We start from the raw sequence: 57,671 nt of genomic DNA, 5'->3' as shown, positions 1-57,671 counted from the left end.
CTGCTTATACGGCGACAGAACACTTGATTACTAGCGGGCACCAACAGATTGCGATGCTAACGGCACCTTTAACAATTTCGACTCGGGTAGAACGGGTTCAAGGATATACAAGGGCGATGCAGGAAAAGTTACCACAGATCAGACCGATGATAATCTCGGATGAAGTCGGGCAACTACGACACCAATTAAGTGCATGGACAGATCAGCACCAATTACCAACTGCGATTATTGCTGGAAATGATCTAGTCTTGCTAGAAGTACTGGCTTTTCTCAAAGAACATCAGTTACAGATTCCGCAAGATATGGCTTTGATTGTGTTTGATAATATTCCATTTGCAGAGTTATTGACCCCTACATTATCTACGATTATTCAGCCTTCTCATGATATGGGCAGACAAGCCGCAGAAATGCTGATCGCTTCGATCTCCGCAGAGAGTACTGGGCAAGTACCACCAGCGATACAAGAAAAGCAATTTACCTGTACATTGATGATTCGAGAGTCTTCTGCTCAAGTCATTAATATACAATAAAATGAATAGTATGCTTTTTAGCTTTTTAAATATATATATTGTAATGATATAAAAAAGACTGCTTCAGATCACAGTTACAGATCTTGAGCAGTCTCTTTTTGCGTTACACGATCATATAATCAACCCAATCGATTCGTGTACATCCCATTTGATCAAAAAAGCGATGAGCACGTGTATTATGTGGAGCCGCTACCCAGCTCATATGAGCAAATCCATGATCTTGAGTATATTTGTGACAGTGCTTAAACAATTGAACTTCAACTTCAGTATCTCGTAAATGTTCTTGCAGATACAGATCGTTCATAATGGTCACTTTTTCTGCTTTGATCGAGCTAAATGAGAAGTATAATGTTGCAAATCCTACAGTCTGATTATTTTGTTTGACTACAAATTGAACCCCTAATTGCAATTCCAATAACGTATGGATCAGATGGTGAAGCTTTTCTACAGCAGGCTTCGGCTTTTGATAAAAGTCTCCGATGTATTCATTCATAATAGTGGTCAATGCGTCTACATCTGTACTTGTTGCTTGACGGATAACAGTAGGTATAGATTCCAATACAATCATCTCCTTTATGTATAAGAGATTAATATACACTATTATGTATAAATATACAATTTAATATGTAATAACTCATCTGGGATAGCACGATTAGTTCAAAAGTACCTTTTACCATATAAATACAGATAACGTTTACAAAAAGGCTTGTATTTCTAAAATGATTGGATTATACTCACTTCATAAACCGATTTACTAAACCGATTTATCAAAAGCCTTTTACAAATGAAATGGATGAATATCTTACAGATGAATAGTGAAATAACAGACATCTTTATTATACGAATGCGAAAAGCTGAAAGGAGTACACATCGATGACCACTACCATTATCCCAACATCTGTATTTGCAGATGTTGTTCATAGCAAAGTACCTCAAGCACAAGTGGCGACACGTATTGCTGAGATTGGAGCGGAGGGTATAGAGATTCGGCGTGAATGGTTTGTAGAGTCTGATCTGTTATTGCCTTTAGATCAATGCAGACAAGCGATTGAGCAAGCAAATCTTGCATATACTGTTTATTCGGTACCTGCATCGTTATGGCAAGATACTCATTTGCTAGATCAAGACATTCTTTATCGTTCTTTGAGAGAAGCACAGCAATTAGGAGCCGATGCAGTGAAATTGTCACTCGGTCACTATGAAGTGACACAGTCGTCTATAGAAGGACTTCTTGCAAGTCTTGATCAGTTTTTTGCTAATCAAGCTTCAACCTCTAGTTTGCAATTATGGATCGAAAATGATCAGACGCTAGAGGGTGGTGATCCTGCACGGTTGCTTTGCTTTTTTGAACAATTAGCTATTTTGCAAGCGCATTCGCCACTGTATTCGATCGGGATGACTTTTGATATTGGCAACTGGTTATATACAGGACATGATGCTCTTCAAGCTGCCCGGCAGTTAGCACCTTACGTGACGTATATTCATGCTAAGCATTCGGTTCAGCAAGAGAATAGATATCTAACGCTTCCTTTACCGACAGAGGAACAAGCATTGTGGCGTCAAGTCATCGAAATTCTTCCGAATCAAGCATGGCGGGCGATAGAATTTACATTATTAGATGATACACAGATTGAGTATTACAATCATGTACTACGCACAGCAGGAAGGGGCCATCATACGATGGATACTACGACAGATACCGCTAAAGTAGATAAAAATGAGCTTTTAACATCATCCACCTTACCTACCAAAAGTGATAATACATCACTGGATATTGTTACTTTTGGCGAAGCGATGACGATGTTTGTAGCCGAAGAAGTAGGTGATCTGCACAATGTGTCTTTATTTAGTAAACGACTAGCTGGAGCAGAAGCCAATGCAGCGATCGGATTTGCTCGTTTAGGTCTTCGCTCGGGTTGGACAAGTCAGGTAGGAGCCGATGCTTTTGGCACATTTGTACAACAACAATTAGCAAATGAGCATGTCAATCTGGATCATGTACGTGTAGATTCAGAACACCCTACAGGATTTCAGCTCAAATCCAAAGTGATCAGCGGTGACCCGCAAGTACAATATTTTCGTCGTGGATCAGCAGCAAGTCAGATGAGTATCCAGAATCTCGATCTTTCTTATTTTAGTTCAGCTCGGCATTTGCATATGACAGGGATTCCTTTAGCATTATCAGATACTAATCGTGAATTTGCTCAGCATGTTATTCAACATATGCGTGATAACGATAGAAGCATCTCATTTGATCCTAACTTGCGTCCAACATTGTGGAATAGTGAAGCAGAGATGATCCATACGATTAATCAGTTTGCTATTCAAGCAGACATCGTGTTACCGGGTATTGAAGAAGGGCAGATATTAACAGGATCAGTAGTACCGGAAGAGATTGCAGATTTTTACCTAAAGCAAGGGGTGAAAATGGTTGTCGTCAAATTAGGTCCATCTGGTGCATATTACCGCAGTCAGGAGCAAGAAGGTATTGTACCCGGATTTATGGTAGACCATGTAATAGATACAGTTGGTGCAGGCGATGGATTTGCTGTTGGAACGGTTAGCGGTTGGTTAGCTGGACTTACCATCGAACAAGCGATTACCAGAGGGTGTGCGATCGGTGCATTAGCAGTCCAATCGATTGGTGATCATGAAGGATATCCTACTGAGCATGAATTACAGCATTTTATCGAGCATCAGCCAAGATATGTATCATCAGCAGACGGAATAGTTGAGCATACTTCAAGTCATGACCCATCTTTGGAAGGAGTGAAATAAACATGCAAGAAAAGACAGCCTTACCTGCTTCTCGTTGGTTGCGATTAATTCCGGTTATTTTTATTACGTATAGTCTGGCTTATCTGGATCGTGCGAATTATAGCTTTGGTGCGGCATCAGGAATGGCACATGATCTGAATATTTCAGCAGCGATGTCGTCGTTACTGGGAGCCCTTTTCTTTCTAGGTTATTTCTTTTTCCAAATTCCGGGCGCTCATTATGCGGAGAAAAAAAGTGCGAAAAAGCTTATTTTCTGGTCGTTGATTCTGTGGGGTGCACTGGCATCTGCAACAGGGATGATTACCAATGTCAATCTATTGATCGTGATCCGCTTTGCACTTGGTGTCGTTGAAAGCGCGGTCATGCCAGCAATGCTTGTTTTTAATGCACACTGGTTTACGAATAAAGAACGCTCACGTGCGAATACCTTTCTGATTCTAGGTAATCCAGCAACGGTATTGTGGATGTCGATTATTTCAGGGTATCTTGTGACTGCTGTAGGTTGGCGGTGGATGTTTATTATAGAAGGAATGCCAGCTATTATCTGGGCATTTGTCTGGTGGAAAGTGGTACAAGATAAGCCTTCTCAAGCTAAATGGTTAACCGATGCGGAGAAACAAGCTTTAGAAGATGAATTGGAACGTGAACAAGCAGGTATGAAGCAAGTGAAGAATTACCGTGAAGCTTTCCGTTCACCCACTGTTATCAAATTAAGTCTACAATACTTTTTCTGGAGTATTGGGGTGTACGGATTTGTGATGTGGTTACCTTCGATTATTGCCAAAGCACCAAATATGACGATGGTATCGACAGGTTGGTTAGCGGCTGTTCCCTATGTGCTCGCTGTCATTCTGATGTTAGTGACTTCATTCTTTTCTGATAAAATGCAAAGCCGTAAAAACTTTGTCTGGCCGTTTCTATTGATTGGAGCACTTGCCTTTTACGGATCGTATCTCATTGGTCCGAATCACTTCTGGATTTCATTTGTATTACTGGTGATTGCAGGTGGAGCGATGTATGCACCGTATGGTCCATTTTTTGCTATCGTACCGGAAGTATTACCTCGTAATGTAGCAGGCGGAGCGATGGCGCTGATTAACAGCATGGGGGCGTTAGGTTCATTTGCAGGTTCTTATATTGTAGGGTATCTGAACGATATCACAGGTGGGTTCGATGCATCGTATATGTTTATGGCGGGCTCGTTACTTTTATCTGCGATCTTAACTATGATGGTACGCAAACCACAGACTCAGAAACCTCAAACTTCTCCAGAATGGAAAACAAAAGTCAGTGCAACTTAAATAAAAGAATAGTGAAAGTGTAAAATAACGTCACACAACAATAGAATAGTGTATTTCTTTTATATCTAAATGATGTAAAAAATAATTTATATTTAGTGAAGGAGCAGAATAAATATGACTGAACAACAGCCAGTGCGTATACAGCTCGCACTAGATCGAATGACGATTCAAGAAGCTATTCATATGGCACAACAAGTCGAACCGTATGTAGATTGGATCGAAGTCGGTACATCGCTTATTAAAGAGTTCGGTATCGAAAGTGTACGTCAGATCAAGCAAGCTTTTCCTGATAAAATCATCGTGGCGGATATCAAAACGTTCGATAATGCGAAATATGAATTTGAACTTTGTTTTGAAGCTGGAGCAGATGTAGCGACGGTTATGGGTGCGGCGCCTGATGCTACATTAGAATTATGTATGCAGACTGCTCGCAAATATCAGAGACAGACGATGATCGATCTGCTAAATGTATCTCAAGAAAAAAGGCATCAACTTAAGCAATATACAGATGCTGTATTATGCCATCATGTGAGCAAAGATGAGCAGGAGCACCACGGACAAGTAGCAGGATCATCTTCTATTCAACAGACTACGACTGATGCCATTGCCAATAACAGTACACCGAAGATTGCTGTAGCTGGTGGAATTACGTTAGAGACGTTGCCGACGATATTACAACAATCGCCTACTGTTGTCATAGTAGGTTCTGCAATTACCCAAGCGCATGATCCTGCTGAAGCTGCTCAACAGATTCGAGAACTAATCCATACATTCTTTTCACAGTCTACAAATACAACAGCTTCAATATAATACATTTTAAAAATGGAGTGATATCTATGAATAACATTCAATCGACAACAGCAGAGCAGATTATTGCTGAGATCAGCCAAGTGATTGCCCATGTACCACAAGAATCAATCAGTAAGCTAGCCACGTTGCTTGTTAACAGTCAGCGTATTTTTGTAACCGGTGAAGGACGATCTGGATTTATGGCCAAATCATTTGCTATGCGCTTAATGCATCTAGGTGCAGATTCTCATGTGATTGGAGAAACGGTGACGCCTGCACTTGCTAGCGGTGATCTACTGATCGCTGTATCTGGATCAGGTACAACCAAATCCGCTATATGGACAACAGACAAAGCTAAAGAGTTAGGATGCTCTATTGTGGCGGTGACTACCGACGAATCATCACCACTGGGTATACTAGCAGATATGATTTTGCATATCCCAGCAGCGACCAAGTATAGACGTGAAGGAGAAGCGGCAAGTATTCAACCTTTGGGATCATTATTTGATCAATGTACACATGTCTTACTGGATGCAGTGTGCTTAGCCTATGGACAACTTCAACAAGTCCAACATGATGACGTATTTGCTAAACATAGCAATGTAGAATAAAGAATAGTATTTCTTTTTAACCCCACAAATATAAGATTATCAATACCATATAAACAGGTAGACTAAACAAAATAATGCTCCATGAATTAACCATACCGCGGTCTCTGGAAGTAGGGTCGATCGCTTGATTCGCTCGCATCCGATCTCCACTGACTAACGTACCTGAAAGAGCCAGTGTAATAACAATTAATATCACGGCAACCACTTGAAGTATATGTTCAAATTCATATGGTAATACAAATTGAACAAAATACAGTACAACTAGAAAAAGAGCACCTGAGCCTAAAAGCAAACCTGTTTTTTTCATAAGAGTATTCACCTTTCTACTATGTAATAGGAATAGCTATGGATCTACAATCTACTAGAATAAAACAAAAGACTGTCGAATGTATATTCGCAGTCTTTTGTGTATTATATCATTTATGATGTTATTACTTTTGAATAACTAGAGTACTTTTTCTAAAAAGCTAATCGTACGTTCGTGTTGAGGATTACCAAATACTTCTTCAGGTGTACCTTCTTCTACCACATAACCACCATCCATAAAGATCACACGATCGGCTACTTCACGAGCAAAGCCCATTTCATGCGTTACGATCATCATGGTCATGCCTTCTTTGGCAAGAGAGTTCATAACACCTAGTACTTCACCGACCATTTCAGGATCAAGTGCAGAAGTCGGTTCATCGAATAACATAATGTCCGGATTCATAGCCAGTGCGCGTGCAATCGCTACACGTTGCTTTTGACCACCTGATAATTGGTTAGGTAGTGCATCGGCTTTATCTGCTAATCCAACACGATCTAGCAATTTGAGAGCGATATTACGAGCTTCTGCTGGAGACGATTTTTTCAGTTCGGTTGGAGCTAACATAATATTTTTGATTACGCTCATATGCGGAAAAAGATTAAAGTGCTGGAACACCATTCCGATATTTTCGCGTACTTTGTTGATATCAGTTTGTTTATCGTTGATGTTGTAATCATCGACAATAACCGTACCTGCTGTAATCTCTTCCAGACGGTTAATACAACGAAGGAAGGTACTTTTACCCGAACCAGATGGACCAATGACACAAACCACTTCGCCTTCTTTAACTTCCAGATCAATACCTTTCAGTACATGATTGGAACCAAAGCTTTTTTTCAGACCGGTTACTTTAATTTTATCCATTGCTGACCTTCCTTTCGATGTGGTTAGAGATTTTGGTAAGGATTGTAATAACAATTAGATACATAATAGCAACGACTAACCAGATATCAAACGATTGGAAAGTACGAGCAATAACGATTTTACCGGATTGTGTCAATTCGACTAGACCGATAACAGACATAATCGATGTATCTTTCAAAGTGATCACTAGCTGATTGATAAATGAAGGGATCATTAATTTTACAGCTTGTGGAATAATAATTTTGATCATCGCTGTACGGTAAGGTAGACCGAGTGAGCGAGCAGCTTCCATTTGTCCACGATCAATCGATTGAATACCACCACGAATAATCTCAGTGACATAAGCTCCTGCGTTCAGACTCAAAGCCAGAACGGAAGCGACAAACAGTGGCATTGTAAATCCAAAGGCTCCTGGAAGACCAAAGTAGATAAAGAATGCTAGTACAAGTAACGGTATACCACGGAATACATCAACGAAAATAGTTGCGATAATACGTAGGATGCGGTTATGACTCACTTTCATAAATCCAAAGATTAAACCTAAAATAAATGCGAAGAATAGTGAAACGATCGTATAAACAACAGTATTTAATAATCCTTTAAGCAAGTAAGGGAAAGACTGTTGAATCAATTCGAATCTACCTAACTTTGCAGCAGGCACACCATTTCCGGATTCACCTAAATATTCTTTTAGAATTTTATCGTATTCACCGTTGCTACGAATATTAGCCAAACCTGCATTGAATTTTTGTAGCAATTCTGCATTTTTGCCTTTATTGACAGCAAATCCATAAGAACCTTTAGCTTCTTGTTCAGTTGGAGCTAATTGAAGTCCATTTCCTTGTTGAATACCATAAGCCAGTACCGGATAATCATCAAAACCAGCAACTGAATTTCCTGTTTTGATATCATCATAGACCTGTGCAGAATCTTCAAAAGGAACTAGGCTAAAACCATATTTATCTTTGATAGATTCAGCAAATGTATATCCTTGTGTTCCAATTTTGACAGCAACATTTTTACCACGTAAATCTTCATACGATTTAACATCAGCGTTACCTTGCTTAACTGCCATAGCTACGCCAGCTTCAAAATAAGACTTTGAAAAATCAAATGTTTGCTTACGTTCATCGGTAATACTCATTCCAGCAATCATACCGTCAACTTGATCAGTCTGTAATGCTTGAAGAGCTGCATTAAATCCTAACGGCTTAACTTCATAGCTAAAGTTCTGGTCTTTAGCAATTGCCGCTAATATATCCATATCGATTCCTACAAATTCTTGTTTAGCATCTTGAAATTCGAAAGGAGCAAATGTAACATCTGTACCGATTTGATAAGTTTTGCCTTCCTGTGCTTGTGCAGTTGCAGTCGTGGCAAAGCTTCCTGTAGATACTCCAAAGAAAAGAAGGAGAGCCATTACTAACCACATTACCCTAGATTTCTTCATAAAATCCTCCATTTCATTGACTTCTTCATGTCTATTAGCAAGTATTGTCATGCCTATACTTGAATCGAGCGAGAAACAACCTGCTCACGATTCATATTGCTTACAATAGATATCTCAAATTGATATCTTACATCACATGTCTTCCCATTCTACAAAAAAAACAAGCTATTGACTATAGGTCATTGTACTTTTCAGTTAATTATGTATCACGTAAACGGTATCATTCTAATACTGATGTTAGGTATTGCACAAATTATAAGTAATCTCATGCTAAAAATCCAAATATAGTCAATTCACATCATTACTATATTCTTATATGGTTGTGTATCGAAGATGGTATTTAACACCCTGTCACTTTACACCTCCACTACATATGATAAAATGCAATGAACATATTAAGAAGGGAACGGGATATATGAAATTAGTTATTTTAGATGTAGATACAGGGATTGATGATTCGTTAGCACTGGCATATGCAGCTCATTCACCAGAATTGGATATTTTGGGAGTGACGACGGTATTCGGTAATATTACAGTCGAGGAAGCAACACGTAATACGTTGGTCGTATTAGATAAATTAGAGCGTGAAGAAATTCCAGTCTATGCAGGAGAAAGTAAGCCGATGAGCCGTGAATATACGAAGCCTTTTGCCCGTCATATTCATGGAGAAGATGGAATTGGTAATCAGTATCGGGAACCTTCCGAACGTCAAGCGCAGCATATGAGTGCAGCTGACTTTATCGTTCAGCAAATTCAAGCATCTCCAGGCAAAGTCACTGTAGTGGCAGTAGGGCCGTTGACCAATATTGCCAAAGCTATTCAGACAGACCCTACTATTGTGAATACGATTGAACGATTAGTGGTGATGGGTGGGGCGGTTACTGTACCGGGTAATGTTACACCTTATGCGGAAGCTAATATTTACTCTGATCCTGACGCAGCCGCTTTTGTCCTTACATCAGGAATGCCGATCACATTGGTAGGACTGGATGTTACGATGAAAACATTGCTCACCGGTGTTCATTTGGACGAATGGAGACGGGAAAATAGTGCGTTATCTGTCTTTTTAGCTGATATGACGGAGTTCTATATGGGTGCTTATAATGAGATTGTAACAGGTGGCAAAGGTTGTGCTTTACATGATCCATTAGCTGTAGGCGTAGCGATTGATTCTACAATAGTACGCACGACTTCGTATGCTATTCATGTGGAATGTACCGATCCAGACGCATTAGGCAAAACGACAGGCAAACACGATACAGCTGTGGCACATATTGATGTTGCATTAGATGTAGATTCTTCTCGCTTTTTGAAACACTTTTTAAGTCGAATCGTCTAATCTTTTCTATTATAAGTAATCATTATTCAGAGCCGATCTGTTCAATGTAAGATGAGTGTAGTCTTGCATAACGGGTGGGCTTTAGATGATGAGATCTTATTAATATACATAAAATGTTACAAATACCGATTAAAGTAGACATTCTCTTTCATTTTTTATTGTTACTGTAAGGTAAATACGGTATCATTGAAATATGTAGCTAAAAGCTATTGATAAACGCTTACACGAATCGTTTCGACACGAATGAGCATTGTACTAGATGCTGATCTATATACGTTTGACAATATACAATAGTAAGGCCAGGTGTAATTCCATGAGCAGCAAGAATCCAAAGCGACAAGATACTACATCCGCAGCACAACGCAAGCTGGAGACGTTGCGAATTTTGGAAGCGGAAGGAACCGTACGGGTATCCGGACTAAGCCGCCGTTTTCAAGTGACTGAAGAGACGATAAGACGTGATTTGGAACGTTTGGAAAATGAAGGTGCTGTGGTGCGTACCCATGGTGGAGCCGTATTTAACCGGAATCGGGAACAATATGAATCGCCTGCGGTACAACGTGAAACACAGAATCTAGAAGAGAAAAAAGCGATTGTTGAATACGCATTATCTTTAATTGAACCTGGCGATGTGATCGCATTAGATGCCAGTACAACCTGTTTACATTTGGTCAAGCAATTACCGAATCGTTCACTAACTGTACTGACGTATTCACTAGCGATTGCCAATGAACTGGTGCAAAAAACCGAGATCAATGTCATTTTGATCGGTGGGTATCTAGATCGAGATTCTATGGCAAACACAGGGATTCATGCAGAGAAAATGGTCGAAAGTTATCATGTGGATAAATTTCTATTTTCCTGTCATGGATTTGATCTGACACGCGGATTAACAGAACCTTCTGAAGCACATGTACAATTGAAGAAGAAGATTATTGAGATCTCCGATGAACTCATTTTGTTAACCGATAGTACGAAGTTTCGTCGTAAATCTTTGGTGCGCCTAATGGGTATGGAAGATTTGAATCGTTTTGTAACCGATGATCAGTTACCGCAAGAAGCGATTCAAGATTTGCAAGATATGGGCGTCGATGTGATCGTTGTCGAGTAGCCATCATATTTGCTTATAGTAGTCAATTAAGCCTTTTCCGTTATGGAAAAGGTTTTTTTGTACCCTTTGGAAAGGTAAGTCTTTTGCTGTTTTTAGATTAATTTTCAACAAATTCATCGGTTAAGCTTGAAAATAGGGTACGTTAGGAGTACTTTAGATAAATGAGAAAACGTTGAGAACCGTATAGAGATGGTTGAGATCAATGAGGCGTTTGGAGTGAGGAGAGAATCAATGACAGCAACTGGTGAATATAATCCGCAAATCGTAGGCATGGAAGATATCGTACGTGCCCATCATGTATTACGCGAAGTAATCGTACGTACCCCTTTACAACGAGATAATACCTTATCTGAAAGATACGAATGTAATATCTTTTTGAAACGTGAAGATATGCAAGTCGTTCGTTCTTTCAAAATCCGCGGGTCGTATAACCGTATTCGTAGTCTTTCCCAAGCAGAATTAGACAAAGGGATTGTATGTGCTAGTGCAGGTAATCATGCGCAAGGTGTAGCTTTTTCTTGTGATGCTCTGAATATTCACGGCAAAATCTATATGCCAAGTACGACACCGAATCAAAAAGTGAAAATGGTGAAAAAGTTCGGTGGCAAAAATGTAGAAGTGATTCTGGTTGGCGATACATTTGATGACGCTTATGAAGAAGCAATGAAAACGTGTGAAGAACAAGGGATGGCATTTATTCATCCATTTGACGATCCGAAGATTATTGCAGGTAATGGTACAATCGGCATGGAAATTATGGAAAGTTTAGACGTACCTGCTGATTATATTTTTCTTACGATTGGTGGCGGTGGTCTAGCTGCTGGTGTTGGTCAATACATGCATACGATGAGTCCATCTACACAATTGATTGGTGTGGAACCAGCAGGTGCGGCTTCGATGAGTGAAGCTATTGCTCGTAATGAAGTAGTCACACTTGGTGAAATTGATAAGTTTATTGATGGCGCAGCAGTAAAACGTGTCGGTCAGCTTACTTTTGATATTTGCCGTGATGTATTAAATGATGTGGTGAAAGTGCCTGAAGGTAAAGTATGTTCGGCTATTCTGGATCTGTATAATGAAAATGCGATTGTAGCTGAACCAGCAGGCGCATTACCTATTGCGGCGCTTGATATGTATCGCGAGCAGATTAAAGGCAAAACAGTAGTCTGTATTATTAGCGGCGGCAATAACGATATTGATCGGATGCAAGAGATTAAAGAACGTTCATTGATCTATGAAGGATTGAAGCATTACTTTATGATCAACTTCCCTCAACGTGCGGGAGCTTTGCGTGAATTTTTGGAAAAAGTATTAGGGCCGAATGATGATATTGCTCGCTTTGAATATACCAAAAAACACAATAAAGAAAATGGCCCAGCACTGGTAGGTATTGAACTGAGTACACCAGAAGATTACGGTGCATTAGTGGAACGAATGGAAGCACATGGTATTAAATACACCGAGCTTAATCGTGATCTGAATTTGTTTAATTTGCTGATCTGATGAGTATTCTTAGAGTTATAGTTGGGTTTTGAGCGGAATTACTATATAATTAATAAGTCGTGCCAGTTTATTATTTATAGGAGGCTTTACCCCAATGTTAGTAATTCATGCCGAAATATTGATCCAACCCGAACACGTAGAAAATTTTCTACAACTTGCTGATCCTTTTGTAAATGCTTCACAAGCAGAAGAAGGCAATATTCGTTATACATTGATGGTGGATTTACATCAATCCAACCTATTCACGATGGTCGAAGAATGGGAAAGCCAAGAAGCGCTTAGAGCTCACGAACAAAGTGCTCATTTTCTCAAGCATATCAATGATACAAAAGATATGGCAGCTGCACCTTTGAAAGTCAAAGTATATGAAGTTATGCAATTGCCTGTTGTTTAATAGGTAAAATAAGCTTGTCCCACACAAAAGCTACTTCTTTCGAGAGGTAGCTTTTTGTACGATGATATTGTAGGTTTGCAATATCATTTGGGTTTTGTCATCATATAGGTTATAATTAGTAAGTGAGATTTTTAGAACATTAAAAAAATCATATTACATTATATACTTATAGGAGGTTTACTTATATGTTTGTTATTCATGCTAATATCACGATTAAACCTGACAGAGTAGAAGAATTTTTAGTAGAAGCAGAAGGTTTGGTTAGTGCTTCTCAAGCAGAAGCAGGTTGTATCCGTTATACATTGATGCGCGATCTTCACCAACCTAACTTCTTCACAATGGTAGAAGAATGGAAAGATGAGCAAGCTGTACAAGAACACAACCAAAGTGCTCATTTCCAAAAATTCGTTAAAGATATGAAAGAATTTGCAGGTGCACCTTTGGATGCGAAACTGTTCAACGCAACAGAAGTACCAAGAGGTTAATTCCATATATATCAATTTACGTAAGACCAAGCCCTTTCCATTGGAGAGGGCTTTTTTTTTATAATTAGTATACATAATTCTGTAAAGTCGTCCGATAAATCTTATAAGATAAATGTCGAAATTACTCGAAAGACTAATGTAGACAGGATCTGATCAGTACCAAAAAAGAATATTTACTGTCTTAAATTATATTTTTCGCTATTTAATTTTACGTAATCTTAATCAAAAGAATCTACGTATTATAGATAGCAAGTGGTAGGTAAGGCATTACTTTATAAGAGAAAAAGGAGAATCAGTTGAATGAAAAAATATATAGCTATCGTAGTCTCGTCACTGCTTACATTATCTTTGGTTCATACCGGATTAGTATATGGAGAAGAGTCTACTGCTTCTATCACAGGAGCAGATCAAGAAGTCGTTATTGTGTATAAAAATCAAGCAGGTAAAGAAGCTGCTATTGAGCAAAGTGTAGAAGTACAACATGAATTCAAAACATTACCTGCGGTATCCGCAACCGTCAGTGCAGGTGAATTGCAAGATTTGGTGCAAGATCCCAATATTGCGTATATCGAGCGTAATGTTCCGTTTCAAGTTACCGATTCTTCTGATTTTCAAGTATTAGGATCTACTGTCAATGCAACAGAGCAATCGCAATGGAATTATCAAGCAGTACAACCTAATCAAATGTGGGATAAAGGATACAACGGATCAGGTATCAAAGTAGCTGTTATCGATTCAGGAGTAGCGGCTCATAGTGAACTTACGATTGCTGGTGGTGTATCCACGGTCGATTATACAACTTCATACGCAGATGATAATGGCCATGGAACACATGTAAGTGGCATTATTGCTGCTCATAGTGGCGATGGTGCTGTAACAGGAACGGCTCCTGGCGTGCAGTTATATGGTGTCAAAGCATTAGGTGCAGATGGCAAAGGAAATCTGCAAGATGTGCTAGAAGGAATCGATTGGGCGATCCAAAATCGTATGGATATTATCAATATGTCGTTAGGAACTGAATATGATTCACAAGCATTACACGATATGGTCGATAAAGCGTATAACAATGGTATTTTAGTGGTCTGTTCTGCGGGAAATAGTGGAGCAGGAACAGATACAGTTAATTATCCTGCACAATACAGTAGCGTGATCGCTGTAGCCGCAGTCGACAAAAATTTGAATCGGGGCGATTTTTCTTCTACAGGTCCTAAAGTGGAAGTCTCTGCACCTGGTGTTGATATTGTGTCTACGTATTTAAATGGTAAATATGCTGTAGCTAGCGGAACTTCTCAAGCGGCTCCTCATATTGCAGGTATACTGGCAATTTTAAAACAAGAACATCCTTCGGAATCGATTGCGAATTTACGTACGGATTTGGAAGATTATATTGTCGATCTAGGAGCATCAGGAAGAGACAATTTATATGGATATGGATTCGTTACTTTCGCTCCTAAAGTAGATAAAACAGCTCCAGCAGAAGTAAATGGATTAACAGTCAGTCAAGCAACAACGAACTCTTTAACATTGAACTGGCAGAACCCGGTCGACAAAGATTTTGCAAAAGTAAATGTCTATAATGATACAGGCAAATTAGTAACTTCTGTAACCAAAAATGTATATCAAGCTGAAGGGTTGTCTCCATCGACAACATACTCATTTACACTAAAAACGGTAGATACAACAGGCAACGAATCCACTGGGAAATCCATCTCAGGTCAGACATTATCACCGTCTACTGAAGCTACACCTGTAGTGGAAAGTAAACCAGTTATTCCAACACCAACACCTGTATTCGCGCCAACACCAGCTGTAACTGTACCTGTGGTTACCACACCAGCACCAACTAATCTAGTCGCTGCTGTTCCATCTGGTGGTGGGGGCGGAGGCGGTGGTGGTGGAGGTGGCGGCGGTATTCCACGCCAACCATCAACACCAAGTACAACCGTTACAGCACCAGCTGTTGCTCCAACACCAACACCGACTCAAAAAGCAACACAACAACTCAATACAGCCAAAACATCAGGTAAAGCAGCAGACTGGCTTAAAGCTAAATTTGATGGCAAAAATGTAAGTGATGCTAATTTCCAAAAGCAATTATCACAGATTAAGCAAACGATGGGAATCAAAGACTTGCCAAGTAAAGCGCAATTATCTCCTTCGATTCCGGTAAGTATCAGCTTGCAAGTTGCACTCAAAAATAAACAATACAAATATATCGATTCCTCTTCTATGACACCGGATCATGTCACAGTGCTTAACAGTAATGGAGAAGTAGTAACTAATGTAAATGTCTCGGTGAAATGGAATCGTATCTTTATCACACCAACAGCAAGTGGATTTGCCAAAAACGAAACGTACAATATCATTATCGAAAAAGGCATCAAAGCGAAGCCAACAGCGAAAAGTGATCAACAAGTCTCATCCACCACGCCACTAATCTTACAATTTACAACACGTTAAAAATATAGATAAGAAAGGTGCATACTAATGAAAATCAAATCATGGCTTCAAATAGGTCTTACCCTATGTCTGGCATTCTCTTTATGGGGCACAATCTCTTCTACCAAAGCGCAAGCCGCCGATGGGCTTCCTTTTTCAGATATTTCGAATAGTTACTGGGCAAAAGATACGATTCAATGGGGATATGAAGCAGGCTTAGTCAATGGATACAAAGACGGTCAGTTCAAACCAAACAAAACAGTTAGCGAAGCTGAATTTTTAGCGATGTTGATTCGCACATTTGAACCAGAAGTGACGAGTAGTAAAACAGGGAACTGGGCAAATCCTTATTATGCTCGTGCCAAAGCTTTGAATTATCCAGTGAGCAGTTATACCAATACAACTACTCGTAATCAGATTCTTACTCGTACCGGGGTTGCACAATTGATCTCTTCTGCCGAAGGTGTGAATTATACGGGCAATGATGCGATTCAATATATGTTAGCTCTAGGTCTAGCTAACGGCAGTGATGCTTCTCAAGTGTCGATCGCTTCTTTTAAAGGAAGCAAAGCATTAACTCGTGCAGAAGCCCTTCAATTTATCAAAAACTTTGCAGATTACGGTGTAGGCGGATTGCTTGATCGTCCTACAGAAGCTTCGAATCCAGCAGATCTGCCTGCTTTGCCAACAGCGAATTAAACACACGTACGAATGATGATCACAAAAAAGCTACTTCTGTTTATAGGTTGATGACCTATAGAGAAGTAGCTTTTTTTGTGATCTATTCTATGGTGGTGTGAATATCTACATTAAGGAGCAACAGGTGAAGTACCATCCGGATCATGATTCATATGAAGCAACTCATCAATATTCGTATTTGATACCACCGTTAATCGCTTGAGGGTCAGTGGATCATCTCCAGGTCGGACAAATCCTTGGTGTACTGTAAATGCCATACGATATCCAGACTCTTTCAGTGCATAGACCATTTGCATACGGAAATCCCCGAATGGATAAGCAAAGTAAGGAGTATTGATCCCTGCTTCAGAACGCATAATTTTATCATCAGCGATAAAGCTTGCTTCATTCATACCAGCAGCATAATCATCGCCACAGTGAAGTAAAGTTTTGTAATGTAGATTATACGTATGACTGTTATATTCAAATACATCTTTAGAAGCTTCCATTTCTTCTTTGGATACATAGCTTGTTTTGTGGGGATCAAATGCTGTCGTTTTGTCTTGAATCCGTGAACCAATCACGAATAATGTTGCATGGAATCCATATTTTTTGAGAATCGGATACGCATAGATAATATTGTTTTGATACCCATCATCAAATGAGATCACGACTGTTTTGTCAGGTAACGAAATTTCTTCATCCACATATTGTTCTAACTGTTGTAGAGTTGCCGTATGGTAACCGTTATCGTGCAAGTATTTCATATCTGCTTCAAATGATTCCAAATTTACAATCGAATTATTAGTAGGCTCGGTATTATCCTTTTTAGGGGTAATATAATGATACATCAGTACAGGGATCTTATCGGCTGTACCTTCAGGAGCAACATAATCTGCGGCTAGTGCAACATTACGTTGATTAAGTGCATCACGATGTTCATAATAAAAGACTTCATTCTGAGCAGCGACCCATGAGCTACATATTTTATGTGCAAGGATAGAAGATTTGGGGAAATTCACCCCGAGAACATAGACAACCAGTAATACTGCCATGAGGGCAAGTGCATATTTTTTCCAATGCTTTTTCATTCGTGTTTAAGTACTCCTTTATAGCCAGGTGGTAAAATCTTATTATCGGACAAATGCTACTTTTTTTAAATGGACACAACAAGTAATTAAGATCGACACAACATAAAATGTAACATCTGAACTTTATTTTAAACGAAATGAATATATAAAAAGTTACATCGTCTTCTTGAAATAGTAACAATATTTTTGCTTATGGTTGGTAAAAAAAGGGTGGTAAGGAAATCTGAATAAAGGCTTCATTTCTTAAGTGAAATAATGAGTAAGCAAAAAGAAGGCAACCTTAATAAAGGTCTGCCTTCTTTTTGCTTACTGACCGATATGAGAAGATTTATCGAATAAAAGCTTGAGGTCGTTGCTCTAGCGCATCGGCTAACCATCTAGGATGCATACGAAGTAGATTGGCGGGTAACTGATCGGTAGGGAAAAATTGATAATCAAGCGATTCTTTAGGATCGACGATAAGCTCGCCACCGATAATAATTGCTTCAAAACAATTGGTAATAAAATGAACATTTTTTCCATTAGGATATTCAAAAATCTGGCTATCTGGATCAGAATAGACCCCAATTAAGCGTGTGACTTCTACATCTAATCCTGTTTCTTCTTTCAGCTCTCGTACAACTGCTTGCGTGACTGTTTCTCCTTTTTCTACATGTCCTGAAGGTATGCCCCATTGTCCGACATCAAGCCGCTGTTGCAAAAAGACATGACCCTCGGCATTAAAAATAATGACAGCAATCCCTGCATAAAGTTCATCAATAACGACAGACAAAGTATTTCCTCCTAAACGAAATAGAATCATTGAATTTTGAGTCTATTATACACTTTCCTTAGATCAGAAAACATTTTTGGGTTAATACCCTTTATTTACTAAAATAACATTAAATGATATTATTTAGTATATATTGTAAATAAAATATCATTGGAGGGTAGAATATGAATAAAAAATTATTTTTGGCAGCTCCTTTTAAAAATCTAATGAATATGGAAACAGCTACCTTGGAAAAAGGAACGCAGAATTTCTTAATAAGATTGATCGATTTTTTTGAAAATCGAGGTTATGAGGTACATAATGCGCATAAAAGAGAACAATGGGGACAGAAATTTATGCCTCCAGAACAATGCACCAAAATTGATTTTGACGAGATTGAAAAATGTGATTTATTTGTAGCTTTGCCCGGTATCCCAGCATCCCCAGGAACTCATATCGAAATAGGTTGGGCATCTGCTATGCAGAAAAATATGATTTTACTATTAGATCATGATCTTGAACAGTACGCTTATCTGGTGAGAGGCTTACACACGGTATGTCCTGTTGATTATGTAACGTATCATACGGAAGAAGATTGTATTCAGCAGTTGGAACAGCTATTGCAAGAAAGGCTTATTGCTTATGATCTTTAATCATTTTCATGATGCTTATCTGTATACGCTTGCCGAGGTATATCATAAGCCGCAATTCTATAATCAGCCACGTGGCAATCGAAGCCGGGAAGTTCTGAATTATACGTATGGAATTGAGTCTCCTATTGAACGCATTTGTTATGTACCCGAGCGGAAGACCAATATTATTTTTAATTTTGCAGAAGCTTTATGGTATCTATCAGGTAGTAATAATCTGGACTTTATCCATTATTATGCCAGCAATATGAGCAAATATTCGGCAGACGGTCGCACATTAACAGGAACAGCTTATGAACCCAAATTATTTGCATATGGGGATAAGCACTTAAATCAATGGGAGCGTATTAAAGAAGTGCTTCGTGAAGATCCTGATTCCAAACGTGCATTTCTATCTATTTTTGATGCCAGTGAAGTACTTCAACTAGAAAATATTGATGTGTCTTGTACTATCGGATTGCAGTTTTTTATCCGTGAAGATCAACTGTATATGAGTAGTTATATGCGTGCAAATGATGCTTACCGTGGCATGCTGAGTGATGTATTTTCGTTTACTTTTCTACAAGAACTTATGGCTACCGAGTTAGGACTAGAGGTAGGGAAATACTATCATAATGTAGCTTCTGTCCACATTTACGAGACAGATTATGTCCAGACGAAGACAGTACTCTCCAAAGCTAAACAGATCGGAACTGTACCAGCCTATCCTTTTCCTCCTATGCCTCTAAAAGATAATCGATCAGATCTGCAAGTTGTTTTTGAGTATGAACAGCAACTTAGACAAGGAACAATAACTTTAGAGCCAGTGGATATTGATCGTTTGGATATAGATGATTACTGGAAACAGGTGATTTTGCTATTCGCTGTGTATCAATCGATTCAACAAAAGCAAGTAATAGACCATGCGCTTTACCAAAAATTGATTCCCCTTTATCAGATGCTTGTTCAGCAGAAGTGGGAATCTTACTTTTCGATCATAATGGAGGAGATGTAATGCATACTTCTTGGAAAGAAAATACTGTATCCACTCAATTCAATGCGTATAACGATATGTTAGAAGATATCTTAGGGTTCCGTTATTTGTTTGCTGTGTTGGATTCAGATCCTACTATTCATATGATCCTTGATTATGGCTGTGGCCCTGGAAAAGTGGCTGAACGCATAGCAAATCAACACCAGCGTTATCAAGTCATTGCTGTAGATGAGTCAGAGAATATGTTGAAAATAGCAACAGATCAACGAGCACATCCGCAGATCAATTATCAATTGATTCACAATAATCAATTAGACTTTTTAGAATCGGATTCGATAGATTGCGCTGTGAACTGTTTTGTGATTATTAATAATTCTAGTGTAGATCATATTCGTCATATGCTTACAGAAATCTACCGAGTACTGAAGCCGGGCAAGCCGTTATTAGTATTGGATTCGAATCCAGATGCAACCGGATATGAGTTCACTACATTTCGCAATGGAGAAAAAGGAAAGAAATATACAGACGGAGACCGCAAACAACAGTTTCTCAAGATTCCTGAAAGTTCAGATTTAATCTTAAATGATTTTTATTGGTCCAAGCGTTTTTATGAAGAGATGTTAGAACAAGCAGGTTTTGATTCTATTCAGATCATGGAACCATGTATTGATGATATTTCGGTCAGCAAGTTGCGTCAGTATGAGGAGCAATACGATCACTCGAAATGGGGTGATGAGCAGTATCAAGCCCCTTTTGTTATCTATAAAGCTATAAAATCGGCGTAAGCATGTGATAGACCAATCGATACAAAGAGATGGGGTAATAATAATGAGGAATAGTACTGTTCGCCAAAAAGGATTTTTGGTTGTTATTTCGTTTCTAATGATGTTTGGTATCCTGCCCAATGCTAGTTACAGTTATGCAGCGGCTACAGATCAACCAACAGTCATCAATGTAGCATTATACGATTATGTTCCTGATCCAGAACGTTTTCAGCAAGCTGTAGTGAAAAATTGGGCAGAAGTCGAGCCTAATGTACGCTTGAATTTTGTCAAATGGGATGGATATGAAGCTGATCCAGATGCGAATATAGATGTGTTCGTATTTGATGCGATTTTTTTATCTCATTTTGTAGATAAGGGTTATTTGAAAGCGATACCACAAAATAAAATTCAAGATCGCCAAGATATTATTGATTTTGCTATGGAAGGATGTACAGTAAATGGAGCAGCCTACTGTATTCCGCAAATTGTGTGTACGAATTTATTATTTTATCGGGAAGATGATACAGCCCTTGCCTCTGTTCGTAGTGTACCCGACTTATATCGCATTTTAGGTGAACGACAATCGACAGGCGTTATTCCTGACAATAATGAAGGGTTGCTGATTGATATGTCTGGCGGTACTACCAAAGCAGCTATGTACCTTGATGCGTTGTTAGATACTCGTCAAGAATATAGCGATTATACCGTTTTACCTGACCCTAATACATTAAATTCAAAAGCATTTAAAAGTCTAAAACAATTACAAAAAATGGGTGGTAAAGATCAAATTGAGTACTGGCCTGACAACAACGATGCTTATATTCGAGCAGATTGGTTCCGTAGCGGTATAGGTCGTGCATTTATTGGATATACAGAAGCAATGTCTAGTATGGGTGATTATGCAGATGATGTGAATTTTAAAACGATCTCCATGTCCAATAAGACAGATATTCCTGTGTTTTATGGAGATATGGTTGGTGTGAATTCGGCTATTACAGATCCTGCCAAGCAAGACATTGCTATCAAATTAGCAAATGTGATTACAGCTAGTCAAACGATGGTAGATGCTATTTCTCCAAATGATGCTAAAGTGTATCCTCAATATTTGTTACCTGCAAGACATAGTGTATATCAAAAAATGCAACAGCAATTCCCGATTTATAGCCAATTGATCCCGATTGCTACTCATCCCGATAACAAAATATTCAAAATGGGACCAGATGCAAGAAATTGGATCGAACAAGCCAAAGTCACTATTACAGATCGCTTAGCAACAGTGGCTGTGCAGTAACCAAAGCTACTTCTATTCTATTGAGATTAGGAGACGAATGATGAAAAAATTACTAACGATTGCAGGCTCTGATTGTAGCGGAGGCGCTGGCATACAGGCAGATCTCAAAACATTTTCAGCGTATGGTGTATTCGGTATGAGTGTGATTGTATCTGTAGTGGCTGAGAATACAGCTCGTGTGATCAGTATTCAGAATATCACGCCAGAAATAATCAGCGATCAGATTGATGCAATCTATGAAGATATCGGAACAGATGCTGTTAAGATTGGTATGTTATCGGATCGTGATTGTATGGAAGCTGTTGCTTATAAGCTTAAGCAGTATCGTCCTGAGCATATTGTGATCGATCCTGTCATGTATGCCAAAAATGGAAGCCCATTAATGAAACAAGAGGCAGTAGGTACATTGATTCGAGACATTTTACCACTTGCCGATATCCTAACACCTAATATTCCAGAAGCAGAGCGAATTACAGGGATAACGATTGAATCGATACAGGATATGGAAGAAGCTGCTAAGCGAATAGCCGATCAAGGCGTACGTCATGTACTTATCAAAGGTGGGCACTCACTTGGCGATGAAGCTACAGATATATTATATGATGGTCAGCAAATGTATTATTTTACAGAAAAACGAATTTCTACTTTGAATACGCATGGTACAGGATGCACGTATTCTTCTGCTATTGCAGCAGGGCTTGCATTAAGTGGTGATCTGCACGAAGCGGTTAAGCAAGCCAAAGCTTATGTAACCACAGCGATTCGTCATTCGTTGAATCTGGGTTCAGGTCCCGGTCCTACGCACCATTTTTATGATTTGTATCAACATGGATTGCGTCAGAGTGATTCAACCAAGCTCATTTAATAAGGTGAAGCTATCCAGTGAAGGATAATGAAAATATCGAACAGATTAGAGGGATGTCCTTTAATCTGTTCATTTTTTGCTACCCTATTGGCATTTTAAATAGACAGGCAATATAAAGCGAATAAGGAGACAAAGAAGTATGCAACGAAAACCAAAGCGGTCTAAACGAAACAAAGAGAAAAAGCTAGAATCTTTTTTGCACACTGTATTAGATATTTTCTTCTGGTGGAGATAGGGCGAATTGTAGCAACCAAGGTAAAATAACAAGCAAAGAAAGTAATCATTTTTATGTATATCGTTTGACAGCTTTGATTTAAGGTTAAAGTAATAGAGAGCGACGATACTAAAGTAGCGTACTTTATTGTTTCATACTCAAAATTTTTTTGCTAAAAATTTGATTGTGCACAAAAAAGTTGTATACTATGTATTGAGTGGAGTATATAACTAACGATTGCATTCGTTTCATATACGTAATACATCTTAATCTTTTAAAAATATAAAACTTCGAAGGAGTCGATTAATATGACTAAAAAAGTATTGTTAGTAGCGACAAGTGCTACAAAAATGAACGGACACCCAACAGGACTATGGTTAGAAGAATTGGCTGCACCTTATCATGTATTTCAAGATGCAGGCGTAGAACCTACGATCGTATCGGTTAAAGGCGGTAAAGTAACACTGGATCAAAACTCTATTCCAGACGGTATTCCTGCTGAATTTCAATCGGTAGCAGATATGCTTGAAGATACTAAAGCTCTTGCAGACGTAAATGTAAGCGACTTTGCAGGTGTATTATTTGCAGGTGGACACGGTCCTATGGTCGATTTCGCAAGCAACCCTGTGATCGCTCAATTGATTCATGATACAGAATCACATGATGGTGTTGTTGGCGCTGTATGTCATGGCGTTGGTGCATTAGTAGATGTGAAAAAAGCAGACGGTACTTACTATGTACAAGGCAAAAACATTACAGGTTTCACAGATGAAGAAGAAGATATGGTGAAATTGACTAAATATGTTCCTTTCCTATTAGAAAGCAAATTGCGTGAGCAAGGTGCAGCATTTGTAGCCGCTTCTGCTTTTGCAGACCATGTTATCGTTGATGGCAAATTAGTAACAGGTCAAAATCCTGCTTCTAGTGAAAGCACAGCGAAAGCGATGCTTGAATTGCTATAATTGTTAACTTCTCCTTTATATCTATAGATATATTTAAAAAAGCATCAAGCCTCTGGATTTCCTCAGAGGCTTTTTGTTTTTTAGATTTCTTTTTACCGATCACATCAATGATATCCCAAAGATTATATAAGTAAATATATACGTATGCAGATAGATAAACGATTGTGACAATGATGCAAATAAGATAGACTGACTTTAACTGTAATCAAGATACGATGCATATTTTGTAAATAGAAGCTTGTACAGGTCAGGAGGAGCTACGATGAGAGAGCAGGAAGAACGTCGCCGTGTAGGGATTATGGATATAGGATCGAACTCGATTCGTCTGGTTATTTATGAGACAGGGGATGGAGGCGGATATCAGGTTCTCAAAGAATGTCGAGAATCTGCTCGTCTAAGTGCAATAGTTACGCCTGAAGGAGATATGCCACTTGAAGCGGTCAGTGTGATCGTGCCTGTTCTAAAGCAGTTTGCTGAAGTCAGTGTAGCGTATGAAGTAGAAGAGATTCGTGCTGTGGCTACAGCGGCTATTCGTAATGCGAGTAATGGCGAAGAAGTCATCGACTACTTGAACCGTGAAACTGGACTCACGATAGAACTGTTACCGGGTGAAATGGAAGGGCATTACGGCTTTATTGGCGTAGTTAACCGAATTGATATCGAAGACGGTTATATTATTGATATTGGAGGCGGAAGTACAGAGATTACTTTATTCCGTGATCGTGCTCGCGTTTCCAGTGTGTCTTTTCCTTTCGGAGCTGTCAATATGAATGTGCGATTCGGCAATGAAACGACCGGGCGTTGGGAAGAGTCTTCGGTTGAAGAACTTCGACAACTGGTGCTAGATGCCGCGCAAAAGCATGAATGGATTAGTGAGCACCCTGATCTTCCTATGGTCGGTCTAGGTGGAACGATTCGTGCTGTAGGTAAAATGCATCAACGTAAATTAAAATATTCTCTGGAGCAGATTCATCATTATACGCTAGAAGCAGAAGATACTGACTATTATTATCAACAGCTTCCAGCTATGAGTAATGATCAGCGCAAACGCATTGCCGGTCTATCCAAAACTCGTAGTGATATTATTGTGCCCGGTGTTATTATTTTAAATACGTTATTCCGTTATATGCATTGTTCTCATTATGTGATTAGTGGAACAGGTCTACGTGATGGATTGTTCTTCGAATGGGAACGTGGCAAAGACAATGCCATTGTCGAAGATGTATTGGAATACGAGATCGGTGCAGCTTTACACGGAGAGCCCTTGCCCCGTCAACGACATTTACGCTGGGTGCAACAGTTATCTTCTGAACTATACGAAGCACTTGGAGAAGGTCAAGGAGACGTCTCTAATCGCAAAATCCTGCGTACCGCTTCTTTAATGTATCGGGTAGGTATGAAAATTGGCTATCATGACTTTGAAGAGCATACTCGTTATCTATTAACGACTCGTGCTGTAGCTGGACTTAATCATCGGGAAACGGTGCTAGTCGCATTTATCGCTATTTTCGGCAGTAAAGGCAAAATCAAAAAAAGAAGGATCTCTACCGAGTACGCCGATATTCTTCATCCTAAAGACGAAGAACGTATTCGCCGCTTAGGCGCTGTTCTTCAATTAGCTGCTGCTATGGATGTGAGCGAAACGCAACCTGTTGATCGCTTAGTCGCCGTACGAAAAGGAAGAGACTTCGAGCTGACAGTTCACTGTCATACCGAAGCCTCTATGGAAACACATGAAATTACGGAAGCGGTTAGAGATTTGGAGAAGGAGTGGGACGTAAGAGTGAGACTGGTGGTACATATGGTTTCCAAGAATTAATTTCCCACGCTTTAAATTGACTGCGTAACGGAGGTTTACCGTTATCAAATCGCTCATAACTGCCACTAGGTAGTAGCAATCTAGCTTTGATATTATCCTCAAGGATAAGAGCTAGAATGCGCTGCATAGTGGCTTTTGTGTTTTTATCAAACAATGGACACATCAGCTCTACACGACGGGTTAGATTACGAGTCATCCAGTCTGCACTGGATAGCCAGATTTCAAGATCGCCACCATTTTCAAAAGAATAGATCCGTGAATGTTCCAGATATCGATCGACTACACTGCGAACGGTAATGCGTTCACTCAAGCCAACGACACCCGGACGTAAACAGCACACTCCACGTATAATCAGATCGATATTCACGCCTGCTTGAGAAGCGATATATAACTCGTCGATAATTTGTTGATTGGATAACGAGTTCATTTTGGCAATAATGCGTGCAGGTCTACCTTTGCGTGCATGTTCAGCTTCCCGTTGAATCAATTCGATAAATTTATTCATCATCGTATCCGGCGCAACCGCTACGGCTTGCCATTCATGACTTTCAGTATAGCCTGTAATATGGTTAAACACTTCTGATGCATCTTCACCAATATGAGGATTTACCGTTAACAGACCAATATCGGTATATGATTTAGCAGTAGACGCATTATAGTTTCCTGTACCGATATGAATATAACGCTTGAGACCATCGGCTTCACGGCGTACCACAAGAATTAATTTGGCATGTGTTTTGAGTCCAACTAGACCATAGACCACATGACAACCTGCTTTTTCCAGAGTACGTGCCCATGCAATATTACGTTCTTCATCAAATCTAGCTTTAAGTTCAACAACAACCGTTACCTGTTTACCCGATTCAGCAGCTTTGGCGAGCGCTTGAATAATCGAAGAACGTCCGCTTACACGATACAACGTCATCTTGATTGCCATGACATCATCATCTTCAGCCGCTTGTTCAATAAAATCACTGATTACATCAAATGATTCATACGGATGATACAGCAATACATCACGCTCTTTAATGATGCTGAAAAAGTCGGTATCACTGCCTTCTGGAAATTCAGGGGCATACCGTGGAATCTCTGGTGGATAGCGTAACGATTCATGATTTTGTATAGAGTCTGAGAATGGTAGCAAAAATCCAAGATCCAAAGGTCCATCGATTTCATACACGGCTTCAGACACATCGAATTCTTCCTGTAACATACGAAGTGCAAAAGGATGGAAATCTTTTTCAACTTCGAGACGTACAGGTGCACCACGACGACGTTTGCGTAGTTTATTTTCAATTTCTTCTAGCAAATCTTCCGCTTCTTCTTCGTTAATATCCAGATCGGTATTACGAGTCAAACGGAAAGCATTTACCCCTACAGGTTGATAGCCTCCAAACAACGTATGAATATGATGACAGATCAATTCTTCAAGCATAATATACTGTTGTTTTTTACTATTTTGACGGTGAGGTAAAGAAACCAATCTTGGAAGATTAGAAGGAATCTGTACGATAGCAAAATAGAACGCATCATGTTCATTCTCAGTAATGGGTTCACGACCGCCATGCTCTAGCACGACAGAAAGGTAGACATTCAATCCATGTACCAATGGGAATGGACGACTCTGATCGACTGCCATCGGTGTCAATACAGGGAAAATGACATCTTCATAATAAGTATCTGCTGCTTTGCGCTGAGCGATACTAAGATCGGTATAACGATTCACCGTAATGCCCTGTTTACCAAGTAGACGCATCAGTTCACGGTATGTACGATATTGAGTATGAACCATTTTTTCTACTTTTTTGGTCAGACGTTTGAATAGACCAGACGGAGTATAGCCGGTAAAGTCTTTTTTGAGATAACCTTCTTTAATTTGATTGCGAATACCAGCAACACGTACACTCATAAATTCGTCTAGATTACGGGATACAATGCCCAAAAATTTGATACGTTCTAACAGGGGAGCGTCTGGATCTTGAGCTTCTTCCAGTACCCGACTGTTGAATTCGATCCAGCTTAGATCACGGTTAATATAGCTTGAGTGAGTAGGATGGTTCACTTGTTTATTTTCCATAATGCCTCCGCTTAATCTTTGTTATCCAACTATATTCTTTATCTAGTGTAACTTGCAGTATGTGTAATTCCAAATCATACGAATACCTTTGTCATAAAGTGTCAAAACAACTCATATAGAGTCATTATAACGTGCAATTGTTAACGCTGTGTAAAGGCTGATTACCATTCGTTCCATAAATTAGGGCCATTCACTTTACCAATCGCTTTTTTTTGCGTACGCCCAAAGTTAAAACCATGGGTACGCAGTTCATAACCTTCTTCATTCAGTATGTCTGGAGAAATCGTTTTTTGCAATTCAGCAACTGAACGGGTGAGATAACCGGGCTTGTGCATATTAACAAGTAATAGATCATGATGTAAATGACTCAAACATTCGGCTAATGTCATCAAGTATGTGCTCCTTCAGATAATTACATCGCTTATTTTTAATATATTACCCTTGTCGCTTGTTTTTGATAATAGGCTAATGATGAAAAAAATACCCGATCACTTCATATGCAGATGATTCAAGCATAGAGGCAATCAGGTATTGGTTATTCTTTTAAATTCAGAATATGTTTGAGTTCAGTATGAGAATTCACATTCAGACGTGGTAAATGCATCAGATCATCACCAGGATGAACAAATCCAGGTCTGACAGTAAACGCCATTCGATATCCATTTTCACGTAACGTATAGATCATTTGATCCTGATACTCACCATACGGATACGCAAAGTAAGGTGTATCAATCTTTGTTTTATTTTTCATTAATTCAATATCATTTTTGAGACGATCATTTTCTAGACCCACCGCAGCGGTATCTCCACATTGAATCGTATTTTTGTAATGAAGATTGTACGTATGACTATTATATTCAAATACATCTTTGGTCGCTTTCATTTCTTTACGCGAAATGGTTGTTTTTTCTTTAGGTAGAAATTTTTGCGTTTTGCTTTTGAGCTTGGTACCTACGATAAAGATAGACGCATGGAATCCGTATTTCTTCAATACAGGATAGGCATAGACCACATTGTTCTGATAACCATCGTCAAATGTAATAACCACTGTTTTTTGAGGTAACTGGATCTCCCCATTCACATATTGCTCCAATTCAGACAAGGTTGCTGTTTTGTAGCCTTGATCGTGCAGATATTTCATTCCTTTGCTAAATGACTCCAAGCTCATTCGAGCATTATTTTTCTTTTCTACATTATATTTCTCAGGCACAACATAGTGGTACATCAGTACAGGAATCCGAGCAGCTTTGCCTTCAGGAGCCGTCTTAATCGATTCAGAAGCAGATGCTACATTATCTTCGCCTGCATGGAGCAAGTTAGCAAAGAGGTCATTCTTGGTATCGTAGGAAGCTTTACAAGTCTTATAAGAAAAAGCTGAAGCATGTGGATACTTTAAGCTAAGTATGTAAAACGTAATCACAAATGCAATAGAAATATAGAGCATGATTACAAATAAATATCGAGCTCGCATCACTATTTCTCCTTTCTAAGCGCTTGGCAGTATAAGAGCGACTAAGTTCAATACAGCAATGATTTTTATATTATAAAATATCTTACATTAGCGCTTGGCAGTATAAGCGCTGAGATCATTCTATATCTAATATCGGCTTCGTCAAACTAAAATTTTATGGTGCTGTGGTTCTATGTTCTATCCCGGTATTAAAGGAAATTTCTTCTGCAAACGCTTTACCATAGCGCATTTTCAAAAGTTTGTCAGTGACATAATTCACTTGGTTTGGAGAGATGAAGGAGTATAGTTGTCTGTAGTGATAAGTATCACATGGCAAAATATCACGTCAAAGGCTTATTGTTGAACCTATCAAGCAAGGTCTCTCTGTCGGTCAGGAATATAGAATCGTAGACTGTAATTATCCAAAAGGATGTGTGAATCATGGCAGATTTCGTCAGATCAGTAACTTCACCTAGAAAATTTATTACAGGTCAGCACTTATTATCCAAACTCAATGATTATACTCGTGGTTATGGTGATCATGCGTATGTCATTTGTGATGAATTTATATTAGAACGTGCGCAAACAGAAGCAGCACCTACATTTACAGCTGCTAATCATAAAGTACATTTTGAAAAATTTGAATATGAATGTACCAAAGAAGAAGTGATGCGTCACCGTGAATTAGTACAGCAATCCGGTGCGAACGTTATTATAGGTATTGGTGGCGGTAAAACATTAGATACAGCGAAAGCGACTGCTTATTATGAGAAACTTCCTGTAGTCATTTTCCCAACGATTGCATCTACAGATGCGCCTTGTACCGCACTTGCTGTAATTTATAAAAAAGATGGTTCTTTCGATGAGTACTTATTCTTACCGAATAATCCAGATACCGTGCTTGCAGATATGGGTATTCTTGCAGGTGCACCTGTTCGTTTCTTCGCTGCGGGTGTGGGCGATGCGTTAGCGACTTATTTTGAAGCTCGTGCTTGTTATGCTTCTAATGGAGATAATCTTGCTCTGATGAAACCAACAGCAACCGGACTTGGATTGGCTAAATTATGTTATGAAATGTTGCTTGATAATGCAGTGAGCGCAACCAAAGCCGTCCAACAAAAAGTCGTCACAAAAGCAGTCGAAAATACCATCGAAGCAACGATCTACTTGAGTGGAGTAGGTGCTGAATCCGGTGGACTTGCCGCGGCACATGCGATTCATAACGGGATGACTGCTGTTCCTTCGATCCACCGCGCTCAACATGGTGAGAAAGTCACATTCGGATTGTTAGCTCAATTGGTATTGGAAAACTCTCCGAAAGAAGAGTTCGAAACCGTAGTTAATTTGATCAAAGCAGTCGGTCTACCATTAACACTTGAAGATCTAGGTATGACTGAATTTGTAGAAGCAGAATGGCGCCAAGTGGCTGAATCTGCATGTGCACCGGACGATACAATGGGTCATATGCCTTTCCCAGTAACCGCAGATGATGTCTACAATGCGATTGTAGCTGCTAATGCAATCGCTCAGACGTACAAATAAAAAGTACTTTTAACAATACATGCAACACGTATATCTAAATAAAAAGAAGCCTTACCTTAATACACAGGTAAAGGCTTCTTTTTTGATACGAATAAATAAGTGACTATCATTAGATTAAGTATCATGAACTGAAGAATTCGGAACAAAGCTGTAACGACTAGCAGTCCATGAAATGACAAAAGCCACGAGAGCCAGTAGCATTAATACCCAAGGAAGGGCTAGACTTCCTACCGATAAAAGTAGAAGTCCACCGAGTGCTGCACCACCGCTTATCGCAAGATTCCAAGAGGTAACAAGCATAGATTGTGCAACATCGGCTTGTTCACCAGTAGCTTCAGCTAAAGCCGTTTGTAACAAGGTTGCCACTCCTCCAAAAGTAACACCCCATAATACGATACCCACCATAATAAGGATAGCGGAATGACTGCCTATGCCCAAGATAAAAGCAGCTAAGGTGAAAATAGCAATACTTATAAGCACTAATTTACGTAACCAACGATCAATTAAAGCTCCCGTAATCCAGATTCCAATAATAGAAGTGCCACCAAATACAAACAAAACAACATCTGTACGTTGAGCTAGACTGGTAAAACTTAAATAAGGAGCGATATAGGTATACAATATATTATGTGCCAATACCCAGATAAACACGACACTTAAAATAGGACGTACACCTGGTAGGCAAAAAATAGTAGCTAACGAATAACGCTGAGAAATCGTTTGCGCTTTTATATTAGGTAATTTCCAATAAATCCAAAAGATCAATAGAAAAGAAAGTATAGACATCATGCCAAATACCCATCGCCAACCTACAAAATTACCTAGAAATGTACCCAGCGGAACACCCAGAGCAAGCGCAATAGGCGTGCCTGACATTGCGATAGCCATCGCTCGTCCTTTTAATCGATCCGAGACCAGTCTTCTTGCATAACCTGCAACCATTCCCCATAGAACTCCAGCAGCAACACCTGCACCAAATCGAGCAATGACTGTGATCAAATAACTAGCAGATACCGCTGTAATCGTATTGAAAAGCAGAAATGCTACAATACAGACAAGTAGCAATGATCGCCTAGGCCAGTTACGCGTCAACGCAGTCAGCGGAATAGCTGCCGATAGTGATCCTAGAGCATACCATGTAACTAATTGTCCGGCAGAAGCTTCTGAAATCCCTAAGCCGAAGCTAATCTGAGGTAACAAACCCGCAGGAAGTGTTTCGGTAAGAATACCAATAAAACAGGTCATCGCTAGAGCAAGCAAGCCTGCCCAAGGCAACCGATCTAACGGTACAGGCTGTTCTAAAGCATCAGTAGACTTGGTGGTAGAGTGAACCAAAGATTTTACTATTGGTGTATCTTTTGAAATATTTTGCTTTTGATCCATTATCGTTCCCCCTTTAATGTAAACCTTGCTACTTCATAGGTATATATTTAGTATAATGAATAAGAAAATGTGGTTACATATCAAAAACAAGTTATTTAATTGTAGTTACTAATGAATTACAAGTAATTGATATCTAAAAATTTAATTGTATAGGAGACCGTATATGGATCACACAGATCAGCAGATTCTTGCTATTTTGGAACAGGATGCAAGAGTATCGATGACTCAATTAGGCAAATATGTAGGATTAACTCAACCCGCAGTGACGGAAAGAGTCAAACGTTTAGAAGAAAAAGGGGTTATTAAAGAATTTCGAGCGATTATTTCTACTGAGAAAATCGGAAAAAGTGCAACAGCATATATCTTATTTAAAACAGAAAAATGTACACCTTTTTTAGAATTTTGCCGTTCTTCTCCAGAAGTGATTGAATGCTATCGGATTAGTGGTGAATACAATTACATGCTCAAAGTAGTCAGTGATTCGACTGCATCTATCGAAGAATTTGGTAATCAATGCGATTTATGGGGACATTATATGATTTTGCTAGTGATGTCTGCTCCGATTGAGTTCAGTGGATTGATTTCTTCTCTACAAACAGAGAATCTTTTAGTATAAATAGGTAGTGTATGTATGAATATAATAAAGTAACAGAAAACACCCCTCTTCTAGTATGCAGAAGAGGGGTGTTTATTGTTGTTTTTAAAACATACCATTTTCATTTACTGTTTTGGCAGGGACATCTTGTGAAAGCATCCACATTTCAGCAATCTCATTGTTTTCAACACGGAAGATTTGGACAACAGATTGACCTGCATCGTCAGCATTCTTTTTCATCTGACTTTGGATCAATACCATATCGCCTTCTGCAACCATATTGACGACTGTTGCTGTGCTATCTGGATTGGCACGGAATTGAGCAAGGTAGTTGTTCACCAATGGCTCAATGCCATCTTTCATTTTCACATTATGCTGCACTAAAGATTCACTCACAACACCTGAAGCTGCATCTGTATTATGCTCTACAAAAAAGCTGTTAAAGAAGTTGCTTACAAATTGAGCATTCGAAGCAACGATCGCTTTATCTGTTGCAGCTACATCTGCGGTTGTGGATGCACTTGGTAATAAGTTTTGGATCATACTAGAAGCGCCTGTTACCGATTGAACCGTTTTCCAGTGCTCTACAATCTTACCATCGGTTACACGGAAAATATCAACAGCTGCTTGACCAGGATCATCCGGATTAGCCATCGGATAATTCATCACAGCGACAAGATCATTTTGACCGATCATACCTTTGACATTTACTTTGTAGTCAGGATTAGCTTTGATAAATGAAGCGATATATGTTTTGAACGCTTCTTTACCTGTAGCGATCATCGGATCATGTTCTTTGTAATCATCTGCAAGATACATATCTATTTTATCGGCTTGATGTCCATTGAGTACATCTTGATACATACTAGCCACAACTTTTTTGTTAGCTACGATTTTGGCATTTTGAGCAGAAGCCGATTCTGTGCTAGCCGGATCCGTTGAATTAGCACCTTCTGTTGGTGTAGTCGCTTCAGGGTTCGTTGCTGCCGGATTGCCTGTACCTGTATTTTCAGTAGTAGATGTAGTGGCTGGTTGTTCTGTCGTACTGGAATTGCTTGTACATGCTGCCAGAGCAGACATTAACAAAATGCTGGTTAGGATCAAACTGATTTTTTTCATCATAAAACTCCTTTGTTATAAATAGTGAAAAAACGTCTGCGAAGCAAACTTCACTTTTGGATTGGGCTTGAAGTGTGTCCTTTTTCTATTACCCATAGTTCACTATCATATCCCTAAAATGACAAAATCGACAACTTTCACGAATGATCAAGTACAGTCAAAAACCGTCTCCCTATACTAGCAAAGACGGTCATATGGAATATTAAGTTGCACATTCTAGGCAAGTTTTACGATTCGAGCGGAGCCACTTGTTGCCGATAAGCTTCTAATTTAGCAGTCATTTTATCATTCGATTGTGCTGCCAAATCCATTAATCCATGTAGATCGCTAAGAAGAGTACTAGATGGATAATCTTCTGCGGTATCTTCATCATTAAGTACAGCTAGGTACTGTTTTTTAGCGTCAGGATCGATTTTTTTACTAAGACTGTCGAACAGTTGAGTATTATCTGCACCATAAAATACGCTATACACAGCATACTGATAATTTTGCTTCATATCAGCTATACGATGAGATGTTGGATATTTCATTATAAATTGCTCCAAATCCAAAGTACGTTCTAATAGATCATCCCAACCGATCACAAGCCCTGCATCTATCATTGCCGGCTGATCGGATTCTTCCGCCATAATATCAATATAGGCATCTATATCTTTGGTGACATAATCGTCATACGCATCGTACTGATCGTAATCAATAATCGGCATATAATAGCCTTCGATATTCACAATGCGATAACCGCTTTTTTGGGTATTAGACAATAATTTTTTGAGCGCAGGTTCTTGAGCACGCTTGATCATATCGTCCATATCTTCATCACTATAGACTTCAGCTGATGTATACATGTTCATTAGTTTTTTTTGAATCGATTCCGTATATTTATTGGTCCATGTATCCATATATTTGTTCTGTGCATTTTCTAATGCTAGAACCAGCGAAGTACCTGTTTGCGGAGATACTTTTTTGATATTTGTTTTGAGATAAGCTGTTGCTTGAGGAAGCTTTTCACTGCTAGTTAACATCTTTTTGAAACGGGCAACTATAGTTGCAGATGGGGATGTTGTTGTAGACGCCGATGCTAAGACTATATTGTTGCTTGTGCTTGTTACAGGAATAGTACTACTGTCAGATGCAGAAGTTATCGTAGTTAGTGTAGGCGCACTTTGCTGACTACATCCGATTGTTTGCAATACTAGCAGACCAGTAACCGTACACAGACCGACTTGTTTGAATAATTTCATAAGTTATCATTCCCCCTCTATTGAAATCACGCTATATAAAGCCTTATTCCTATCCCTACCCTTGTCAATCTGCACTGAATCTAAAGTAAAAACAATGTCATTTCTAGTGTATGTTCTCTACATCATTAGTCAGATAGTCTGAAAGCATCGTTATGTACAATAAACGTATCAATTGGACAACGTAAAGCTATATTTCACAGTCATGGCTTCGATTGCCGCACGCATAGGAGCTTCAGGTTGACGAAGGAAAGAACCATGACCGACTGCAAGCAGAGACGGCTGGTAATGTAGTAATTTGCGAGCACTTGTCCATGCAGTGTGTTTATCCCATGTAGCGAATGCAGGAAAAGGAAATGCCCACCGCATATGACCAGCGACAGCCAGTCCACCTTTGATCTGAAAAGCATCGCCTACGATTAAATGACGATTACGTGTATCCAAATAAGCCATCGATCCCGGCGTATGACCTGGCACAGCAATAGACAGTAATGAGCCAATCTGATCACCGTTATCGACTAACACATCAGGAGAAGTGGTGATTCGCTTAGGAATAGAGCCACGAATCGGACGCTGTGCTTCATGAGAATCAAGTGTCCTATCCCCACTGATGATACGAGCATCCCGTCTGGGGATATAGACTTTGGCTTCAGGGTAATGCTGTTTTAATCGATCTAATGCACCCATATGATCGGTATGAATATGGGTAAGCACGATACGAGTGAGTGGCTTTTCCAGACTATGGATCGTCTGTACAATCCCTTTATAACTGCTAGAGAGACCGGTATCTATTAATGTTAGTGTTTCATTTTCTTCTACAAGATAACAGTTCACCGGAAAAAGATGAGCGAACCATGTCATTTGATGTAATGTGCTCTCGCGTTGTACACGCATGTGTGTAATCACCTCTAATCTTCATTTTACCATTGATGGATCAGTGATAGGGGGAAGTTATAATAATATGTAAAAAAATGAAAACGATTGTAATTGAGAATGAATATCATTAAAATAGAAAGAAGATCATTTACTTCAATACAGTACGTTTGTTAAAAGGGGTTAGCGATGAATATAGATCAATATATAAAGCTGTGGAATCAAGCTTCGATCCACGTGTTGGATGTTCAGCATCACTTCATTCCATACGAACAGTATGTGTCACCTTATCCTTTACCTGAAAATGGATTTCTATATACAGTGCGTGGACATGCGCTTATTCATGTCGATCATACCGCTTATCCTACAGAGCGATTTCATATGATACATAGCGGTAAAGGAAGTATTCTTCAGATTGAAGTCTTGGATGAATTATTAGAATACTATCTGGTGCTATACCGACCACAATTGTTGATTTCTAATTCTAATGTCTATGCGTTAACAGATCATCATTATGTATTAGACACTTCCTATGCACTCAAACCACATCATCCCGTAATCGTACACGATAAAATCAAACAATTACAGCAAGCATGGATGCATATCCATCCATTACAAGAATTTCAAGTACGATCATCCTTTATGCAAATAGTGTACGACATATTGGAACAATTGCAGACAGATCAAGCTCAGAACCCAACAACAGACCTTGTGACTCAAGCGATTCGTTATATTCATGAGCATTACGAACTTCCGCTAACGATCGATTTACTTGCAGCTACATTAGAATGCAGTCCACGTCATCTAGCTCGATTGTTTCGTAACAGTGATATTGGTCAGAGTCCGTCTGATTATCTGATTCGTTTTCGTATACAAAAAGCCAGTGAACTGCTTATTCATACAGAGCTAACGTTGCAAGATATTGCGATGAATGTAGGTTATCAAGATGGATATTATTTCAGTCGTATGTTCAAAAAGTATAAAGGATTATCGCCTATTCGTTATCGTCAAGAACGTCGTCAACAGCTATGGAGTCCCAATATGACATCCACGATGTCCGATTTCTCTATTGTTGGCTCAGATGTACACCGCTATAGTGATAATGATTCTCAAAATCATACTTTAAGCGGAGGTACTTTTATAATGCATAATCCAATCAGACGTTCAGCAGTGTTAATGCTGCTTCTTAGTTTTACATTATTGTTAGGGGCTTGTTCTACACCTACATCTTCAATGACTCCGATAAGTGAAGGCAATTCAAATAAGCAAAGTGCAAGCGGAGACAATGCTACTCAAGGATCTACACGTACGATCACTCATGATCTAGGCAGTACTGAAGTGCCTGCTGAGCCAAAGCGAATTATTGTGTTAGAGCAAGGATTCACTCAGACGGTTGCTGAACTGGATGTCAAACCTGTCGGTGTAGCTGATGATGATAAGCCTGAACGTTTTCCACAAGATACACTAGCTTATATAGAAGGATATACATCCGTTGGTGCACGTTCAGAACCCAATCTAGAAGTGATGCGTACGCTCAAGCCAGATTTGATTATTGCGGATACGAGTCGTCATAGCAATGTATATGAAGAATTATCAGCTATTGCGCCTACGATTGTTTTCAAAAATGATACTGCTAATTATAAAGATATTATGGCTTCTACACGAGCGATCGGTGAAGCGTTAGGCAAGTCGGAAGAAACAACAGCTATGCTGGAGAACCATCAACAACAATTGGCCAAGCTAAAGCAATCGATTAATAGTAATCAATCCGTGCTGATTATTGCGGCTGATGAAGAAGCAAGCCAATCGTTTCAAGTACGCACAGATCAAGCATTCCATTCATCATTCCTGCAAGCGGTAGGGCTAAATTATGCATTAAGTGATACAGAAGAAGTCAGTCAACTGATGACGACAGAGCAATTGTTAGCGATAGATCCAGATCAACTGCTGATCTTAATTAATGAAGACGATCCGTCTGTATTAGCAGGGCAAAAAGATAATCTACTCTGGAATCAACTAAAAGCTGTACAAACAATCAAAGCTCATGAAGTTGAATTGGCTAAATGGTCAAGACAACGCAGTATTCCGGCACTTACCCATATCATGAGTGAAGCGACTACTTACTTTCAATGATCCCAAAATGGATCTTAGCCGTAACTAGCCTAGCGATCTTGCTGATTCTATTTGTCAGCTCGCTTATGATAGGTTCGTCTTGGATATCGTTAGCCACCGTCATCGATTATCTTTTGCACTATTCCACTACAGTGAAAGAACATATTATTTTGCATATTTTGCGGATGCCGCGAGCGATAGCGATGATGCTGATTGGCGCTAATCTCAGTATTGCAGGCTGTATTATGCAAGCTTTGACCCGTAATCCGTTAGCTTCTCCAAGTATATTTGGAATCAATGCAGGCGCTTCTTTTATGATCGTACTCTGTACTATTATTTTGCCAACAGTAAATGGATTGGTTCTTGCCGGAGCAGGCTTTGCTGGTGGTCTTATCACAGTATTGATTGTGCTGATAATGAGTCTAGCGATTCGCGGGGGCAAAGTAGAAGTACGTATGGCATTAATCGGTGTAGTGATTCAAGCGCTGCTATCTTCTTTTACACAGGGATTATTGATCTTTAATGAAGAATCGGCTAGCAAAATCATATTCTGGCTCGCTGGATCAGCAGCAGGAGTCAAATGGGATGAAATCCAATTACTGCTTCTATTTAGCATCATCGGATTTGTTATGGCTGTCAGTCTTAGTCGATCCTTATCCTTAATAAACTTAGGCGAAGATATTGCGCGTGGACTCGGTCAGAAAATATGGACAGTGCGCATTGTAGGCAGTGTGATCGTTATTGTGCTAGCAGGGATATCCGTTTCTATTGTTGGGCCGATCGGTTTTGTAGGGTTAATCGTACCGCATATGACACGCTATCTGGTAGGAACCGATTACCGTCTTGTGATTCCTTTTGCCGGAGTGTTCGGAGCAATATTGTTAACACTAGCAGATATCGGTTCACGCTTTGTGAATTTTCCAGCAGAGACACCTGTAGGGATTATAACAGCTCTTATCGGTGCACCTTATTTTGTCTATTTAGCTAGACGGCAGAGCAGGAGTTCATCATGAATAACCTTATCGGTCAAAAGCGTAATCTAATCATCATCTTGATTCTTAGCGTACTAACCTGCTTATTGATGATGATCAGTATTCAAGTTGGAGCAGTACGTATCAGCTGGTTAGAGATCGGCAAAGCATTTATTCAGCGTGGAGATGCTGATCTTACCTATATTATTCTTCATTATCGATTGCCTCGAATTATACTGGCGATATTAGTAGGAAGTGGGCTTGCGGTGTCGGGTCTGGTGGCGCAACAAATCTTGCGTAATCCGTTGGCAGCACCGGATACATTAGGGATTTCCGCAGGAGCTGCACTAGGAGCAGTCTCTACAGTACTACTTTTACCTGTAGAGATGCAGAGTACATGGCTTACATCGTTGACTGCTTTTGTCGGCGGAGCGATCGGAGCCTCTTGTGTATATGGGTTATCGTACCGCAATGGAGTCGATCCTATTCGACTGGCATTAGTCGGCATAGCGGTAAGCGCTTGTGGAAGCACATTAGTCCAGTTACTTATCATCCAATCATCTACGAATACCAATACCGTTCTGCTCTGGTTAAATGGTTCGCTCTGGGGACGTCATTGGGAGCAGGTTATGCAATTAGCACCGATTATTATCATTGTTGTGCCTATCATCTGGCTTTTAGCCAAATCGTTAGATATTTTTGGACTGAGCGAAGAATCTTCTAAAGGGCTAGGGTTACGTATCGAGTGGATGCGGGCGATTTTGCTTCTGATGACTGTTATATTAGCCAGTGGTTCAGTAGCTGTTGTAGGTATGGTCGGTTTTGTAGGTCTGGTAAGTCCGCATATTGCTCGGCGCTTAGTATCTGGCGGGCATCGGTATTCTGTTCCTGTAGCGGCATTGGTAGGTGCTATCATGATGTTACTGGCAGATGTGATTGGACGGATACTGGCTCCACCTTTAGAATTTCCGGTAGGTTTGGTAACGTCTGTGATTGGAGCACCTTATTTTCTATTTCTATTATGGCGTGAATATAAAAGTAAAAACCGTGCAGGTTAATGCTTGATTTGCATGGTTTTTTGCTGTCTATTTATAGGTGGAGAGATAGTAGCAGGAAGATATAGATGTTGATTATAAAGACTGTTTGATGGATAAAGAAGACTTTTTTAATTGTGATTCTGCTTGTTGAATAGCGGTATGCATAGCTTCATAAGGATGATCGATCATATGACCGTGTCCTACAGCAAGTAGACTGGGTTGTAAAGCTAACAATCGCTGAGCGCTTTGTAAAGAAAGCTCTTTGCTCCATGTAGCTAATGCAGGGAACGGGAAGAACAATCGTACAGAACCAGCGACAGCCACACCGCCTCTTGTCTGAAAAGAATCTCCAGCGATAAGCGACCGATCTCTAGTATCAAGCAGCGCTATAGAGCCAGGTGTGTGACCGGGAGTAGCAATCACTTGCAAAGAGCCGATCAGATCACCTTCATGAAGCAAAACAGAAGGACGAGTTTGTAGTTTTTTGGGAACACTGCCTTTAATTTTGGTCTGCGGTTCATGCGAGTCTAACGTCATATCACCGATTATCAAGCGTGCATCTCGCTCCGAAACGTACACAGGAACATCTGGATAACGTTGATGTAATGTATCTAATGACCCTACATGATCATCATGAATATGGGTCAAAATAATAGCACCTAATGGCTTACCAATCTGAGCAATCGCTTGTTGAATCCCTTTGTAACTATTAGGTAATCCTGCATCAATTAACGTCAGACTGGATTCTTCTTCGACTATATAACAATTTACCGGAAAAACACCGGGTAAAAAAATAAGTTGATGTAATTTACTTTTACTAACTATTCTCATATCAATCACCTCTTAATTACACTATAAACTAATAGTATTAGTTTAATCAATAACTATATTCATAATTTAAATAAATATATATCTTCTTTAGCTTAAAAGTTGTTTTTTTCTACTCATGAGTACACGATAATTTAGACATAACCATAAAAAAATACACCATTCTAAAGATAGATTGGTGTACACAAAGGTACCGAATCTCAATAGAAATGGTGTATGGATAGATTTATGATTGTTATTGCGAAGTATGCAAACCTTGTAAAAAGGTATCAATAATCAGTTCAAAGCTTTGATTCACATCTACCTTCAGACCAAATCCACCTGTTCTTTCTAAAGAACTGAATCCATGAAGAACACTGCGTAGTCCACGTATTGCATGAATAAGAGCATCGTCATTTAGATCAAACCCTGCGAGCACTTGAGTAAATAACTCTAATACTTGATTCTTCATTGTATCCAATTCTTCATCATCCGTATCAGAAATATAAAGCGTCGCTTCATATAGTCCGGGATGAGCACGGGTAAATTCAAGATAAGCACGCGACATCTCACGAATCGCTTTATCTTCCGATCTGCCTACAGTAGCGTGCATCAGTACATTTTTGAGCTGATCCAATCCAGTTAATGCCATTTCACGACGTAATCCTGGTAGTCCATTCACATGATTATAAAGAGAAGGCGAACGAATACCTAGCTTTTTAGCTAATACGGTTAGTGTCACTTCATGTAGCCCGTGTTCATCTGCTAAGACTGTGGCTGCTTTTACAATAGATTGGAGATTAAGACCGGCACGAGGTGGCAATGTATAAACCTCCTTCAACTATAACTATACCTATTCGTCATTAATGAATAGGATTCGTTTATCAGCTATGCATATTCATCAATTCTTCGTTATTGTAATTTATAATCATAGAATTAGCAAAATAGAATATTAATCTACTCATCTTATCTACTAGAGATCATCGATGTTATTTGCGCATAAAAATAAATTTCTGTCCAACTACTCCGATCACAAATAACAGTAAACTCACCCACGGTACAATCGTAATCACAGGCATCACTTGACGTAAAAAGATACCTACACCAAAAATCAAAATCAAAATTACCAAGTACGTCAAAATAGCGCGAGCATTGATTTGCATACCCGGTTTGGTAGTGTCACTTTTTTCAACAGGTTGATCGGTAAATCGAGTTAGCATTTCGACTAAAGCAATCGAACCGACAGCGACAATAATCAGTGTGGCTACATTAATCTGCCCGACAATTCCTGAATCGCTAATACTGATTCGAAATAGTCCCATCAGTGCTTGAATAAGAAAAACCCATGTGAGCGCTATCCAAGGAATCATCAAGTAATACATCGGCTTGCTCAATTGACGCTTTTCGGGTAAATTACGAATTAACATATTGCCATATTCCATCGAATCTTTAGCAAATAACTGTTTGGCGGTTTTTCCTTTTTTCTGTGCATCTAATAAATGATGACCCATTTCTAAAAGTAATTCTTCACCAGCTTCACGATCAATACGTGCATCCCGTACATGAACAATCACATCATCATAGTAATCTAAATTTTCGGGTTTTAACTGATCTCGTACAACATTAATATCCTTAACCATCTGGCGTATTGTGCTCATTATTTATTCCTCCATTCTCATTGTTCGAATCTATTATTTTGCCATACTTTCCTTGCGTTGACAATGATCTAGCGTTAATGATAATATGATTTCAAGATTAAAGCTCATTAAACTGATCGGAATTGTTTATTTAAAAGGAGGAATCATCATGGAACGTAATATCGTCATTCGACATCACGACTTGGATCTGACAGCTAGTATTCATTATCCAGAACAGGAACCGCAATTAGCCGGACGGGGCAAAAGCCGTACACCGCTGATTGTGATCTGCCATGGTTTTGTAGGCAGCCGCATTGGAGTGGATCGCCTATTTGTTAGTACAGCCCGTGAATTGGCGGCTGACGGTTATATGGTGGTTCGTTTTGATTATGCAGGTTGCGGTGAAAGCAGCGGCGAATATGGCAATGAAGGCTTAGAATCAATGGTTGCTCAGACTCGTACTGTACTTGATTATGCGATGACTTGCAGTGATATTGATCCGACACGGGTCACTTTAATTGGACATAGCTTGGGCGGAGCTGTAGCGATTCTGACATCGGTACGCGATCAACGTGTCAAAAGTCTGGTGCTCTGGTCAGCAGTAGGGCATCCATTTAACGATATCGTCAAATTAACAGGACGTGACAAATACGATCAAGCAGTGATCGAAGGCAAAGCCGACCATCTAGGGTATTCATTTACGCCGATATACTTTGATTCACTTGGCAATTATCAACCGTTTCAAGAAGCCAAGCAGTTTAATGGCGATGTGCTCGTTATTCATGGAACAGGCGACGATGTGATCCCTGTCGATTATGCCTTTTTATATCAGAAAGTATTCTGGACACGTTCAGAAGGACGCTGTGATAAAGAGATCATTTTTCAAGCAGATCATACGTATTCTAACGGTACACACCGACGTGAATTACTGGACAAAACTCGTCAATGGCTTACAGGACGTGAAGTGGCTCAGACCGATTGGCAACACTGGATGATATAAGCGTTTGGCAATATAAACACTTATATCGTAAGATATTTTGCTATCGCAAAAATCATGTTCGATTGGACTAGAAGAAGTAGCGCTTATACCGCCAAGCGCTTGTATAGTAAGATATTAACCAATTTCTCACTCTTTACCAGATCATTCACCAGTGGTATGGTAAGAAAGAACAATTGAATAGTTACTGATTTCACTAGGGGAGCCTGTTGGCTGAGACGAAAATGAATTTTCGGACCCTTGGAACCTGATCTGGATTATACTAGCGGAGGGAAGTGGAGGCTGAATTTTCACTCAAGTTATGTCTACCTGAATGAATGTTTGACCCATTTGTCTCTTTAGAGATGGATGGGTCTTTATTGCGTTCAGCTCTTATAATATAAACCCTAACCTTTTCTACATATAATCCAAATAGAATGAGGTAATCGCAAAATATCTATTTATTACAGGAGGCTAATCAAATGAGCTTTTTAGCAAAAGTACAAGCACAAAATCCACTTGTTCATAATATTACGAATATGGTCGTGACTAATTTTACAGCCAATGGATTGCTGGCTTTGGGCGCTTCTCCTTTTATGGCATATGCCCATGAAGAAGTAACAGATGTGGCTGCAATGGCAAGTGCTGTGGTGCTCAATATCGGTACGCTTGATCCTTATACAGTCGAAGCTATTCTCCAAGCAGGACGCTCAGCCAATCAAGCAGGTGTACCTGTTGTATTTGATCCGGTAGGAGCAGGAGCGACACCTTATCGTACCCAGTCAGCGATACAGATTACTGAGCATATCCAGATTGATGTGTTACGTGGCAATGTGGCTGAAGTCGCTAATGTCATCGGCGAACAATGGCATATCAAAGGCGTAGATGCAGGAGCAGGCGAAGGAAATATGGTCGAGATTGCTGAACAAGCGGCTCGCCAATTGAAATGTATCGTAGCGATCACAGGCGAAAAAGATGTGGTCACTGATGGCAATACCACCTATACCATTGCAAATAGTCACAGCATCTTAACACGGGTCACAGGCGGAGGTTGCCTGCTCAGTGCTGTTGTGGGTGCATTTATCGCAGTGGCTGATCCTACAGAGTCACAAGAACGCTTAAACGCTGTAGTTGAAGCACTAGCGTTTTACGGTATCGCAGCAGAGATTGCTTACCAACAGACCGCAGGACAAGGCACAGGTAGCTTTCAGATCGAATTTATCAATCAACTCTCTCTAGTCACACCCGATATCGTATCCACCCATTCAAAAATCGCAAAAGTCCAGCGCTTGGCAAGATAAGCGCGACATCTTCTAATCAAATAAAACGTGATTTTTGTGTAACAAAATATCTTACGATTAGCGCTTGGCAAGATAAGCGCGACATCTTCTATCTAATATATCCAAAGGAGTGAAAAAGATGAATGTATATCAAGCTTTAACGATTGCTGGTTCAGACAGTGGAGGAGGCGCAGGGATTCAAGCCGATCTCAAAACATTTCAAGAACTCGGAGTCTATGGTATGTCTGTTCTTACTGCTGTTACGGCTCAAAATACAAAAGGGGTACAAGGAGTCTATCCGGTAGAAATTGAAGGTATTATTCAGCAATTGGATTCAATCGGTACAGATCTACAACCGCATGCTGTCAAAACAGGGATGTTATTTAGCGCTGAGATTATTCGTCATGTCGCTCAAAAAGTAAAACAGTACCAGTGGCAACATCTAGTGATTGATCCAGTGATGGTAGCCAAAGGCGGATCTGTGCTTTTGCAACAAGAAGCATTACAAGCGCTCGTCTCGGATCTGATTCCGTTAGCAGAGATCATCACTCCGAATTTACCAGAAGCAGAGCTACTCACAGGGATATCGATCACCAACATGCAACAGCGTGAACAAGCCGCCACACAGTTAATTGATATGGGTGCAACGTATGTAGTGATTAAAGGTGGACATGATGCATCGACTTCAACCGTTGTGGATTTGTTGTATGATGGACAACATTTTGAATATTTTGAAAGCCAGCGTATTGATACAATGCATACGCATGGGACAGGCTGTACTTTTTCAGCGGCATTAACGGCAACATTAGCTCAAGGTAAATCGATCCATGAAGCTGTAGATACCGCCAAGCAATTTATTCAAGCCGCGATTGAAGATGGACTGGGAATTGGTTCCGATCATGGGCCTACTAATCATTTTGCGTATCAACAAAGGAGCCGGGTCTATAATGTCTAAGCCAGATCAACACCAATTGCGCCAGTATTTACGCCTTTATCTAGTGATGGGTAGTGTCAATTGTACACAACCACCAGAAGAAGTATTAACATCTGCCATCGCAGGAGGGATTACTCTTTTTCAATTTCGTGAAAAAGGGGTCGGGGCACTCACAGGGCAAGCGTACTACCAACTGGCTGAATCTCTTCAACAGATCTGTAGAGAGCATAAGATTCCATTTATAGTGAATGATGATATTGAATTAGCGATTGCACTAGACGCCGATGGGATTCATGTAGGGCAAGAAGATATACCTGCCGATCAGATTCGTGCACGTCTTGGGCAAAATAAAATGATTGGTGTATCTGCTCATTCGGTCGATGAAGCTAGACAAGCTATTCAAGATGGAGCTGATTACTTAGGCATAGGACCGATCTATCCGACCACTTCCAAAGCTGATGCCGAAGCCGTACAAGGAACACGTACGATTACAGCTCTTAAGAACCATCAGATACATATTCCATTAGTAGGTATTGGCGGTATTCATGCAGATAATGCAGAGCCGATCTTAACCGCAGGAGCCGATGGAATAGCAGTGATATCTGCCATTGCAGGACAAAACAACGTCGAGCAAGCTACGGAGCAATTGAATACACTCACCAAGCACTTTATTGCCAATCAAAAGCAGTAATAGACGGCTTGAAGTTGATTCGAATAGAAATTAATCAAAATAAAGTACAAAAAAGTCATTCTGTATACCGTAGCTTAAAGTACGGTGTAGCGAATGACTTTTCAAGTGGATTTCTATTTTTTTTATCTATTGTACAGTAGGTTCTTTCTGTTCTCCTTGTGATGATCTATATGTTACTGCGAATAACATCGATCATTCTATAGAAGCCAATTGATTCGGTTATTTATATCGTTAAGCGATTTTATGCTGATTAGGCAAGGTATCTTGTTGTTTGTTACGACGGTTGAAGAAGCGAGTGCGTAAGTAAGGAACGATCCAGCGATCTAGACCAATTTTACCAGCATTTGCACCGGCAACGATAATGAAGATTTCAGCAAGTAACAAGTAAGGGTTGGTGCTTACAGTGCCCGAGAACAAGAATGCGAAGTTCATTACCATTCCCATTAGTGCTGCAAGTGTAGTACATGCACCTAAGATTAATCCAAGTCCGACAAGGAATTCACCGATAGGAACAAGAACATTGAATAGTGCTACATTTGGTAAAGCGAAATGTTGTAAAAATGCGCCCCAGCCTGCTTGTACACTTGGATGTTCTCCGCCTGTATTGGCGATAGCACCTGTTAAGAATCCAGTAGCATCGAATCCGCCACCACTTAATTTTTCCCATCCACCAGCGATCCATTTAAAACCGATATATACCCGTAGTATAGTTAATAACCACATTGCCACACTGTTTTCTCTTAGCCATCTGTTCATGATTGCCACTCCCCTGAATAATGTTTTATTTTTGTAAGTCTGTGCTAACTTGTTGAGTTGGTGATGATCATCTCTTCCATGTCTTTATTTTAAATCACAACTAAATTTTAAAATGTGATAAAAATCACAATCTTAGATAAATTTTTAATATTTTATTATTGAACTGTTAAAATATGGTATATATAAATGAAGTAGATGTTTGGATGATGGTATTCGTTAATTACTTCATATGTATTCTATATAGAAGAAGCTTATGTTTTAATAAGAAGTAGACCGTGGTTTACATCTTCTGCTTGTACATAAACAGCCAGCCGATTTTAATTCATTTGAAGTTCATATGTGTGTTCTATAGTAGGAATGTATCCTACTGTGCAGATGACAACGATCTGCTACATTGCATAATGATGCTAATCACTGAGGGGGATACTATTGTAATGAATCAATCTGGATTATGGAAAGTAAGCAAATGGACGATTCCACTTGTACTCACTGCTAGTCTGATCGGTTGCGGGTCTGCTGAAGTGGCTACACCTGCACCACAGCAACAACCTGAACCTGCCAAAGTAACTGAACCGATCGCACCAGAAAAGCCAGCAGAAGTGGCCTATACCGCTCCACTTACCGGATTACCTGTAAAGCAACCTTCTCTAGCTAGACCGATTGCGGTCATGATTAACAATGCACCTGCGGCACGTCCACAATCAGGATTAGCACAAGCAGATATGGTCTATGAAGTGCTAGCCGAAGGAGGAATCACTCGTCTGATCGCTGTATATCAGAGTTATCATGGGGATGTGACGATCGGCCCTGTGCGGAGTATTCGTCCGTATTTAATCGGCATCGGGGAAAGTGTAGGCGCATTGCTTGTTCATGCCGGAGGTAGCCCGGAAGCGTACAGTATATTGCAACAAGGAAAGAAAGAGCATTTAGATGAGATCACCAATGCAAGTGCTCCATTCTGGCGAGATTCCAGCCGTAAAGCGCCTCATAATTTATATACGAATGAAGAGAAATTACGTAAAGGTGCACTCCAAAAAAATTACAAACAAGAGATCACGATTCCAACCTATCCTTTTCTACCTTCTACAACTGCTAAATCTTCAACAAGTACAACAACCGATTCACTAAATACAGATCATTCTTCAGTTCCAACCGACACTAATTCACTCAAAGTAGATACCTTTTCTGCCGATACTAAAGATAGTATTAGTGCTAATGATTCAAGCTCAACATCCTCTGCCACAACAGCAACCAAAGCGTCATTGATCGAACTTCAATTTTTGCTAGAAAGTTATAAAGTCGGGTATAAATATAATTCCACCACCGGACTTTACACACGTAGTATGAATAATGAACCGCATATTGATCTGAATAGTGGAAAGCCTTTAACTGCTTCGAATGTTATGGTGTTGGGCGGAGATTACAAAGTATTAGACGATATTGGCAGATTAAGCTTAAATCTTAATGACGGTGGAGAAGCGATGTTATTTCAACAAGGTCAGCAGATCAAAGGTCAGTGGAGCAAGAAAAGTGGAGATGTGATTCGCTTTAGCAGTAATGGTCAAGAAGTACCCTTTGTACCCGGTGTGACGTATTACAATATTGTTCCTAACAGCCCATCATTCGAAAATCATTTGACAATAGATGGTAAAAAATTGAACGAAAATGGATGAAAAAGGTAAAAAATGCTGTAATGATCGAATTAAAGTCGATTTTTGTATGATTTTTGTATGATAAATGTAAACAGAATCTTTACAAACCTATGTACAGATTGATAAGATAACAAAGGTTGTTATGAAATCATTTTGTTTTCATAATTCTAATTTACGACATTTTTCGGCAAAATTTCGAAAAGGGGTTATAGAAATGCGTGTTAAGAAAAAGGATATCTTTTTTCAAACGCTGGAGAACATGGCAGATGCAATTGTGCAAGCTGCAGATTACTTTGCGGAACAAGTACCTAACTTGAAGGATATTCCAGAGTTTACGAAGCAAATGAAGATTTACGAGAATCAATGTGATGATTACACGCACACCATTATTACCGAACTGAACAAAACATTTATCACACCCATTGAGCGTGATGATATTATGGATTTGACGACAACGATGGATGATGTATTAGACGGTCTAGAAGCATGTGCTTCTCGTTTTGATATGTATCATATGACTGAGCCTGATAATTATATTGTTCAATTTGCTGAAATTTTGCGTGAATCTGCTTATGAAATTCAAAAAGCTATTCATTTGTTGTCTCATAAAAAGCTGTTGGCTATTCGTGAACATACGATTCGTCTGAACGATCTGGAAAACCAGGGTGATGATGTATTACGTAACTGTATCAAAGACTTGTTTGCCACAGTGAAAGACCCGATTGAACTAATTAAGAAAAAAGAAATATATGAGCGTTTGGAAACAACGACTGATGCTTGCGAAGATGTAGCGAATAGACTCGAATCTATTATTATGCGCAATTCCTAAGATTGCTTACAAGATAAGCATATGATCCATTTTGCTGAGTATAGATGGATGTAATATGCAGAGATGCAATAATCTGTAACAGATAACTAAGGAGGTAGGATTGCGCAGATTCTCTTGATTGGAGTGCAAGAGATCCATCTGGGCGATGAATGATATGGTAGAAACCTCAATATGGATACTGGCTATCGTCGTGTTTTTGGCTTTGGCGTTCGATTTTATCAATGGATTCCATGATACAGCAAATGCTATTGCTACATCGGTTTCTACTCGAGCGTTACCGCCACGTACAGCGATTCTGATGGCGGCAGTAATGAACTTTCTGGGAGCGATCACGTTCACAGGCGTAGCCAAAACGATCGGCGGTAGTGTTGCTGATCCGGCGACTTTGGATAACGGTATAGAAATCGTTATTGCAACACTAATAGCTGCAATTATCTGGAACTTAGCAACATGGTGGTTCGGTATTCCTTCTTCTTCTTCGCATGCTTTGATCGGTGCCCTAGCAGGAGCTGTATTTGTTGGAGCAGGTTCAAGTTCTGTGAACTGGAGTGGGTTTATCAAAATTGTTGAAGGATTAATCTTGTCACCGTTGATTGCTTTTGCAATCGGTTATATCGTCATGACGATTCTGAAATGGATTTTTGCTAAACGTAGCCCACATAGCGTCAATAAAGGGTTCCGCACAATGCAAATTTTGACAGCAGCGATTCAATCATTTACACATGGTACGAATGATGCACAAAAAGCGATGGGTATTATTACATTTGCTCTAGTCGCAGCTGGTGTTCAGGATAATCTAGATGTACCGCTTTGGGTTAAAATCTCAGCAGCAACAGCGATGGCACTGGGAACATCTGTGGGTGGTTGGAAAATCATCAAAACAATGGGAACCAAAATTTTCAAAATCGAGCCTATTAACGGTTTTGCAGCTGATATCTCAGCCGCATCGGTTATTTTTACAGCAACACTGACTCACTTGCCTGTAAGTACAACGCATGCGATTACATCAGCTATTCTAGGTGTAGGTTCTGCCAAGCGCTTCCGTGAAGTGAAATGGGGACTTGCTGGACGGATCGTGATTGCATGGATCGTTACGATTCCAATTGCAGCGATCTTATCTGGACTTATTTTCAAAGTACTATTCGATTTGTTCTAAAATAAAATCGGATCATTATAGATCACTACCGCCGTTTCTTGCGAACGGCGGTTTTTTGTGCGATTCTAAGTGGAACAGAGATGCTTATGAAAATAACGACAGACGCTAAATCGTCTATATTTGATATAAAGGAAGTGAACTCGCTTCATGATTCGCATTCTTGGCGTGACGCAAGAACATGAGATTATTCAGGATATTCAATTAGAAGAGATCGAGTCGGGTAACTACTTATGGTATTGGGTCGATTTCAATCAGCCAACCGCTGAAGAATCCAAGAAGTTAAGTACCTTTTTTCATTTTCATCCATTAGCGGTAGAAGATTGTCTGCATGTGCTTCAACGCCCGAAGATCGATTATTATGGTGAGGTGCAGTTTCTAGTTCTTCATGCCATGCACCCAGAGACGTTACTGGTCGAAGAAGTCGATTTATTTGTCAGCGATAAATTTTTGGTTTCCTTTCATCATGGGGAACTGCGAGAGATTGAGACGGCATGGCAACGTATTATTAGCTATGGTCAACAGGGAACACGTCCCACTTGGGCAAATGGGCCAATAGCCGCCGCTTATATCATTACTGACAAAATTGTCGATGAATATTTCCCTTGTGTGTACGAGATTGAAGATGAATTGAATGAACTTGAAAATACAGGGCCAGATGAACCGGTAGATGATCTATTAGCGCAAGTATTTGTACTGCGTTCTCGTCTACTGAAATTACGGAGAACGATTATTCCAATGCGTGACTTGATGTACCGGGTTATTAACTCACAACATATTCAGAAAGTCGATCAGCATCATTCATACTTTGGCGATATCTATGATCATTTACTGAAGTTGTCGGATATGATCGAGTCGAATCGTGAAATGACTTCAGATCTGCGGGATAGTTATATTTCGCTTAATTCCAATCGAATGAATACGATTATGAAAACATTGACGGTGATCACGACTATTTTTATGCCGCTGACGTTGATCGCAGGTATCTATGGCATGAATTTTGAAAATATGCCAGAACTGAAATGGAAGTATGGCTATTTTGGCGTGCTATTACTGATGTTTGCTTTGGGAGCAGGGATGATGACTGCTTTTACAAGACGTGGATGGTTTAAATAATTGTTCTACTCAAACAAAATCTGGTACTCTGTAATGCTGTACATCGTTAATGCTTGAAAAAATACCCAGTAATATATACAATGTAGGTACAGTAACCGTAGTAGGGGATGATCACATCGTGCAACTTAAAAAACTTGATGATAAAAGTGTTGATCAATTATTTGAAGCGATTTTGACACTGAAAAATTTAGAAGAATGTTACGTCTTTTTTGACGATCTATGCACTGTGAATGAGATTCAGTCTTTATCACAGCGTCTTGAAGTGGCTCGTATGTTAGGCAAAGGTTCAACTTATAACCAGATTGAAGCAGAAACGGGTGCAAGTACAGCTACGATTTCCCGTGTGAAACGTTGCCTGAATTATGGTAATGATGGTTATAAAATGACATTGGAACGTCTAGGGAGGTAATCTCTATGAAGCCCGGTGTATTAATAATTAGTCATGGCTCGCCGGAACCATCTTGGATGGAGCAGATCGATGAAGCAGTATCTCATATTCATCTGCCAAGCGATCTACCTGTCAATGCAGTCTTCCTGGACAATGTTCCGGGAAGATTTATTCAGGATGGAATCAATGAACTGGAAGCGCAAGGAGTTACAGATCTATTAGTCGTTCCGCTATTTGTGTCCTCTGGTAGTACACATATGGACGAAATCGCTTATGCTTTGGGTGTCAAAGAAACGCCTGATCGCGAGACCGATCTGGAACCTTTTACGATTGAAGCGAAAGTTCACTTTGGTTATCCAGCCGATGATGATGAAGATATCGCTCGGATGGTCTGGGATCAAGTGAAAGATTTATCGGTTGCCCCTGAGAATGAAGTGGTGTTGGTTGTGGGTCACGGCAGTATTCATGACGGATTCAGACAACGCTGGGAGAAAGGGATCTCTTCTCTAGCTCAGCGAGTAGGACAGGTGAGTGAAGTGGCACATACCGATTATGCACTGCTCAATCCAGATAGTCTGCGTGCCAAAACAGAAGAATGGACAGCACGCGGGTACAAAGTGCTGATTGCTCCTCTGTTTCTAAGTAAAGGGATATTCCTGAATCAAGTGATTCCCGGGCGTGTAGAAGGGTTAAGCTATGAATATGCAGGTACAGCATTATTGCCACATCCACTGTTATCTCATTGGATGGAGCGTCAGATTCAGTCACTGTTGAACCAACTGATGACAACATAATTCATATTAGGTGGCATGATGGAATGAAAAAAGCGAGACTGATATATAATCCTTCTTCAGGTCGGGAAGAAATGAAGCGCCGATTGCCGGATATTTTGGATCGGTTAGACAAAGGTGGAATCGAAGCCAGTTGTCATGCGACAACAGGTGAAGGCGATGCAACTTTGTCTGCTTCCAAAGCGATCGAAGATGGATATGATCTGATTATTGCTGCTGGTGGCGATGGCACGATTTACGAAGTGATTAATGGCATGGCAGAATATGATAACCCACCGCCATTGGGCGTATTTCCACTGGGGACAACCAATGACCTGTCACGTGCATTAGGCGTACCCAAGAATTGGGAAGACTATTGTGACTTGGTGATTCGTCAAAATGCGAGACCGATTGATGTAGGTCGCTTTAACGATCGATATTTTATCAATATAGCAGGTGGAGGATCACTGACTGAGCTGACATACGAAGTACCCAGTCGACTCAAAACGATGATCGGACAGATGGCGTATTATATGAAAGGCATTGAGAAAGTCGTTAACTTAACGCCTACCGAGCTTAAGATTACAGCGAACGGTCAAGAACCACTGCATGAGGAGTTTATGATTTTCCTTGTTGCGAATACCAATTCAGTAGGTGGTTTTGAAAAGCTGGCTCCTGGAGCACGAATAGACGATGGACTATTAGATTTTATCGGTGTCAAAAAGTGTAATATTGCTGAATTTATCCGCCTGATCTCTATTGCAGCACGTGGTGAGCATCTTAACGATCCGAAGATTATTTATTTCCAGACCGATCGCTTAGAGATCGAAGCGCCTAGCAATAATGTACAAATTAATCTAGACGGTGAACTCGGTGGATCATTACCGGGGATTTTTGAGATTTTGCCACAGAAATTGCAAGTGTTCTCAGATCTCAAGTAGATCGATAGTGATAGGTTGTAAGATATACAGTTGAAAAAGTTACTCTAAAGATGTTGTTCTAAAAGTTGTTGTATTATTCCATATTTTCATTAGCGTGCAGTATGCCTGATGTCAGTAAGGGATGGTTATACCACATTTAGAACAATGTCTTTTTGATATGTGTAATAATATATAGAAAAGATAACGATAGTTATTGTAAGTATAGGTATTTTTCTATACAATCTTTAGAGGAATTGTTCTTCGGAATGTCCATTCGTAGTGGACAATGTGTTTGTGGAGTGAGATGTTGGATAGACCTGAATAATTAATGAAATGCAGTCATGTGTATAAAGAAATGGAGCCAAATGAGATGAGTAAAGACCGCAGAGGCGGCAGAAAATATAGCAATAACCGGCAACAACCGAGTCAAGCGACAGCTCTTGCGCTAGCGAACTTACCCGTTGCCAAAAATGACGAGTTGGAATTAGAGATTATCGGTATGAATCACGATGGAGAAGGCGTAGGTCGAGCAGAAGGATATACACTGTTTGTTCAAGGCGCTTTGCCCGGTGAGAAGATTCAAGCCAAAGTAATCAAAACGAAAAAACAATACGGTTATGCCAAAATGACCGCTATCTTAGAATCCAGTCCAGATCGGGTGGAAGCCCCTTGCCCGATCTACAATCAATGTGGTGGCTGTCAGGTACAACATATGAGTTATGACGCTCAATTGGAATGGAAACGTCAGCATGTGATAGATAATTTACAACGGATCGGTAAGCTGAATGTAGGAGTAGATCAACAAGCAACAACAGGTATTAAGGTACTCCCAACATTAGGTATGGCTGAGCCTTGGCGTTATCGGAACAAAGCACAGGTTCCAATCAGTGAAATCAATGGTCAATTGGTTGCTGGCTTCTACGCGCGTGGCAGTCACCGTATTATCGATATGGATACCTGTCTTATTCAAGATACCCGCAACGATGAATTGATCGCTAAAGTAAAACAGATCGGCAAAGAGCTAGGTGTATCTGCATATAATGAAGAATCAGGTACAGGTCTATTACGTCATGTGGTCGTCAAAGTCGGCTTCCGTACCGGTGAGATGATGGTCGTCCTCGTCACCAACGGAGAACGTCTACCACGCCCAAGCGAATGGATCGACCGTATCCGTCTCGAAATGCCACAAGTGGTCAGTATTTGCCAGAATGTGAATACCAAGACCACCAATGTTATTTTCGGCGATACCACCAAAGTATTATGGGGACGCGAAGTGATCCATGATTATATCGGTGATGTGAAGTTTGCGATATCGGCACGTTCTTTTTATCAAGTAAATCCGGTGCAGACGGATGTGTTATATAGCAAGACCGTTGAATATGCTGGACTGACAGGGAAAGAAACGGTTATTGATGCGTACTGCGGCATAGGAACAATTTCACTATTTTTGGCGCAACATGCGAAGCAAGTATACGGCGTAGAGATTGTGAAAGAAGCGATAGAAGATGCTCGTTCTAATGCGGTATTGAACGGAATGACCAATGTCGAATTTGAAGTTGGCGCATCGGAAGATGTGATTCCACGTTGGAAAGAAAAGGGGATTACACCTGATGTGATCGTTGTCGATCCACCACGTAAAGGGTGCGATCCGAGGTTGTTGGAGACGATCTTGGCGATGCAACCGGAGCGTGTGGTGTATGTGTCCTGTAATCCAGCGACACTGGCGAGAGACTTGCGTGTGTTGGAAGATGGAGGGTATGTGACGGTGGAAGTTCAGCCAGTGGACATGTTCCCGCATACGGTGCATGTGGAGAGTGTGGCGGTGTTGGTTAGAAAAGTTGATTAAAAATTTAATAGATAGAATAATAAAGAGGGGCTTAATACCCCTCTTTTTATTTGAATAATTAAATGCAACGAGTATATTAGAATCGAATTTAATAAAAATAATAACAATATTAGCTGATATTAAACGCTTTAGTTAAATGATTATTTGCCTCATTTATATCTTTCAAAATGGGTTTTTCTAAATCAATCCGATGATAGTTATTCGGAACAAGGTATTGTAAATTCTCTTCTATTACTGAAAAGAAGGACTGTCCTTCCATTGCTAAATAATAATTAGATAAGAAGCCAAACATTTGCTTTGTGAGTTCACTCGCGGATTCATTTTTAATAAATGAATCCATAGCAAACGGAATTTTTACCAATGAAAATTCATTTATTAAATTTGAATAAAGAGTATACAAAACTAATAATTTTTTGTTAGAATCCATGCCACTCCCTGTAACTTGTTTGAAATTATAAAAATCAATATTGTCCAGCTTGAGATCTTGAAAATATGTTTCATATTTATTGATTAATTCGCTATATCTTTTTTTTATTTCAGATTTTTTTTGAGAACTTAGTTTTTTTAAACGTGCTATATTCTTAGAAACTTCTTTTATAGAATTCTCTTTTTTATATTGATCATTTAGTAATTGTTGCTCTACAAACATATAATTGCTAGCTATTTTTTGGTTTACTTGTTCATCTATATAGGTTTCTATATTGCTAAATTCCCTAGAGTCTTTGACGCCTTCTTGATTTTTAGAGATTGTGTCAATAATGCTGCCTTTATTTAATAATAGACCTTTCTTTTTCTCTTCTAATTTTAATTGCTCTTGCTTATTTTGATTAATATTGTTTACGATCTCATAAAGATTGTTTCTAATCTTAAGCCGAGTTAATGATTGTTCAACTGTTAATTTAGAATTACAGTGAATACATTCATATTTTATTTCACCAATTCGAGATGTATATGATTTTTTTAATTTATTCAATTCTGATATATCTCTACTTATTCGATCAGTTTTAGAATCAAGTTCAATAATTTCATTATTGATTAAAGAAACGGAATTGTTCAATAGATTAATTCTACCTATATAATTCATAGTCTGACTGGCTCTGTTATGACTATTTCCAGTTATATTACCTGAGACAACAGGGGTAAGAAATGGTGTATGCTCCTTTCCTAAAAGAGTAAGTGCATCGATCTTTTTCTTAATTTCATTCAATTCAACTTCAAGAGCACTCTTTTGAATTTCTAGATCATATAAGGTGTTATTCGATATTTGAAAATAGAAATCAAAAATATTTTTTACAGGATTACTGTATCTTGCGAAGGAGTCTGAGGATTTTGAAAATAAGTATCCACCCCAAGATTTATCTTGATCAATATAAAAAGGCATAAGTATCTCGCTTGCATAGACATCAGAAAGAATTTTACTTTTTTTCTCTTTAATTTTAATATTAATATCTAATAATTCTTGAAGCCATTTTGAATATTCTTTCTCGGTAAGAATTTTTTGATTACCATCAATATAAAATAGATTTTTATTCCTTATAATAATGTGTTCTCTTTCCC

The 57,671-nt window shown here is 39.5% G+C and carries 53 protein-coding genes, 1 pseudogene and 1 riboswitch (1 of these 55 running past the window's edge); of the genes and pseudogenes, 36 read left to right on the top strand and 18 right to left on the bottom strand.

Features of this window, described 5'->3' with window-relative positions:
- Nucleotides 1-530 carry the 3' portion of a LacI family DNA-binding transcriptional regulator gene (locus PaeCFBP13512_RS19565; protein WP_137225485.1) on the top strand. The gene continues 496 nt to the left of window position 1, outside the view, so only the last 530 of its 1,026 coding nucleotides appear in the window; the start codon falls outside the window, past its left edge; the stop codon is at nt 528-530.
- A 103-nt stretch (nt 531-633) separates the two neighbouring features.
- Here PaeCFBP13512_RS19565 and PaeCFBP13512_RS19560 read toward each other — a convergent pair whose 3' ends face one another.
- Complete coding sequence (locus tag PaeCFBP13512_RS19560; RefSeq protein WP_342671995.1) at nt 634-1,089, bottom strand: GNAT family N-acetyltransferase; 456 nt, start codon at nt 1,087-1,089, stop codon at nt 634-636.
- A 314-nt stretch (nt 1,090-1,403) separates the two neighbouring features.
- Here PaeCFBP13512_RS19560 and PaeCFBP13512_RS23600 point away from each other — a divergent pair, with 314 nt between their 5' ends.
- The 4 genes from PaeCFBP13512_RS23600 (at nt 1,404) to hxlB (ending at nt 6,009) form a co-directional block, all read left to right on the top strand.
- Complete coding sequence (locus PaeCFBP13512_RS23600) at nt 1,404-3,308, top strand: PfkB family carbohydrate kinase (protein WP_137225483.1); 1,905 nt, start codon at nt 1,404-1,406, stop codon at nt 3,306-3,308.
- A 2-nt stretch (nt 3,309-3,310) separates the two neighbouring features.
- Nucleotides 3,311-4,609: an MFS transporter gene (locus PaeCFBP13512_RS19550; protein ID WP_137225481.1), complete on the top strand. Its 1,299-nt coding sequence runs from the start codon at nt 3,311-3,313 to the stop codon at nt 4,607-4,609.
- 114 nt (nt 4,610-4,723) lie between these two features.
- The gene (gene hxlA / locus PaeCFBP13512_RS19545) at nt 4,724-5,419 is read left to right on the top strand and encodes a 3-hexulose-6-phosphate synthase (RefSeq protein ID WP_342671994.1); all 696 of its coding nucleotides are present in this window, start codon (nt 4,724-4,726) and stop codon (nt 5,417-5,419) included.
- Between the two features lie 26 nt (nt 5,420-5,445).
- Complete coding sequence (hxlB, locus tag PaeCFBP13512_RS19540; protein WP_137225479.1) at nt 5,446-6,009, top strand: 6-phospho-3-hexuloisomerase; 564 nt, start codon at nt 5,446-5,448, stop codon at nt 6,007-6,009.
- A gap of 16 nt (nt 6,010-6,025) precedes the next feature.
- Here the strand turns inward: hxlB and PaeCFBP13512_RS19535 are convergent, their stop codons facing one another.
- From PaeCFBP13512_RS19535 to PaeCFBP13512_RS19525, 3 genes are all read right to left on the bottom strand, one after another.
- Nucleotides 6,026-6,316, bottom strand: a complete 291-nt coding sequence (locus PaeCFBP13512_RS19535) for a DUF5316 family protein (protein WP_069327528.1) — start codon at nt 6,314-6,316, stop codon at nt 6,026-6,028.
- A 138-nt stretch (nt 6,317-6,454) separates the two neighbouring features.
- Nucleotides 6,455-7,183, bottom strand: a complete 729-nt coding sequence (locus PaeCFBP13512_RS19530; protein WP_137225477.1) for an amino acid ABC transporter ATP-binding protein — start codon at nt 7,181-7,183, stop codon at nt 6,455-6,457.
- Nucleotides 7,176-8,633, bottom strand: a complete 1,458-nt coding sequence (locus PaeCFBP13512_RS19525) for an amino acid ABC transporter substrate-binding protein/permease (protein ID WP_069327526.1) — start codon at nt 8,631-8,633, stop codon at nt 7,176-7,178. Before PaeCFBP13512_RS19525 ends, PaeCFBP13512_RS19530 begins: the two co-directional genes overlap by 8 nt.
- A 415-nt stretch (nt 8,634-9,048) precedes the next feature.
- On the opposite strand from PaeCFBP13512_RS19525, the gene PaeCFBP13512_RS19520 reads away from it, so the two are divergent.
- The 7 genes from PaeCFBP13512_RS19520 (at nt 9,049) to PaeCFBP13512_RS19490 (ending at nt 16,603) form a co-directional block, all read left to right on the top strand.
- A complete protein-coding gene (locus PaeCFBP13512_RS19520) occupies nt 9,049-9,972 on the top strand; it encodes a nucleoside hydrolase (RefSeq protein WP_137225475.1) in 924 nt (307 codons plus the stop codon).
- 313 nt (nt 9,973-10,285) lie between these two features.
- On the top strand, nt 10,286-11,083 hold the full coding sequence (locus PaeCFBP13512_RS19515; RefSeq protein WP_069327524.1) for a DeoR/GlpR family DNA-binding transcription regulator: 798 nt from the start codon (nt 10,286-10,288) through the stop codon (nt 11,081-11,083).
- A 231-nt stretch (nt 11,084-11,314) separates the two neighbouring features.
- Nucleotides 11,315-12,586 carry a threonine ammonia-lyase IlvA gene (gene ilvA / locus PaeCFBP13512_RS19510; RefSeq protein ID WP_137225473.1) on the top strand — a complete coding sequence of 424 codons (1,272 nt, stop codon included), beginning with the start codon at nt 11,315-11,317 and terminating at the stop codon, nt 12,584-12,586.
- A 94-nt stretch (nt 12,587-12,680) separates the two neighbouring features.
- Nucleotides 12,681-12,980, top strand: a complete 300-nt coding sequence (locus PaeCFBP13512_RS19505; RefSeq protein WP_137225471.1) for a putative quinol monooxygenase — start codon at nt 12,681-12,683, stop codon at nt 12,978-12,980.
- Between the two features lie 185 nt (nt 12,981-13,165).
- Nucleotides 13,166-13,465 (top strand): putative quinol monooxygenase, encoded by a 300-nt coding sequence (locus tag PaeCFBP13512_RS19500; RefSeq protein ID WP_069327521.1) that lies wholly within the window; start codon nt 13,166-13,168, stop codon nt 13,463-13,465.
- Nucleotides 13,466-13,765: 300 nt separating this feature from the next.
- The gene (locus PaeCFBP13512_RS19495) at nt 13,766-15,925 is read left to right on the top strand and encodes a S8 family serine peptidase (RefSeq protein WP_137225469.1); all 2,160 of its coding nucleotides are present in this window, start codon (nt 13,766-13,768) and stop codon (nt 15,923-15,925) included.
- Nucleotides 15,926-15,952: 27 nt separating this feature from the next.
- Nucleotides 15,953-16,603, top strand: coding sequence for an S-layer homology domain-containing protein (locus PaeCFBP13512_RS19490; protein WP_137225467.1), 651 nt, complete (start codon nt 15,953-15,955; stop codon nt 16,601-16,603).
- A 110-nt stretch (nt 16,604-16,713) separates the two neighbouring features.
- On the opposite strand, the gene PaeCFBP13512_RS19485 is transcribed toward PaeCFBP13512_RS19490, so the two are convergent.
- A complete protein-coding gene (locus PaeCFBP13512_RS19485) occupies nt 16,714-17,673 on the bottom strand; it encodes a polysaccharide deacetylase family protein (RefSeq protein WP_069327518.1) in 960 nt (319 codons plus the stop codon).
- Between the two features lie 328 nt (nt 17,674-18,001).
- Nucleotides 18,002-18,445, bottom strand: a complete 444-nt coding sequence (locus tag PaeCFBP13512_RS19480) for an NUDIX domain-containing protein (RefSeq protein ID WP_241669436.1) — start codon at nt 18,443-18,445, stop codon at nt 18,002-18,004.
- A gap of 164 nt (nt 18,446-18,609) precedes the next feature.
- On the opposite strand from PaeCFBP13512_RS19480, the gene PaeCFBP13512_RS19475 reads away from it, so the two are divergent.
- From PaeCFBP13512_RS19475 to PaeCFBP13512_RS19445, 7 genes are all read left to right on the top strand, one after another.
- Nucleotides 18,610-19,077 (top strand): nucleoside 2-deoxyribosyltransferase, encoded by a 468-nt coding sequence (locus PaeCFBP13512_RS19475; protein WP_137225465.1) that lies wholly within the window; start codon nt 18,610-18,612, stop codon nt 19,075-19,077.
- Complete coding sequence (locus PaeCFBP13512_RS19470) at nt 19,067-20,068, top strand: thymidylate synthase (RefSeq protein ID WP_137225463.1); 1,002 nt, start codon at nt 19,067-19,069, stop codon at nt 20,066-20,068. The genes PaeCFBP13512_RS19475 and PaeCFBP13512_RS19470 overlap by 11 nt, the downstream gene beginning before the upstream one ends.
- Complete coding sequence (locus tag PaeCFBP13512_RS19465) at nt 20,068-20,832, top strand: class I SAM-dependent methyltransferase (RefSeq protein ID WP_137225461.1); 765 nt, start codon at nt 20,068-20,070, stop codon at nt 20,830-20,832. The genes PaeCFBP13512_RS19470 and PaeCFBP13512_RS19465 overlap by 1 nt, the downstream gene beginning before the upstream one ends.
- A gap of 43 nt (nt 20,833-20,875) precedes the next feature.
- Entirely contained in the window at nt 20,876-22,102 is a 1,227-nt protein-coding gene (gene bcmE / locus PaeCFBP13512_RS19460) for a thiamine pyridinylase (RefSeq protein WP_137225459.1), read from the top strand.
- Between the two features lie 40 nt (nt 22,103-22,142).
- On the top strand, nt 22,143-22,967 hold the full coding sequence (gene thiD / locus PaeCFBP13512_RS19455; protein ID WP_137225457.1) for a bifunctional hydroxymethylpyrimidine kinase/phosphomethylpyrimidine kinase: 825 nt from the start codon (nt 22,143-22,145) through the stop codon (nt 22,965-22,967).
- Between the two features lie 522 nt (nt 22,968-23,489).
- Nucleotides 23,490-24,143, top strand: coding sequence for a type 1 glutamine amidotransferase domain-containing protein (locus PaeCFBP13512_RS19450; protein WP_137225455.1), 654 nt, complete (start codon nt 23,490-23,492; stop codon nt 24,141-24,143).
- A 262-nt stretch (nt 24,144-24,405) separates the two neighbouring features.
- The gene (locus PaeCFBP13512_RS19445) at nt 24,406-25,962 is read left to right on the top strand and encodes a Ppx/GppA family phosphatase (protein WP_137225453.1); all 1,557 of its coding nucleotides are present in this window, start codon (nt 24,406-24,408) and stop codon (nt 25,960-25,962) included.
- Here PaeCFBP13512_RS19445 and ppk1 read toward each other — a convergent pair.
- From ppk1 to PaeCFBP13512_RS19430, 3 genes are all read right to left on the bottom strand, one after another.
- Complete coding sequence (gene ppk1 / locus PaeCFBP13512_RS19440; protein WP_137225451.1) at nt 25,895-28,039, bottom strand: polyphosphate kinase 1; 2,145 nt, start codon at nt 28,037-28,039, stop codon at nt 25,895-25,897. The two genes, PaeCFBP13512_RS19445 and ppk1, sit on opposite strands and share 68 nt — an antisense overlap.
- A gap of 161 nt (nt 28,040-28,200) precedes the next feature.
- Nucleotides 28,201-28,428: a hypothetical protein gene (locus PaeCFBP13512_RS19435; protein WP_069327508.1), complete on the bottom strand. Its 228-nt coding sequence runs from the start codon at nt 28,426-28,428 to the stop codon at nt 28,201-28,203.
- 146 nt (nt 28,429-28,574) lie between these two features.
- A complete protein-coding gene (locus tag PaeCFBP13512_RS19430) occupies nt 28,575-29,510 on the bottom strand; it encodes a polysaccharide deacetylase family protein (RefSeq protein ID WP_137225449.1) in 936 nt (311 codons plus the stop codon).
- A gap of 420 nt (nt 29,511-29,930) precedes the next feature.
- On the opposite strand from PaeCFBP13512_RS19430, the gene PaeCFBP13512_RS19425 reads away from it, so the two are divergent.
- Entirely contained in the window at nt 29,931-31,031 is a 1,101-nt protein-coding gene (locus PaeCFBP13512_RS19425) for a glycerol dehydrogenase (protein WP_137225447.1), read from the top strand.
- Nucleotides 31,032-31,145: 114 nt separating this feature from the next.
- Here PaeCFBP13512_RS19425 and PaeCFBP13512_RS19420 read toward each other — a convergent pair whose 3' ends face one another.
- On the bottom strand, nt 31,146-32,414 hold the full coding sequence (locus PaeCFBP13512_RS19420; protein WP_137225445.1) for an MFS transporter: 1,269 nt from the start codon (nt 32,412-32,414) through the stop codon (nt 31,146-31,148).
- Nucleotides 32,415-32,577: 163 nt separating this feature from the next.
- Between PaeCFBP13512_RS19420 and PaeCFBP13512_RS19415 the strand changes: the two genes are divergently transcribed.
- On the top strand, nt 32,578-33,030 hold the full coding sequence (locus tag PaeCFBP13512_RS19415; RefSeq protein WP_137225443.1) for an Lrp/AsnC family transcriptional regulator: 453 nt from the start codon (nt 32,578-32,580) through the stop codon (nt 33,028-33,030).
- A gap of 84 nt (nt 33,031-33,114) precedes the next feature.
- Here the strand turns inward: PaeCFBP13512_RS19415 and PaeCFBP13512_RS19410 are convergent, their stop codons facing one another.
- From PaeCFBP13512_RS19410 to PaeCFBP13512_RS19400, 3 genes are all read right to left on the bottom strand, one after another.
- Nucleotides 33,115-34,128, bottom strand: a complete 1,014-nt coding sequence (locus PaeCFBP13512_RS19410) for a nuclear transport factor 2 family protein (RefSeq protein ID WP_161594327.1) — start codon at nt 34,126-34,128, stop codon at nt 33,115-33,117.
- 227 nt (nt 34,129-34,355) lie between these two features.
- Entirely contained in the window at nt 34,356-35,369 is a 1,014-nt protein-coding gene (locus tag PaeCFBP13512_RS19405; RefSeq protein WP_137225440.1) for a hypothetical protein, read from the bottom strand.
- Between the two features lie 168 nt (nt 35,370-35,537).
- Nucleotides 35,538-36,260, bottom strand: a complete 723-nt coding sequence (locus PaeCFBP13512_RS19400; RefSeq protein ID WP_137225438.1) for an MBL fold metallo-hydrolase — start codon at nt 36,258-36,260, stop codon at nt 35,538-35,540.
- A 168-nt stretch (nt 36,261-36,428) separates the two neighbouring features.
- Between PaeCFBP13512_RS19400 and PaeCFBP13512_RS19395 the strand changes: the two genes are divergently transcribed.
- Genes PaeCFBP13512_RS19395 through PaeCFBP13512_RS19385 form a run of 3 tightly spaced genes read left to right on the top strand, consistent with a single transcriptional unit; the run spans nt 36,429 to nt 40,380 of the window.
- The gene (locus tag PaeCFBP13512_RS19395; protein WP_137225436.1) at nt 36,429-38,372 is read left to right on the top strand and encodes an ABC transporter substrate-binding protein; all 1,944 of its coding nucleotides are present in this window, start codon (nt 36,429-36,431) and stop codon (nt 38,370-38,372) included.
- Nucleotides 38,369-39,364 (top strand): FecCD family ABC transporter permease, encoded by a 996-nt coding sequence (locus tag PaeCFBP13512_RS19390; RefSeq protein WP_137225434.1) that lies wholly within the window; start codon nt 38,369-38,371, stop codon nt 39,362-39,364. The genes PaeCFBP13512_RS19395 and PaeCFBP13512_RS19390 overlap by 4 nt, the downstream gene beginning before the upstream one ends.
- Nucleotides 39,361-40,380, top strand: a complete 1,020-nt coding sequence (locus PaeCFBP13512_RS19385) for a FecCD family ABC transporter permease (RefSeq protein ID WP_069327499.1) — start codon at nt 39,361-39,363, stop codon at nt 40,378-40,380. Before PaeCFBP13512_RS19390 ends, PaeCFBP13512_RS19385 begins: the two co-directional genes overlap by 4 nt.
- 72 nt (nt 40,381-40,452) lie before the next feature.
- Here PaeCFBP13512_RS19385 and PaeCFBP13512_RS19380 read toward each other — a convergent pair whose 3' ends face one another.
- The 3 genes from PaeCFBP13512_RS19380 to PaeCFBP13512_RS19370 form a co-directional block, all read right to left on the bottom strand.
- Complete coding sequence (locus PaeCFBP13512_RS19380) at nt 40,453-41,190, bottom strand: MBL fold metallo-hydrolase (protein WP_137225432.1); 738 nt, start codon at nt 41,188-41,190, stop codon at nt 40,453-40,455.
- A gap of 232 nt (nt 41,191-41,422) precedes the next feature.
- On the bottom strand, nt 41,423-41,989 hold the full coding sequence (locus PaeCFBP13512_RS19375; protein WP_137225430.1) for a TetR/AcrR family transcriptional regulator: 567 nt from the start codon (nt 41,987-41,989) through the stop codon (nt 41,423-41,425).
- A 166-nt stretch (nt 41,990-42,155) separates the two neighbouring features.
- Nucleotides 42,156-42,824: a DUF1129 family protein gene (locus PaeCFBP13512_RS19370; RefSeq protein ID WP_069327496.1), complete on the bottom strand. Its 669-nt coding sequence runs from the start codon at nt 42,822-42,824 to the stop codon at nt 42,156-42,158.
- A 148-nt stretch (nt 42,825-42,972) separates the two neighbouring features.
- On the opposite strand from PaeCFBP13512_RS19370, the gene PaeCFBP13512_RS19365 reads away from it, so the two are divergent.
- From PaeCFBP13512_RS19365 to thiE, 4 genes are all read left to right on the top strand, one after another.
- Nucleotides 42,973-43,803 carry an alpha/beta hydrolase gene (locus tag PaeCFBP13512_RS19365; RefSeq protein ID WP_069327495.1) on the top strand — a complete coding sequence of 277 codons (831 nt, stop codon included), beginning with the start codon at nt 42,973-42,975 and terminating at the stop codon, nt 43,801-43,803.
- A 185-nt stretch (nt 43,804-43,988) separates the two neighbouring features.
- Nucleotides 43,989-44,091, top strand: a riboswitch (TPP riboswitch).
- A gap of 170 nt (nt 44,092-44,261) precedes the next feature.
- Nucleotides 44,262-45,080: a hydroxyethylthiazole kinase gene (thiM, locus tag PaeCFBP13512_RS19360; RefSeq protein WP_137225428.1), complete on the top strand. Its 819-nt coding sequence runs from the start codon at nt 44,262-44,264 to the stop codon at nt 45,078-45,080.
- Between the two features lie 118 nt (nt 45,081-45,198).
- A complete protein-coding gene (thiD, locus tag PaeCFBP13512_RS19355) occupies nt 45,199-46,014 on the top strand; it encodes a bifunctional hydroxymethylpyrimidine kinase/phosphomethylpyrimidine kinase (protein ID WP_137225426.1) in 816 nt (271 codons plus the stop codon).
- Nucleotides 46,007-46,684 (top strand): thiamine phosphate synthase, encoded by a 678-nt coding sequence (gene thiE / locus PaeCFBP13512_RS19350; RefSeq protein WP_137225424.1) that lies wholly within the window; start codon nt 46,007-46,009, stop codon nt 46,682-46,684. The genes thiD (PaeCFBP13512_RS19355) and thiE overlap by 8 nt, the downstream gene beginning before the upstream one ends.
- 231 nt (nt 46,685-46,915) lie before the next feature.
- Here the strand turns inward: thiE and PaeCFBP13512_RS19345 are convergent, their stop codons facing one another.
- Entirely contained in the window at nt 46,916-47,443 is a 528-nt protein-coding gene (locus PaeCFBP13512_RS19345; protein WP_069327542.1) for a DoxX family protein, read from the bottom strand.
- Between the two features lie 431 nt (nt 47,444-47,874).
- Here PaeCFBP13512_RS19345 and PaeCFBP13512_RS19340 point away from each other — a divergent pair, with 431 nt between their 5' ends.
- The 8 genes from PaeCFBP13512_RS19340 to rlmD all read left to right on the top strand — a co-directional run bounded on the left by PaeCFBP13512_RS19340 (nt 47,875) and on the right by rlmD (nt 56,114).
- Nucleotides 47,875-49,113: a DUF3048 domain-containing protein gene (locus tag PaeCFBP13512_RS19340; protein WP_137225422.1), complete on the top strand. Its 1,239-nt coding sequence runs from the start codon at nt 47,875-47,877 to the stop codon at nt 49,111-49,113.
- Between the two features lie 193 nt (nt 49,114-49,306).
- A complete protein-coding gene (locus tag PaeCFBP13512_RS19335; protein ID WP_069327490.1) occupies nt 49,307-49,921 on the top strand; it encodes a DUF47 domain-containing protein in 615 nt (204 codons plus the stop codon).
- A gap of 154 nt (nt 49,922-50,075) precedes the next feature.
- On the top strand, nt 50,076-51,077 hold the full coding sequence (locus PaeCFBP13512_RS19330) for an inorganic phosphate transporter (RefSeq protein WP_069327541.1): 1,002 nt from the start codon (nt 50,076-50,078) through the stop codon (nt 51,075-51,077).
- A 147-nt stretch (nt 51,078-51,224) separates the two neighbouring features.
- Nucleotides 51,225-52,190 carry a magnesium/cobalt transporter CorA gene (gene corA / locus PaeCFBP13512_RS19325; RefSeq protein WP_069327489.1) on the top strand — a complete coding sequence of 322 codons (966 nt, stop codon included), beginning with the start codon at nt 51,225-51,227 and terminating at the stop codon, nt 52,188-52,190.
- Nucleotides 52,191-52,308: 118 nt separating this feature from the next.
- Nucleotides 52,309-52,599, top strand: a complete 291-nt coding sequence (locus PaeCFBP13512_RS19320) for a YerC/YecD family TrpR-related protein (protein ID WP_069327488.1) — start codon at nt 52,309-52,311, stop codon at nt 52,597-52,599.
- A gap of 5 nt (nt 52,600-52,604) precedes the next feature.
- Nucleotides 52,605-53,372, top strand: coding sequence for a sirohydrochlorin chelatase (locus PaeCFBP13512_RS19315; protein WP_137225420.1), 768 nt, complete (start codon nt 52,605-52,607; stop codon nt 53,370-53,372).
- Nucleotides 53,373-53,395: 23 nt separating this feature from the next.
- A complete protein-coding gene (locus tag PaeCFBP13512_RS19310) occupies nt 53,396-54,289 on the top strand; it encodes a diacylglycerol kinase (protein ID WP_069327486.1) in 894 nt (297 codons plus the stop codon).
- Nucleotides 54,290-54,638: 349 nt separating this feature from the next.
- Nucleotides 54,639-56,114, top strand: a complete 1,476-nt coding sequence (rlmD, locus tag PaeCFBP13512_RS19305; RefSeq protein WP_137225418.1) for a 23S rRNA (uracil(1939)-C(5))-methyltransferase RlmD — start codon at nt 54,639-54,641, stop codon at nt 56,112-56,114.
- A gap of 109 nt (nt 56,115-56,223) precedes the next feature.
- On the opposite strand, the pseudogene PaeCFBP13512_RS23290 reads toward rlmD, so the two are convergent.
- Nucleotides 56,224-57,671, bottom strand: a pseudogene (locus PaeCFBP13512_RS23290) (hypothetical protein); the annotation flags it as partial.

Source organism: Paenibacillus sp. CFBP13512, assembly GCF_005233705.1.
GTDB lineage: Bacteria > Bacillota > Bacilli > Paenibacillales > Paenibacillaceae > Saccharibacillus > Saccharibacillus nuruki.
The sequence above is the reverse complement of the archived record's forward strand: the minus strand, read 5'-3'. Positions and strand labels throughout refer to the sequence as shown.

Excerpts from the sequence above, each read along its gene's own strand:
- PaeCFBP13512_RS23600 (WP_137225483.1), top strand. The coding sequence starts at position 1,404 with ATGACCACTACCATTATCCCAACATCTGTATTTGCAGATGTTGTTCAT.
- PaeCFBP13512_RS19550 (WP_137225481.1), top strand. The coding sequence starts at position 3,311 with ATGCAAGAAAAGACAGCCTTACCTGCTTCTCGTTGGTTGCGATTAATT.
- hxlA (WP_342671994.1), top strand. The coding sequence starts at position 4,724 with ATGACTGAACAACAGCCAGTGCGTATACAGCTCGCACTAGATCGAATG.
- hxlB (WP_137225479.1), top strand. The coding sequence starts at position 5,446 with ATGAATAACATTCAATCGACAACAGCAGAGCAGATTATTGCTGAGATC.
- PaeCFBP13512_RS19535 (WP_069327528.1), bottom strand. The coding sequence starts at position 6,316 with ATGAAAAAAACAGGTTTGCTTTTAGGCTCAGGTGCTCTTTTTCTAGTT.
- PaeCFBP13512_RS19530 (WP_137225477.1), bottom strand. The coding sequence starts at position 7,183 with ATGGATAAAATTAAAGTAACCGGTCTGAAAAAAAGCTTTGGTTCCAAT.
- PaeCFBP13512_RS19525 (WP_069327526.1), bottom strand. The coding sequence starts at position 8,633 with ATGAAGAAATCTAGGGTAATGTGGTTAGTAATGGCTCTCCTTCTTTTC.
- PaeCFBP13512_RS19520 (WP_137225475.1), top strand. The coding sequence starts at position 9,049 with ATGAAATTAGTTATTTTAGATGTAGATACAGGGATTGATGATTCGTTA.
- PaeCFBP13512_RS19515 (WP_069327524.1), top strand. The coding sequence starts at position 10,286 with ATGAGCAGCAAGAATCCAAAGCGACAAGATACTACATCCGCAGCACAA.
- ilvA (WP_137225473.1), top strand. The coding sequence starts at position 11,315 with ATGACAGCAACTGGTGAATATAATCCGCAAATCGTAGGCATGGAAGAT.
- PaeCFBP13512_RS19505 (WP_137225471.1), top strand. The coding sequence starts at position 12,681 with ATGTTAGTAATTCATGCCGAAATATTGATCCAACCCGAACACGTAGAA.
- PaeCFBP13512_RS19500 (WP_069327521.1), top strand. The coding sequence starts at position 13,166 with ATGTTTGTTATTCATGCTAATATCACGATTAAACCTGACAGAGTAGAA.
- PaeCFBP13512_RS19495 (WP_137225469.1), top strand. The coding sequence starts at position 13,766 with ATGAAAAAATATATAGCTATCGTAGTCTCGTCACTGCTTACATTATCT.
- PaeCFBP13512_RS19490 (WP_137225467.1), top strand. The coding sequence starts at position 15,953 with ATGAAAATCAAATCATGGCTTCAAATAGGTCTTACCCTATGTCTGGCA.
- PaeCFBP13512_RS19485 (WP_069327518.1), bottom strand. The coding sequence starts at position 17,673 with ATGAAAAAGCATTGGAAAAAATATGCACTTGCCCTCATGGCAGTATTA.
- PaeCFBP13512_RS19475 (WP_137225465.1), top strand. The coding sequence starts at position 18,610 with ATGAATAAAAAATTATTTTTGGCAGCTCCTTTTAAAAATCTAATGAAT.
- PaeCFBP13512_RS19470 (WP_137225463.1), top strand. The coding sequence starts at position 19,067 with ATGATCTTTAATCATTTTCATGATGCTTATCTGTATACGCTTGCCGAG.
- PaeCFBP13512_RS19465 (WP_137225461.1), top strand. The coding sequence starts at position 20,068 with ATGCATACTTCTTGGAAAGAAAATACTGTATCCACTCAATTCAATGCG.
- bcmE (WP_137225459.1), top strand. The coding sequence starts at position 20,876 with ATGAGGAATAGTACTGTTCGCCAAAAAGGATTTTTGGTTGTTATTTCG.
- thiD (WP_137225457.1), top strand. The coding sequence starts at position 22,143 with ATGAAAAAATTACTAACGATTGCAGGCTCTGATTGTAGCGGAGGCGCT.
- PaeCFBP13512_RS19450 (WP_137225455.1), top strand. The coding sequence starts at position 23,490 with ATGACTAAAAAAGTATTGTTAGTAGCGACAAGTGCTACAAAAATGAAC.
- PaeCFBP13512_RS19445 (WP_137225453.1), top strand. The coding sequence starts at position 24,406 with ATGAGAGAGCAGGAAGAACGTCGCCGTGTAGGGATTATGGATATAGGA.
- ppk1 (WP_137225451.1), bottom strand. The coding sequence starts at position 28,039 with ATGGAAAATAAACAAGTGAACCATCCTACTCACTCAAGCTATATTAAC.
- PaeCFBP13512_RS19435 (WP_069327508.1), bottom strand. The coding sequence starts at position 28,428 with ATGACATTAGCCGAATGTTTGAGTCATTTACATCATGATCTATTACTT.
- PaeCFBP13512_RS19430 (WP_137225449.1), bottom strand. The coding sequence starts at position 29,510 with ATGCGAGCTCGATATTTATTTGTAATCATGCTCTATATTTCTATTGCA.
- PaeCFBP13512_RS19425 (WP_137225447.1), top strand. The coding sequence starts at position 29,931 with ATGGCAGATTTCGTCAGATCAGTAACTTCACCTAGAAAATTTATTACA.
- PaeCFBP13512_RS19420 (WP_137225445.1), bottom strand. The coding sequence starts at position 32,414 with ATGGATCAAAAGCAAAATATTTCAAAAGATACACCAATAGTAAAATCT.
- PaeCFBP13512_RS19415 (WP_137225443.1), top strand. The coding sequence starts at position 32,578 with ATGGATCACACAGATCAGCAGATTCTTGCTATTTTGGAACAGGATGCA.
- PaeCFBP13512_RS19410 (WP_161594327.1), bottom strand. The coding sequence starts at position 34,128 with ATGAAAAAAATCAGTTTGATCCTAACCAGCATTTTGTTAATGTCTGCT.
- PaeCFBP13512_RS19405 (WP_137225440.1), bottom strand. The coding sequence starts at position 35,369 with ATGAAATTATTCAAACAAGTCGGTCTGTGTACGGTTACTGGTCTGCTA.
- PaeCFBP13512_RS19400 (WP_137225438.1), bottom strand. The coding sequence starts at position 36,260 with ATGCGTGTACAACGCGAGAGCACATTACATCAAATGACATGGTTCGCT.
- PaeCFBP13512_RS19395 (WP_137225436.1), top strand. The coding sequence starts at position 36,429 with ATGAATATAGATCAATATATAAAGCTGTGGAATCAAGCTTCGATCCAC.
- PaeCFBP13512_RS19390 (WP_137225434.1), top strand. The coding sequence starts at position 38,369 with ATGATCCCAAAATGGATCTTAGCCGTAACTAGCCTAGCGATCTTGCTG.
- PaeCFBP13512_RS19385 (WP_069327499.1), top strand. The coding sequence starts at position 39,361 with ATGAATAACCTTATCGGTCAAAAGCGTAATCTAATCATCATCTTGATT.
- PaeCFBP13512_RS19380 (WP_137225432.1), bottom strand. The coding sequence starts at position 41,190 with ATGAGAATAGTTAGTAAAAGTAAATTACATCAACTTATTTTTTTACCC.
- PaeCFBP13512_RS19370 (WP_069327496.1), bottom strand. The coding sequence starts at position 42,824 with ATGAGCACAATACGCCAGATGGTTAAGGATATTAATGTTGTACGAGAT.
- PaeCFBP13512_RS19365 (WP_069327495.1), top strand. The coding sequence starts at position 42,973 with ATGGAACGTAATATCGTCATTCGACATCACGACTTGGATCTGACAGCT.
- thiM (WP_137225428.1), top strand. The coding sequence starts at position 44,262 with ATGAGCTTTTTAGCAAAAGTACAAGCACAAAATCCACTTGTTCATAAT.
- thiD (WP_137225426.1), top strand. The coding sequence starts at position 45,199 with ATGAATGTATATCAAGCTTTAACGATTGCTGGTTCAGACAGTGGAGGA.
- thiE (WP_137225424.1), top strand. The coding sequence starts at position 46,007 with ATGTCTAAGCCAGATCAACACCAATTGCGCCAGTATTTACGCCTTTAT.
- PaeCFBP13512_RS19340 (WP_137225422.1), top strand. The coding sequence starts at position 47,875 with ATGAATCAATCTGGATTATGGAAAGTAAGCAAATGGACGATTCCACTT.
- PaeCFBP13512_RS19335 (WP_069327490.1), top strand. The coding sequence starts at position 49,307 with ATGCGTGTTAAGAAAAAGGATATCTTTTTTCAAACGCTGGAGAACATG.
- PaeCFBP13512_RS19330 (WP_069327541.1), top strand. The coding sequence starts at position 50,076 with ATGGTAGAAACCTCAATATGGATACTGGCTATCGTCGTGTTTTTGGCT.
- corA (WP_069327489.1), top strand. The coding sequence starts at position 51,225 with ATGATTCGCATTCTTGGCGTGACGCAAGAACATGAGATTATTCAGGAT.
- PaeCFBP13512_RS19315 (WP_137225420.1), top strand. The coding sequence starts at position 52,605 with ATGAAGCCCGGTGTATTAATAATTAGTCATGGCTCGCCGGAACCATCT.
- PaeCFBP13512_RS19310 (WP_069327486.1), top strand. The coding sequence starts at position 53,396 with ATGAAAAAAGCGAGACTGATATATAATCCTTCTTCAGGTCGGGAAGAA.
- rlmD (WP_137225418.1), top strand. The coding sequence starts at position 54,639 with ATGAGTAAAGACCGCAGAGGCGGCAGAAAATATAGCAATAACCGGCAA.